We start from the raw sequence: 57,671 nt of genomic DNA, 5'->3' as shown, positions 1-57,671 counted from the left end.
TTCAACATAATTTTCGTTAGATTATTGTAAGATAACGATTTTTACTAGATAAATTTGCGATCGATTTAATTGTTATTATTCGGAAACTGAGAAGTTATTCGTGCGTAGCTGGCGGGTCGCAGGCCATGTCCGTTGAGGGCAGGTATGTAGGAATAGATAGGACCTCAACTGACGATCGGAGCGACCGGATCTTGTCGAGCTGAGGGAACTTGGCGCTAAGTGCGGATGCGTGGTTTCGCTTGCGTAACTTGATTCGTCTGGTCCTTTCATCCGGGCGGTCATCGAAGCTGCGGTTGCGGTGTTGGCGCGGCCACAGCGGTTCATCTCCTTGAGCTCTTGCCGTGTGAAGTTCGGCGTCCTCTTTGAGGTCGGCGCAACGTTGACCCGCTTGAGGGCCGCCTCTATCGCTTTCTGGCGAAACACTTCGAGAAGTGTCGCGAAAGGCGATAACGTTGCGGCTCCGGAGAGCTTGACGACTTCAAACGCGAGGAGCCGGTCGATGGGCGATTGGGGAGCTTCGTCTTGCTCGCCGCTTTCACCAGGCAAGAGTTGATGCGAAGTGCCAAATGCTCGAATTCGAGGGGTACGGCCCGCTTGAGCTGACGGACACCGCGAACCGGACCGTTCATCGGGTCAAACCTCCGGTCTGAGTTGAGCGGCACGGCTGTTCCCGGACAAAAGCCAGATGGGCCTTGCTCCGCTTACGCGGGGATTTTTTTGGGGAAGCCGGTCGCTCTCCGGCTGCTGGGGAGGTGCGGCCCGGTCGGCATTCGACGGACCTTGCCTTAGCAAAACGGGGTGATGCTGGCCTCGTCATCTGGGGAAGGGGCGTGTCGAACCGCCGCGCCCAACAACGGCAATCATGAAGGTCGCCCGGTGCGGTGCTAAAGAAGCTTTATGTAGGTCAGTATCTCGCCAGCGATAAAAATTTCGAAAGCGTAGGCAGCCAGGGCCCTTTGAAACGTGAAGCTTGAGCCGGCGCCCGGCAGCATCCAGTCGTGGGGCTCAATATGTACGACGAACACGTCTGCGAGCCATTCAGTGTTGTTCGAGAAAAGATCCTTTTCGAAGCCTTCGATATCTATCTTCGCTATGAAAGGGACCCCGTTGGCGGCGTAATCAAAGGCATTTCCCATCGTCGTGATAGGCAGGCCGCTCGATGAACGCTCTACGCGGGATGCCCAACCCAGTTCGCCTTCGAGGACGTGGACAAAACCAGGCTCGGCTCCGATTGCCGCTCGAACGGGAATGATTTTATCGGTCAGTTCTGCGTTCTTCGTCAGAATCCGGAAGTTCTCGGGGTCTGGCTCCACAGCGACAACGATGCTGGCCGGAAATTGCTTCTTGAACCAGAGCGATGCTGCTCCAATATTCGCGCCCGCGTCCACGATGACCGGAGTTCTGCCGAAGGCAAGAATCTCTTCGTATCGACGGTTGACACGGTCCTCGAGAATCGGGATCGAATGAGAGATGTGGTACTGGTGAGAGCCGAAGACAGCTCGGACGGTATCGATGTCAGAGTCTCCAACTCTGACGTGAATCGGTTGACCAGAGACGTAGATTTTGGCCGTCTCTGCGCCGGTAAGCCGAGGGGCGTGGCGCATAAGGAAGCGCGGACCATACCGCATAACGTCTTTGAGGTTGGTCCAGATACGATGGATAATGGACATCGGTATAGTCCGGGTCCGACAATGGCTCGTACGTATTATTTCTGAATATTTCCGACCGGCTATTTTAGCGCCTCTGCCTTACAAGAGCCTTACCGCCGCAGGCTCTCAGCTTGGTAACAGTTATACCTCCAGCAGCCGGCTGACAATAAAATGTGCGGGCCGGCGAATTTAAGTTTCCGAATTAACTCGAGGCGCCGGCTATCAAGCTTAATTTGCAGCTTCGGTTGCTGCCGGCATTCACGAGCTACGCTGGGTCGACCGTACACTCCTTTGTCTCGTTCGTCCGAGCTTGCCAAAGCAGGGCAAGCTGCCACCATCCGCTTCGTCCCCGTTGCAAGATTATCGTTGAGTTTAAACTTTTGAAGACGTCGCAAAACACCAGTGAGGCAACGCTCGATCTATTTGAAATGCGTCGCAGGCTCACGGAACTGCGTTCGCAACATTCCGAGAATCTCGTCGTCGTGTCGCTTCTCAATCGCATGCTTGTCAAAGTGGCCCTTTCTATCGGCGCCGAGAGATCAGGCGCATGAGCAGCAAGTGCAGGCAGAATTTGCACATATCCTGCAACGAGTAGAATCCGTCATTTAGCGCGGTGCTTCTCCAATCGGAGCGCTCGGCGCGGCTGATCGACCAGCTGGCGCTCACCTTCGAAGAACTGGAAGCGAACGCGACGGAAGACGAATTGGCGGCGGAGCAGGCAGTCGTCAAAACGACGACGGTTGCCGGATTTACGCGCAGGCGCGCCGAGCGCAACACGTTCCCAGGCACCTTTCGCGCGAGCGGGTGGTGATCGATCCGCCGACGGCGTGCGAATGCTGCGGCGGCAGTCGCTTGCGCAAGCTCGGCGAAGATGTGACCCGAACGCTGGAATCGTCGCCGCGTCAGTGGAAGGTGATCGAGACGGTGCGCGAGAAGTTCTCTTGCCGGGACTGCGAGAAAATCAGCCAGACACCGGCGCCATTCCATGTGATCCCGCGAGGATGGGCGGGGCCGAGCCTGCTGGCCATGCTCCTCCATGAGAAGTTTGGCCAGCATCAGCCTCTGAACCGGCAGACCGAGCGTTACGCGCTGGAGGCGGTGCCGATCAGTCTGTCGACCGCAGCCGACGCCGTCGGAGCGTGCTGCACGGGATTGGAGCCGCTGTTGCGCCTGTTGGGAGCCCACGTCATGGCATCCGAATGCCTCCACGGCGACGACACCACCGTGCCCGTGCTGGCCTTGGGCAAGTGCGAAGTCGCCCGATGCTGGGTCTGTGTGAAGGACGACTGCCCCTTCGGCGGCTCAGATCCGCTGGCGGCAATGTTCTATTACTCGCGCGATCGAAGGGGCGAGCATCCGCAGGCGCATCTGACCAACTATAGCGGCATCCTGCAGGCCGACGCCTTCGGCGGATACACCAAACTCTACGAGCCCCAGCGAAGTCCTGGGCCTATCAGGGAAGCGGCCTGTTGGGTCCATGCCCGGCGCCCGTTCGTCGCCATGGCGGATATTGAGGAAAACGCGCGACGTAAGGCTACTGGCAAGAAGGAGATCGTCCTCTCGCCGATTGCGATCGAGGTCGTGCGTCGCATCGACGCCCTGTTCGCAATCGAGCGCACTATCAATGGCCAAGGCGCCGACTACCGAAAGGCTGTTCGCCAGGCGCAGAGCGCTCCGTTGGTTGCCGATTTGGAAACCTATATGTGTGAGCAGTGCGCCAAGCTCTCCCGCGGTCACGATCTGGCCAAGGCCATGAACTACATGTTCAAGCGTTGGAGCTCCTTCACACGCTTCCTCGACGATGGCCGCGTCTGCCTCTCGAATAACGCCGCCGAAAGAGCGCTGCGCGGAACCGCATTGGCAGAAAGTCGTGGTTATTCTGCGGGTCCGACCGCGGGGGGCGTCGCGCCGCCGCCATGTATAGCCTCATCGTCTCTGCGAAGATGAACGACGTCGATCCTCAGATCTGGCTCGCCGATGTACTCGCTCGCATCGCCATCCACCCCGCCCAAAGGCTCGATGAGCTGCTGCCCTGGAACTGGAAGATTGCGCAACAGCAAGGCCTCGCGGCGAAGGCGGCTTAATGGGGCACGTCAACAAAGTCAACCACGTGTTCATTCTCAGCCATGTCGCCGAGATGCTCGGTGAAGACGAGGACTGGCTGTTCGAGGTCGCCGAAGAAATGGACACCGTGGATGGCCAGCTATGGGTCGTCGGCGTCGGTGAAGACGGGGTGATGGCGTTCACCGATGACGGGATCGAGAACCTCAAGGAGCTGATCACAATCCACAAAGACGACCCCAGCATCATCGAAAAACGCCGCCAAGCGCTCGCTGCGATCATGAAGCCGAAGACCGAGCAGTCCGACGAAATCTAATCCCTAACCGGTCGATCAGCGCGCTTGCGTCCTACAGCACATGGCTGCCCGGCGGCCCACGCCGGATGCGTACGAATGGACGAGCCCTCATCCCAAATATCGCAGGGGACTGCGCCGTAGTTGATCCAGACGAGGCAATGTCCGATGGAGGTAAAACTAGCTGGCGCGAATGAGGGCGCAACCGATGTTACGAATTAAGCTTGATCGAGCGTCCAGGAGTTAGTTCGGGAACCCGGAGGCATCTTTTGGCACTCAGAGCCGAAGTGAAGAGACAGCCCCGCCGCAAGGTGGCAACGATGCAAGAAGTGCCCCGTCTTACGCCCAGCAAAGAAGCTACAGCTCAATTCAGTTGCCGCGGCCCTTCGGCGCCGCATAGTTCCTATGAACTCCGACGTTTTCGAGAGGAGGGCTAGGGCAGGCGTGTTCGATGTAAAACAGCCAGCATATCCGCTTCCGGCGCTCAATCTCCGTGCGCGACGCGACAACCTCGTGCGACAATCAGCATTCAAGAGCGCGCAAATTTGAACGATTGATCGATGATTATTCTATGGTCGAGGGGCCGATGTCTAATGTGCCAGGACTATCTCGAACCACCGGGTCTTCAGTTGCTCACGGCGCAACCAAAGTTAATGCTGCGTCTCCATACCTCGATATCGTCCGAGTAACCGTCAGGTGCTACACTTGTATCGGCCGGGCTCGGACGTTCTGATCCAACTAGTTCTATTGCCCCGCAAGACTTGGATTCGAAGATCGCAAGCTGCTTCCTAGAAAGCGAATAGAGCGTGCAGCTATCAAGATAGTGGGTAACGAGCAGCGAGGCTGTTGAGCGACATCGCGCGCTCGGCCGCTCGGATCTGGCGTCTGTTCACGACATGCTTCAATTGCCAGTCGGGTCGATCAAATTGATCTCCGGCCCAAATCTGAGGGCAGGCATTTGCCGCATTGGTCGAGCACCCAAACGAAGTAATAAGCATCCTCCATAAGCTGACATTTTGAACTATGCTGGCCTGACTAGTTCATCGTCTCAAGGCAACTCGTTCACTCAGGCCAATCGCACGGAACTGTTTGAACCATTTTAGCGGCAGGCCAAGATCGTAGCCTCGTCGTCGCAGTTGTTGAGGAGTCCTCCTTAGAGCAAGTGCAATATCATCTTCCGACGCACCATTCTCGACCATATGCCTGAATCGCGCATCGTCGGTCGGCGTCCAGCCCGGATAATGACTTTCCATTGAAATCGTAACCTCAAAGCTCGTTGCGATGCCAGAATAAGTTTTCCCTCTGCCGCAAGGGAGGGGTAGCTCGCCGGCCAGCATCCACTGGCGTCCAATGGACCGGTCATTGAAATTGCGACCCAAAATGTTGAGGCGACTGGCGTCAACAATGATGGCGTCTCCATGTAAACCCGGCAATCGCACTATGAAATTAAGGTGACGGCACACGGTTAAACTCAATACCATTTCTTTTGCGGGACGCTCGCTGGCAAGCTCTTGCACGACACGCCAAGCTCGGCAGAACAATTGGAATGACGGAAACGTCCGTCTGGTTAATACGACTTCTATTTAAAATCGTCGTTGGATAAGCTTAGCAGCTTCGTCTGTAGTTGAAAATAGATGCTCTGGTACGAACAGTGATCTAGGTGTTCAGTCCCGAGGTCAAGTGGATGGGATCGATTCGGAAGCGGTCAGGCTCGTTTGCCCAAGCTGTGCAAATGGCTTCGGTAGGTGTGAGGCCGCGTAGCGTCTTCAGGCGCTTGGCGAAGTTGTAGCCGTCCAGGAATGCGCCGAGGTGATCTACGAGTTGGTGCTTGGTCTTATAGTGGTATCGCCGGACGGTGGCCTCCGTCAGTGTTCGGTTCCTGTGACGGCAGTCGCCTTCTGCATCAGTCGAGCAAAGGCATATTTCGAGGTGCGGTCCACAGCCACGAAAAGGTAGAGTTTGCCCTCCTCAGTGCGGACCTCGGCGAGGTCGATATGGAAGTAACCGATAGGACAGGCCTTGAACGGCTGCTTGGCGGGCTTGTCACCGGCGACCTCGGGCAGGCGGCTGATCCCATAGCGTTGCAAGCAACGGTGCAAGGATGACCGCGTCAGGTACGGTATCGTCGTTTGCGAGGCGTAGAGGCAGCCATCAAGAGGCAGCAGTGTATGCTTCGGAACGCGACGATCATCGCCTCTTCCTCCGCCGTCAGCACCGTCGAGCGCACGGTCTTCGGACCCATCCGCGCATCGTGAACAAAGTTCCGCTTGCGCCATTTATCGACTGTCTTCTGATTAGGGCCGTGCTGAGCGGCTAAGTCTTTGAGCGGGGCTTCGATCGCTGTACTGCTGCTCGGACGGCGTGGGTGGTCGTGGCGCTGCCGTGAAGTATCTGTCCCATAACTCCTGCCGGAACGAGGGGGCAGCTTGGCTGAATCCCCCACACTCCGGGATCAGGCACCTAGCAGGCTTATCAAGGCGACGAGCCCATGCGGTTCTGGAACTTGTTAAGTCAGATGCAGCAGATGCTGGACGCCGGGGGCTTAATTCCGTGCTCGTGCTCGAAATGGATATGCGAAGACATGTGACCCGACCCGCACCGACTAATGCCCGAGCCGTGTCGCGAACAACCTTGGCAGCTTTCTGCAGGGAAATCCGAGCATCCCCAACGCCGCGGGCAATTTGTACGATCTTGTTTAGCGGGCGAAAAAGCTTGGCTCCACGCGCATGTGCTGCTTAGGAGGATCGCAAGCGGGATAGGCAACGAAAACTCGCATGTCCCCCCACGTTGATTTCGTGACCCCGGTCGGACAGAACGGGTGTGGGCTTCGCTTCAAAATCTGCTGTAAATCTTGCTGTCTATTCGCGAATTGATCTTGGAACTTGGATCCGCAACGCCGACAGGCGCCACAGGAGGTGCGGGACCCCCTTGGATTGGAAACGGTTGGCGAACGATGAAGACATGGTTGACGACATTTGAGCGCTCTTGCTTAACTGCGCCAGCCGCCTGACTTCCGCCGCCGGCAGCCATGACAGAGCTACCGACAAGGGTGGCGATCGTCACCATGTACACTATCTTGCAGACGCGCATGTCAACACCCGGAATAGCGCTTAGTACTAACCGACTTTGAAGGACATTGTTCCTCGCGTCATTCAGCTTCTTGAGGCGTGGTTGTTTGGTGTGCCGCCCTTGAGTTCTTCGTCCGCATCCGGATTTCTTCGAGGCCGTGCAACCCGCACGTTTGTGGACCTCACGCGCGCCGGCAACGGTAGAGCGTCGACGAGATGAGGTTTCCTTTCGTCGACATCCCGTCTGCCCACCATTCCCCATGCATTAAACATTGTCGTGTCCTCGACCTTACTGCGCAATAAGGCCGGTTGGCAGATCTCTTCGCGGAGCCAAGGGCAGTATGGACTGACCGATCGTCTTGATGTTCTGCCCTCTCAAGCAGACCGTGTCGCGGCGTTAGGTCGTCCCGATGGTCTTCCCGAGGCAGTCGACACTGTTGGTGCCGTTTGTAGCCAAGTGGGCATCGCCTCCGTGCCCTCATCCCGCCGGAACTATTCCGCATGCTTCGGGAGGCCATACGGAAACGGCCAAGCGGCAGAGCTTTGGTGGCAATGTGCTCTGCAGGGAGTATGGCGCCATGAGGACGATGTGCCTGGCGGTTGCAGTTTCGCAGATCGAGGTAAGTGCAACGTCGGCTAAGGATGCAGATAGCCAGGGTTGCCTGCGCTGCGGCCGCTTTCAAGAACTACCTCACCGCAAGTCGGGTGTCAGGGACCGGCCCGGCGTAAACGACCAGATTGCGCAGCGTCCTCTGCAAGAGCAGTAGTTCTGCTTACGCGCTGTTCAATGTGTCGCGCGGGATCAAGACAAAGGGCCGGACCCCCGTCGGCGTCTGGCTTTGCTGACTGTCTCAAGGAGGAAGCGATCGAGCTGTACAAGCTCTATAAGGACTAACGCGCACTCTGCAGCTCACTCAACGCCTCTCATGCAAAATGTTTTGACCAATTGGCGGCATTGTCCCTACACTCGCACCGAGTGCAAGGTCTGGGCATTGATGTCACGCAACGCACGCAAGCACATCGATTATTGCATCATAAACTTCTCCACATTAGCTTGGCGGATAATGCGGATGGCAAACGCGGGCTTTTACACGATGAACCGGGAAGTTCGCGTCAACAGCGTTTGCAGATTTCCGTTGCCCGCTTGAGTTGACGATTTTCCTGATCCTGTTCGACGGACTCCTCGAAAGAATCAGGTCTCCGCGAACGATCGGGCGACGCCACGGAGGGCGGCTGTTCGCCGGCGGAATTGAGCGGACCTTTCGACTTCTGTGTCGCGGAGCGACGTTCAGTCGTGAAGCGAGAGACCGACTGAGCGGCGTCGGGGTCGGGCCCCAGTCCATCCCATGCAGAATGCGGGCGCAACTGCAGACTGGTTTGCGCTTCCGCGGCTCCGGTCAAGCCGCCAACGAGCGCCGACAACAGACAAAGTCGCTTCAGTTCGCTGGCGAAGCGTCGTCGCCACAGTCGCGGTAACTCGGCGATAATCGCAGCCTCAAACTCGGAAAGATGGATGCACATTCAAAAAGCCGGTTGGATGAAATCCGCTCATTAAACCGCAATAGCGACGGGAGTGCAAGCTACCCACAAGCACTGTTAGATCGTGGCGATCCGGGCGTCAGCCTCGAACCGAGAACCGGAACTACCGCATCAAAGCCGCCCTTAGTTCAGCCGACGTTTTGCTTTCTGCTTTGCCGCTGCGTCTTCTATCCTTCGCTCGAGTTCCTTCTCAATCAAGGCCCGTACAGCGCGCCGCAGGCGCAGCAGTTCGTCGAGCGGCAGCTTTTCAAAAGTTTCCATGCTGCGGCTCTTTCCATTGCGCATGGTGCCAGCTACGGACGATCTCCCCGCCAGGTTTCAGCGGCCCGCTCACGAGTGGGGCTTGAGCTCGAGGAAAGCTGCCGGCCCGCTGTTGAGGGGGCGTGAATTGAGCCGTGCCGGCAACTTCTGTCAAGGGCACGTCCTTGGGCAAATCTTAAAATTCCAGGTGGATCAACGCTGCCTTGGTGCAGGAGGACGAAGGATACGGTCGTGGGACCGCTGATCAAATGTCATGACATCGATTCCGATGCTGAAAGCTGGATGACTATTCTCGCATCAATCGTGAATATTGCCCTGGCGCGTTTTCATTTGCATGGACAGCAAGGCGCTGCTCGTAGTGACGCGCCAGCTCAAGAAGCCGCTTCTTGAAGGGGTCGCCTTCTCAGCAGGGTCTCGTACGGTCCTGAGGCGTTCTCGGCGAAAATCATCGTCCATAATCACCAGCCTAGCTAAACGCGCAAATGTAGATGCTCGTGGAAGAAGCCGCAGAGCACTGGAAGTCTGTGAGTTCCATGTGCATGGGCCTTGACGATCGCAAATACGGAAAGGCGCCGAGTAAGGATCCGTAATTTTCTCGAATTCGCCGTCGAGTTTGGTAATTTTCGCGAGTTCTCAACTCTCGTCTGTCATCGATCAGTGCGGCGCGCCGATCGTCACCTTGGCGTGGACTGATCGTGGCCTTTGCGACAGCCCTTTTGACCTGGCTGGCCAGATAAAACTGGCGGTGGTCTGCGCCGTCGGAGGCACACGTGAAAATCCAAACGCGGACAGCGAGCTCTGAATTTCCGGAGAGGCACGTTGGAGCAACGGCCTAACGATCGCTGTGTTTGGCTTACGGAATATCTCCAGCAGCGAAAGCACGGCAATAGCTTTGTCATGCACAAGACGTCTCAGCATGCCAACCGGCTACCATGTAGACGCCAGCGACGACCAAGTTGAGGTCGTCGCTGTCGACTGGCCTCAGGCCTGCTCGATGTAGAATGCGCCCGCCGGTTTTCCCGTATGATTGCTCCGATCGGAGATCGACATGACATGCGGCCCGAACGGGGCGAGCGTACCTGTTGGGCCCGATGCATTCTTGAAAGCGAGACGGGACAGGGCGTGTTTGGCTTTAGGCCAGTTCGGCCTGATATAGCCGTATGAAAGTGTTTGGTGATCTATATCACAGACGGTCGTGATGAATATTGGCATTCTCCGCCGCATTCTCTTGGGGGGGTGGGGATGAAGAGGCCGTCTCAGATCCTGTGTAAGGATAGCAAGCTTTTGTCGATAGCAGAGGTCGAGCAGAGGCTCGCGATGCTCGCGGAGTTGGAGCAACTTCTGAAGCGGAGGTCGGAAGCGGTGCTGCTCTCGAGTTCGTTTTTGTCGGACGAGACGCTGGCGGGCCGCAACACGCAAAGGTCCACCAACAATCTCTCGTGACGACAAACCGTTGACCCGTTCGTCAACCTCCTCAGCAACGTTATCAGTTCCCCAAGCTCAAATTCCTGCTCGTGGTTTGATAGCTCATGCTCGGAGGCATTATTGCATCCGGTGGCTCGCGTATGACGGCAAGCTGGTCCATCGGATCAAGCTGCCTTATCTCTCGTAACCAAGCGCAGCGGTCTCTAACCGATTGCGCAAGCTTCGCTCCAGCTATACGATGGCTGAAGCACTGACGACGAGCTTGCAGAGATGGCCCGCTGCCCTGGTCAGCTACGAAGAACAGGCCGGTCTAGGCGTCCGGGTCAAAGTCGTCGCGTAACCCGACGAGGAACTTGATCAGGTCGCAAAATATTGGAGAAGGCGTCGATTTACTGGTTGGCAACGACAGTCTGCCGAGCGGGTCTGCAGCGAGGCACAATCACTTCTGGAATGCGCAATAGCGGCGCCGTCTTCAGAAGGCCGATTGCGGTCAGCTGACGCACTTCTCAAGCGCAAACAGGAGCGCCTCAATCATGTTCCGCGCCTTCATTGTAATCTTCGCGCTTCTTATTCATCCACCTGTCTTCGCTCAAACGACCCAACCCATCGGTCGTTCGGGACGGCCTGTTCCAACGCAACCAAATCCAACGTTCTCGAATCCACTTGGGCACGTCGCGCCGATGGCGACGCCCAACGTCTACTATTCAAGAGACCGCAGCGGCCGGGCGACGGTCATTCGACCGGACGGTAGCGCGATCTCGGGCGGAACCCAGCAGCGACGCTAGTTCGCTGCGAGCGGCAGCCGGATCGGGGATCGAGAATGGTCTGATTTGGGCGCATCTGTTGCTACGAATCCCCAACGGGCACTGAATGACGATTCTCCAAGCTTGGTTTTTGACTGTGCATGAAGACGCGCGTTCAGTTCGAACGTCGTCGGAGACGGGCGCGGTCGTGACCTGGCTATTTACCTTTATCGTCGCCATAGGTGCTGCGGTTTTGATCGCGCATTTTGTCGAAGCTATGCGTTCTTAAACTCTGCAGGAAGCTCTCAGGGCGGCCTCTTCGGTTTCCTTCTGGTGCAAAGCAGACCAGTTGGTGACATCCGCGCACCCAATTTTGTTTGGCCTTCGAAAGACGAGGTCGTGAGCAATAATTCGCGCGGGTGCGAATCAAACCCCCTCGATATTGAGGAGCAGCCTCGCACGATCGGTCGAGTAGTTGCTTGGCTTTTGCCTAGAATTCGACTGCTGGTCGCAGGGACCATGTCGATCGGTATGGGCTCTTCGACGGCGAGCCGCGCTCCGCAGGCCGGCGAATCTGGTCATCCTTCGTTCTGCGGTACGGAACTTAGACGCGGCAAGGAACAGAGGAGGATGGTCTCCAAATGCCAGGGATGGTCATCGAGGAGATCAATCGCGGACTGAGCTCCGCTAGACGTGATCACTAAAGCCGGTGTGTGGGCACGTCGGGGTCCGCAGGTCGCATCCTGCCAGAGACGCTCCGGCGAAGACGGGCTGAATCGGTCAACGGACGAACTCTGCGGAATCATTTTCCGCGTCTGAGCGCTCGCCCAAGCGGGCAAAAATAGGTTGCAATCAGCATACAAGGGCCAAACCAGGAATTAAATGTCGCCATAATCCTGCGTTTAACAGGATCTTGGCGAAAAAGCTGGGGTGATCCGATGAAATTTGTTGCCGAAATGGAGCGCCTTGATCTGGACGATCTATGGGCTCTGTATGCAGAGATGACAGAGGTTCTGGAACGCAGGGTCCGCGAAGAAAAGCTGCGTCTTGAGGAGCGTCTCAGAAAGCTCGGAGTTTCGGAACCCGCGCGCCGAGCCTACCCGCCGGTGCTTCCGAAATATCGCAATCCTGAATTTCCCTCCGAGACCTGGGCGGGGCGCGGGAGGCAGCCGCGCTGGCTGGTCGCGCAACTTCAAGCCGGCCGCCGTTTGGACGATTTCAAAATCCAATCGCGAGACGGTCTGCGCGCACAAGTGAGAATGGGGTAAGGACCGACCGGTCCAAGCCTGGCTATCACGCGTCTAAGTATGAAGACGTACCAACTTGCGCCATCTAGGCGGTCGTCGTGACGAAGCAGCGCCATGTTTGGCGCGGCTCCTTGCTTCTGCGTCGTCGACCCGCTTCTGGAGTTCGTTTAACTCCCGCAATTGCCTGGCAATGATCTCTATTCGCTGATCGAGCTTGCTCGCCATAATTTCACTGACACTGCGCACTGATCCCACCTAAATCCAAACAAGAAAAAAGGGTCGCCAAAACGCGGCGATACTAGGTGAGGCATTGCGGGCTTTCAATTGGCGTTCGCGTGACATCAACAACTCGCGTTGCCTAGGCTAAGCGCTTCACGACGACGCCCTCACGCGGTCCAACTGGACTGTTGCGCAACGAAAGTGGCTTGTGCCGCCATACCTGACCGGAGGGGGCCACGGTCGGCATATACTTCCACGGCGCTTGGCATTTTCGTGCAAACCTGCGATTTGAACCTAGGCTGATCGTGTCCCTAGCGTGGTGTAGCTGGCGGCGGGTCACCGCGTTCGCCGGCAAGGCCGGGCCCGGTCAGCTGGCGATAGCCGTGATGCTGACGGTTGGATCATCGCTCAATGGCGATGAGCGTGTGGGCCTGAACCGACCGGCGACGCGTCCCTAAAAATGTTTGCAACGTTGCGGCTGCCAAGGTCACGAAGTGCGCCGTGACCTCCGGCGATCCATCAACACACTTTATCAAGCTGTTTTATTCTCCGCGAGAGCGGGCGATTTTGGATTTTCAGGACGCAGTCATTGCAGTGACCTGGACCCGCCGGAAACTCGACCGGATGGGGCGCGCTTCGATTGTTGGGGCTAGGCGAGCCTGGGAACCCAGAGAGCCGGCTAACGCAGACTGCTCCGTCGTACACGGGAGCGACGGGTCGATGCTGATACGTACCGAACCCGGCTTCTCACTTCAGCCTCGTCCACCCGCTTCTGTAGTTCGTTCAGTTCCCTAATCTGCCGAACGATGTTTCGAATTCTAAGGTCTAAGGCACCAACAGAAATCTGGCTACCATTACTCATACCAGCCCTCAATGAATAATCACTCGTCAATTAAGTAGTTGATTTTTAGTTCAAAAGCCGGGGCATTTCAAATGATAAGTGCTGCGGCCCTGGGAAAAAAGCGTGACCTTGGTAACCATAGGGTTCAGCCGCACCCATTCGACGTCAAGATCGCGGCCGCCGTGCGATCGAACTTAACGAATGTTTTTTGAAGCGCTAGAAGACGACCTGGAACAGGCTCTAGATCGTCCGTTCCAATCAATGAGCCTTGGGCGAGGCATTGCTTCCCGCCGCTCTGAGCAAATTGACTAGACTAGACGGGTGAGTGAACGAGCCCTCGTCGTCCGATCGCAGGAAAGGGACGTCCAGATCGCTCGGCCGCCTCCCAGCCCATTTCAGCCTCATAGTCGAGATCGACAATGACGTCCTCGAAGGCAGAAATGGTCAGCTGGATTGCGGCGATCTGATTCAGCTCCTCATTCAGAATCGGGCCGACCCGATTTTGGAGCGCGACGACCATTTCCCGCCGTCGTTCTTTCAACTGTACCAACGGCAAACCGTGATCGGACGGGTAGTGCATTTCAGTCCTCTCCATTTGGAACTGCATTAGTCTTTATCCAAATTTTGATGACATGCGGTTGCAAGATGAGTTCGAATTTTAGCGTTCAGCGACGTTCCGGCAAACGATCGTGAACTAGTGCGCAGTTCCGGTTTTGCACGAACTGCGCAGACGACATGCCCGTGTCGGGGTTACGATTAGCAGTGCCATGGCTCGAGGTGACTGGCTCCCCGTCGGACTCGGCAGCGCTTGAGAGAAGCTTTGGTCGGCGGATCTGCTCGCGTGGTGCTCCATGACTATCGGAACAGGGTGGTCCTCCCAGGCTGACACGGGTGCGGAGCGCGCCATCTCTTCGCCGCTACGGGCGCCAGAATTGCGACAGCGCGACATGATGACCGCATTCGACCGTCAGCTTTGAATGGTCGTAGGAAGCTCGTCCATACGTCTCTTGTGGCCGCTACGTGAGCGTGGCTGTGGACCGCGTTGAGGGCTCGGGATTCATTGTCGGGTCGGGTCAACGCGGTCGCGGATTGGGGCCTGCTCGCCCGAAGCCGAAGCTGCATCACCGCTCGTGCATTGTTGAATGCTGCAAGATCAACCCGGAGCGCGCTCTTGCCTAGACGGCGCGATGCATCGTGGTAAGGCTAACGAGCGGTTTGAGTTGCGAACGCAATTGTCTGGACCGATGTTTGCCGGAGTCGTGGGATTGCCCGGAGGTAAGGCAACCGCGCGGCAAGGGGCGCCGTCTCACGTGGCGGCGTCCCGCCCAATAGCGGTCAGACACCCGCGATAGACACAGTCGCTGGGGAAAGGTCATCCTCCTGCACCGTCATGCAATCCCGCCCTTCTTGTCCCGCGGCCCTCGGCGTTAACCGGCTGCGGGAGCTGGGCACCCGTTTGTTTCCGCGAACCACATCGAGGTTCCGACGCATCAAGGTCCGCCGCGTCCCCCGCGTACTGTTCAGCGGTGGCTGGCGAAGGGCGCGCGTCGCTTGCTAAATCGGACTGGCAAGGGTTGGCGAGCAGGTCCAAGGGACTTGACGTTGCAGCGCCCATCCAGGTCCGGTAGTTGATCGTGCTGCTATTGGAGAGCTTCTTCCATGATGTCGCGCATATTCATGATTGTCGGTTCCGCCGTTCTCTTCGTTTGCTCTCCTTGCGACAAGGCTGGGGCTGTCTCAGCAGAAGTGGCTAAGAAGTGTGAAGCGGCGGTAGTGGCGGCGCTCCCACCGGGGGTGCCATCGGACCCGACAGCGGGAAGCGTCAAGGGCAACGTCCGCGACCAGCGGGCCTACTTAACGAGTGCATCGAAAACGGCGGAACACCGCCCAGCGACAAGAAATAGCAGCATACCTTTCGAGCTTTCCGGCCTTCGTTCGGGCGAGTTCTTCGCGCCTGATTGGACGAAAAGGTAAATCGGACGCATCCATATCCGAAGCAAGATCGAGGAAGAGGATCAGAAACTCGAAAGGCTGCGATGGTCGTGGCAGGGGCACTGCAAGCGCTCCGGCAGCCCGGCGGCGAACACGAGACCGTGGCCGCGAGACCATCTGGATCGCAGGCCAGCAGCTCTCCTGGATGTTCGCAGATCAAGGGGCTGCATATTCTGGCCGCGCTTAGGCCAAAGAAACCGCGCCGCTTATGTGCTCGGGACTTCTTGTCGAGAAAGGTTCGCTGCGGTCTCGACTCCCATCAAAGACCTGTAACCATCGACTGAGCTATTGCGCAACACGAAGCTGTGCTCCCTCGCTCAGCCATGGATATGGGCACTGTATTCCAGCTGTCTTGTCGCAGTGCGGAGAATGGTCCGTTGGACTTTCAGCAGTGAGCCTGCGTGCCGGCTTGATCGCGGGGTGCGAATTCGGTGCGCGCCCCGGTCGCAAGCCTGCTGCTCACAGCCAGGATCCAGCGATAGGGCGGTTCCGAAGCATCTCCGTGAGGCGAACCTTGCCATGTCAAGTAGTTGCAACCAAGCCATTCGATGTCTAGCATAAATGGAACCAATTTCAATGGATCCTTGTTACCGGCTGAATTGGCGAGAGTGGAGTACGCTTTCGCTAAAGCAAGCAGGAGATTGGGCCGTGAGACCCAGGCCAGTTGGAGCGCTTGCGGGAGGTCTTGCGCTTCCGTCGGATCAGATGGGCGGGCTTCGAGCGCATGGCCAAACGGTGCGTTGGCTCATCCGATCATCGGGTATGCCAAGGACGGAGCGATCCCACGTGATCCGGTGTAGTCCTGAAAGGTGGAAAGGATCAGCGAGGACCACGTTCACTGGGACTGGCGATGGGAGCTTGAGGCCGCTTTGTGAGGCGGTGATAACCCGCATCAACTACCCGAGCCGGTAACGCCGAGATTGGGCCGGTTTCGCTGTTTTTTAAAATCAGTGCATTGCAGATGTTTTGAAATGCTACCAAGGTTCTTGGATTGATCCGAAAATACTGACATGTGCGTTCGGCGTCATGGCGGCGATGCCGATGCGTTACAGTTAAATATCTGATTTTAAATTACAAGTTAATTTATTTAACATCATGGATGTGCGATGCGAAAGCCGCAGACTTTTGGGGTGGCTTTCGTCGTTTCGCCGCTTTAGGCTTGCATTGCTTTGTGCAGAGCCCTTGAGCTCGATTCATTTCCGTTCGGGCATATTGGAATGACCCGCTATTTTTTCGACATTCGGGACGGATGTGATCTCTATCCTGACGACATCGGGCAAGACTTGGCTGACGAAAAGGCAGCCGAAATCGAAGCCACACAATCGCTCGCCGGCATGATTAAAGATGATCTCGCCGCAGATCGGCGTGACATGGCTATCGAGGTTCGCACTGAAGAAGGGCCCGTCTTCCAAGCTGCTTTCATATTCGGCAACGGACGCATGAAGCACTAGCTGTGCTTCTGCATCGGAATGTTCTAATCACTTTTCAGCGGGCTCATGCCTCGTCAATCCGAGGTGTCGACGGTCTGAAGGCGAAGGCCAAATCGATCGCTCCGTGCGGCTCCCCAAAGTCAATGCTTGGCTCGACGTGGCAGTTCGCTTTTGCTCTGGCGGCGCCACGCCGGGCCCTTGTTTGGCTGAATGACGGTCAATATGTCCGCGCCGCCAGAGACGTCGCGTGCTCTGGATCGTCGTAGATGGCGATCCTTGGTCGCGAGACATTGCAGGGAAAACCTGTCCAGTCAGGCGCTCCAACAACTGCGCGGCGCGCCTCCATCCACCAGAAATATGTCCGAATGCGTCGATTGTCTCACGTAAGCGGCGATTGCGGTCAGCGGCGTGGGCCAATGCAAACACATTTAAATGCCCAAACTCCATTGCGCACGCTGTTGTGATCTGCGCAGGTGAGTGCCGCGGCGCCTCTATTTGAATACCCGTTGGCGCCGCCAGTCCGAAAGCCCGGTTGCCTTCCAAAATGAGTCAAAATGTGGCTCAAGGAAAACCCCGGGAACCATCGGCGGCTTGGACCGTTTTTTCTTATGGTCCGCGTCTCAGAACGTGTATCTCTAGAGATTTCAATCTTGCTTAATTAAATCGTTGGGCGCATTGATGTGCGTCACGAAGAGGCTTGGATTCGCGTGAGGGATTATGGATTACGGCCAGTTGAAAGTGTTGTCCGTGGATGAGCTCTGGCTTCTGCACGAGGAGGTCACCTCCGAGTTGAGCAGAAAGATCGAGGTAGAAAAGGCCAAACTCGAAGAGCGACTTCAGAAGATAAAAATGGCAACTACTAAGAGGGGCGGGAGGGATGGTCACCGTCGCCCATATCCGAAAGTGCTGCCTAAATATAGAAATCCCAAAAATCCCAAGGAGACCTGGTCTGGGCGCGGGAAACAGCCGCGCTGGCTGACGGCCCAGCTTGGGGCAGGCAAGAAGCTGAACCAGTTCTTGATCTCGCGGCCGTAATCCATTCGGCTAGAAGCTTGCCGATATTGCGAAGCCCATGCGACTCGCGGCGGGCAGCATCGAACGTTCAGGCGGAAACAAGCATCCGACCGTTGAGTGTTCAATGCATCCCGATCCGGCAGGCCGGAGTTGGCCGCGTGGTAAGGTTTTGTCGGGCGGTCGCACAGTCGAGCCACAGACATTTGCACGGAGACGCATGCACAGGTCTGCCGCCAGTCGTCGTCTAACAGCTCTCAACTGCCAGAAATAACGGAAATGCCTGAACGTACAGTGCAGATCCGCGTGCAGTTGTCCATGACGTGCCTTCCGTTCAGAGAATGTCGGTCCGTTTCCTTAATTTGACTTCGTCAGCACATCTCGCCAGGTTTCGATCGCGGCGATAGATTTGCTCCACAAAGGAGCGCTATCCGCCCCGGTCGACCGGAGCGATTGAACAAGTTCGTCTATCGCGGCCCAAGCCGCAAGATAGGCATCGACTCCGCCGGGTACGACAGCGCTCTCCTTGTAATCCGAAGCGTCAGCCAGGAGCTGCTCGACCATTTTGATGGCGGCGCGTCGGTCGGACAGTTTGGCGTGACGGACCACGAGCAAGGCGTGCTTGGCACTCACGAGCGCCTTTTCGACCAGAAGCTTGTCCGCTGCAATTTCTTTGGCCATCAATCAGGCCCGCCGACAATGTGATGAATAGAGCAATAAGGGAGCAATTCTAGAATTGTAGCGAGCGCATGCTCGATGTGCAACCAATGAGAGAGGTCGCTTCGACGCCCGGAACGTCGTGGGTCCAGGCTCGGTTTGATCAGAATTCGGGAACGCTTTCTGGACTGCATCGCACGATGGTGAGCCGGGAGGCTGTCAATTCATCGGTCCGAAGTGTTTGCCGGGATCCGCGCGGTCACCGGCAAACAGGCCTTCCCGGCCACACGGGCTAACATGGCGCCTGTGGCGGCCCCGGTTACTATATGCTCAAGCGCCCTTGTCTGGCTGGCGCAGCGGTCAGCCGCCTTGCGGTTAGCGCCCCCGAAAACGCCTAAACTCCTGGTCGTGCGGCGCAGTGCCCCTAGCTGGCTTTGCCTCTGTGCCTTCGCCGCATTAGGTTGACCAAATCTGAGCTGGATAGAAGCCCATTTGATGACGTTGGAGCCAACTAGAACTGCGGCAGGCATCGCGAATACCGCACATCCAGAAGTGGAATTTGCGCTCGTTCTGGCTCGCACAATTGACGCCGTGCAGGGAGATCCGGAGCAACTGCGCCAGGTTATCTATGAGTTGGCGCGGCAGAAGCTTGAGCAATTGCAAGCCGGCGATCCGGCTGAGCAGCAACGACTGGCGCTGGCGCTAGAAGTCGCGATTGCGGGCGTTGAAGCGAATGCGAAGGGCGGTCCGATCGTTCACGACAAGATCCGCTCTGCTGCGATACCTGAACGCTCCTTCCGCATAGCCGCGACCGTCGCTGATAAGACGAGCATCTTGGCAGCCGACAACGAATATGAATTTGGCGGATCATCACCCGTCGAGAATGTGCGAGGTTCTCGACGCATGTTGATGGGGCAATCGCAACTTTTGCCGGCCCTCTCTTTACGCCACTTGGCAATGTTCTGCTTCGTCGCCGGCGTTGTTGTTTGGGCGATCACGTTCGCAGGACGGACGTCATTGCCGACGCCTCAAAGGCCAGAGCCGATCCAGCCCAAGACTGAACTCTCGGTCCACAACAAGAGTTCTCAAGGTCCAACGGTCGAAAAGGCAATCCACGAGAGCAGGCCGCTCCCAGCGGCATACGGGGTATATGCGGAGCAGGGCGGCAAACTCCTTGCGCTCCAGATGTTGCCCGGGCATGCCCCGGATCCACGCGTTGCCATTTCGGCTGCGATTACCAAGCCCAGCGAAACGATGCTTCCAGATGGCAACGCACATTTCATAGTATTCGACAAGGACGGGCAGGGCGCGCACGAATCGGTTGAGGTGCGCGTGATTGCGCAGGTGAGGCAGGCAACGAATTTTGACTCGTCGGGCAAGCCGGTCGTCGCGCAGAAAGGCGGCACCTGGGTCATCCGCAACATCTCTGTTCCTTATCAGACGATTCCTTTGCAAGGGAATCCGCAGATGTACGAGATTCGATCCCGGGAGTCAGGAAAATCACTTCCTGCTGGGCGCTACGCGCTCATTGTACAGGGGAAGTCCTTTGAATTTTCAGTTGCAGGCCCGATCACGGACAAGCGCCAATGCCTGGAAAGTATTTCTGCGGCCAATGGCGTTTTCTATACCGAGTGTCCTGACACCTAGGTGTGATCGTCCGTTGCTACGCCTAATCTTCGCGCTCCAACTTCGTTGCGACCGCGCGCATCCGGCTGCTGGCACGGACGATCGCTATTTTTGCGCGGCAGGTCGATCGAGCCATTCGAGGAGTTGCCGGAGGTTTTCCGTGGTATCGTTTTCGGCCGGCGAAGGTGCCTCCGGCTCGTCAGCATCGTGGTCAATCCGTACAGCGTCAGGCGCTCCGTCTTGCTCGCGTGTTGTAAGCACCACGGGGGCGTTCGTCCGTTTCTCCTCGATCGCTGGTTCCGAACGATCTGGTCGCGGCGCTGGTGTCAGGCCTGCCGGCGATTGATCGAAAATCGCCGCGGAATCCTGCATGTCGACGGAGAAATTGGCGATCGTCTTAGCTCCAACATCGCCATCAAGCCCGGAATCGAGCCTGTAAGACGCAACTATCGTGCTCAATATGCTCGATAGAAGTGCCCTGTTTTCGAATATCAGGTAGGTTCTGGCGAACTGTTGTGCGTACTTTGCGCCGCATCTTGCTAAAATTGCCTCGGCCTGCGCGATGTCGCGATCGCCTTCAGCCAAGTGTCGCCAGCGGTCCCGATCGAAGCTCGTCGACTGCTCGCAGTCGGCGGTCCGGCCGACAGGTCGCACAATCGGTCCGATCGGCGATCGAACGTCCTGCAGTTTTATTGCCTCTTGCTTCCTTTCAGCAGCTTGCAAGACAAGCAGGCCGGCTCCCATCGTCACGAACCCGACCGCAGCCCAATCGATGGAAGCACAAAGAATTAACCCGATGAGCAGAAGTACAGAGCCAGCAATACGCATCATCAACCAAAGAAAAAATATGCTAAATCGCCGTAATCCTACCGTGTTGTCGTTTCTTTGACAATATAATTGGCAAGCGTCGATATTGCCGTTGTCGTTCCAGCGATACTTGCCAGCCCCTGCGGATCTGCGTGCCCCTCAGAAGAGCCTCATATTCCCATCGCTTCCCGCCGATTAGCCTTTTACAGGCCTAGGAAAAGCACATGACGCCTTCGTTGCAAGATGCCCGCCTCCGGCAGCTCAGCGATAAGGGAGTTAACGTCGTCGATCCGCGCCAGACTTTTCTAGACGACGATGTCGACCTCGACCGCGTGTTTCCCGAAGCCATACTGTTTCCTGGCACTCGTCTGGCGGGGCGCAAAACGCTTGTTGGGCCGCGCGCGAAAATCGGGAGCGAGGGGCCGGCGACGGTGATCGAATCGGTCATTGGTGAGAGTGCTGAGATCGCAAGTGGCTATGTAACCGGCTCGGTCTTGCTCACCAAAGCGCGAATTGGTGCAAACGGCCACGTGCGCGAGGGGACGCTGCTCGAGGAGGAGGCCTCCACGGCCCACGCGGTGGGCCTGAAGCAGACTGTACTGATGAGCTTCGTCACACTTGGATCGCTTATCAATTGCTGCGACTGTCTGGTTTCAGGTGGACGGTCCCGCTCAAATCACACCGAAGTTGGAAGCGGGTTTATTCATTTCAATTTCACGCCATGGGGCGAGAGTGGCGACAAAGCGACCGCATCACTGTTTGGCGGAGTTCCGGACGGTGTTTTCCTCCGGGAAGAACGGATCTTCATCGGGGGCAGTAGCGGAATGGTGGGACCCACTCGAATAGGCTTTGGATCTTTCACTACGGCCGGGCAGGTTATTCGCTCGGACGTTGCGACCAAACGTATTCGTTCCGAATCGCAGCGCGAGGTGGACGCGCCTTGGGGATTCGCGGCACCCAGAAAAGCCGCCGATCGCGTTGAAAGAAACCTCGAATATATCGGTCACCTGGTCGCGCTGCAGGCATGGTATCGACGAATGCGCAAGGCACGTGTGCCCGACGATGATGTTTCGCTACCCCAGCGTCTGACGCTCGATGCCGCGATCGCGTTGCTGGACGGCAACATTGCTGAGCGATGGGTGCGACTTGGTCAGTTTCTCGGCCAACCGCTTCCACCGATCAAATTTCCAGCAATCGATTGTCCTCTTCAATTGAACAGCGACCCCGGCCCGCATATTAGCTGGGTCAAAAATCTGTCGCCTGAAGAGATTGCGTCCGGGCGCCGCTGGCTACAGGACACGGTTGACGCGGTCGTGATTGCCAACAGGCCTTCAGTTGGTTAATCGCCATGCTGTCTCAAAAGCCTGACGGGATCGCCCGGGAGCTCGGCGGCTGGTTCGTTCTCGGACTGCAATCTGCCGGCGGCCACGCTAATGCGCCGTAAGGCACCCCGTCACGCGACAATTGCGGGTTATAGGTCGGATCTTCCAAAAGTGCCTTTCCCCATCGCGAACGTAGCTGATTAAGCTCGCGATCGAACCTGTCCCGTCGGTCGGGGCGGTCGTCCTTGCCTCGACTTGCAGATTCAAGGTGAAGGAGCCGTGCGTGCGGCGTCAGTACGATGCGTTTGCCAATCTCACGCAATCGAAGACAATAGTCCACGTCATTGAATGCAACGGCAAAATTTAACTCATCCAGCCCGCCAAGCCGCAGATAGTCTGCGCGACGCGTCACCAGACATGCTGCGGTCACGGCGCTGCACTCGTGGGCTATGCGCAGAAGATCGAGATACCCCGGATCGCTGCCGAGCCTGTCTGTAAAGGCGTGGGTGGCCGCGAAGTTCATCCCGAGAACCACGCCACCATGCTGAACGACGCCGCCCGGCCAGGTCAAGAGCGCGCCTGCCGCCCCCACATCCGGCTCTGCAAGGCGAGACAACAGTTCGTCGAGCCAGTCGTCTGACGTCGCCTCGATATCGTTGTTGAGAAGGCATAATACATCGCTGTCAACCGCAGCCGCCGCGCGATTGTTGAGCTTGGCGAAATTGAAGACGCCTTCGACACGAATGGTTCCGATTCCCCGACGGGGCAGATCGGCCAAATAGTTCAACGAATCCGGATCAGTGCTATGATTGTCGATCACGAGAATATCTGCCCCGCTGCGCGCGACAGCAGGCGCAATGCTGTCGAGACATGTGCGTAGCATGGCGGCTCGATCACGAGTCGGTATCAGTATCGTTGTCTTCTGGCGTTGCCTCACACGTCTCACTCGCACCGCGGGAAACAAGCTTCCCTCGGATGGAATGACTTCCGATCTGATGGCACGCGCGATGAGGTGCCGTTGCGTGGCGGATTGCAGGTAAGGCGTGCAGTGAAGCCGGTCCAGCTTCGGCAAGGTCCCCGCCGAGCCTGATAAATGCAGGATGGCCCGTTGCGGCCCCGTCCGGTCGAGCATCGAGTTGAAAAGCCGATAAAGATTGTCAGGCTTCGAACGCAGCAGTTCAAAAGCGGCGTCGCGCCGAACGGCGAAAAGGTATGAGCAATAGCCCTGTTCGAGCATTCGTTCATAGTCAAATGCTGGCAAGGCGATTGGCCACAATCGACCATCGTCGGCGAGAAAGTCGAGGTCGCAATAGACTGCCGACGCATCGGGGTGGTCATCGAATGCTGCCGAAATCCGTGCCAAAGCATTGGGCGCCAATTGAATGCCGGCCATGACAAACACCAGGATGTCCGCCACTGGGTTCGTATCTGTTAGAAATTCAGAGACGAGGGCAGGATCTATCGCGGGGGGCGTTCCCTCGATTACGGCCGCAGTCCACGCCTCGTGACTCTGGCTTTGCAATGTCGCGAGTGTTTGTTCTGAGTCTCTTTCACCGGCAACGACAACGGCAAGTTCGAGCTGGCTAGGGCTCGGATCAGGCAATGGGAAACGCTCAAGCCAGGCTTCATAGTCCGCAAAGGGAAGCGAGGAAGGAATGAGCTGGTCGTAGAGTGTGCCGCGAAGACGCTCTGCGCCGTTATCTCCAAGGGAAGATAGGATTGCGGAAAGTCCGTCAGGGAAGGCGACGAACGTTGCATAAGGCATCAATTCGCCATCACCTTGACGCAGGCTCACCCGGTGGACGCAGCCATCTGCAAATCGCTGTGGCAAGTTGAAGTCGAACGCGCGAACATTGCGGCCCGAGTGGGAGGAGCCATTCTCGTCGATGCGCGTCCACTGAGTGGCGCGCAATTGCGAAACCGTCTCGCCATCCACAACGGCATCCAGGACAGTCTCGAGACTCGAGTCAACCCATCCATGGAAACGAAGGCCGCCTAGCCAGCGCAGGAAGCTTTTGGTGCGCGTATCATCGAACGTACCCTTTCGCGTCGAATTCAAGTCAATCGGAAGGCCAACCCCTGTCCCTAGATTTGCGATCCGCGCTTCGACGGTACGCGCCGTTGATAGATGATCGGGATCGAGCAACAGCTCAAATCCGTAGCGCGCATTCCTCATGCCCCGGTTTGCGAGCTCGGGAACGAAGCTCGTAGCATGACAGGTTTTAATCACCAGGCCATCCAGCAGAACGTCAACGGTAAAGTTGCGCCCGAGGTCTTCTGGATCGAATACGAAGCCCGTGAGCGTCCCGTCAGCGGCCAGAGCAAGCCGACTAACTTGGGTTCCAGTCACGGATTTCGGGGTTGAACCTGGTTGGCCGCGGGAAGCTCGGATCATGTTTGGGGCGCTCCTATCCAGCTTGCGAGAGCGTCGGCGAGCGCCGCGTCATCGATGTCTGGCGAGATCGGAAGATCACCGGGTCTAGGAGCGACCAGGCGATTTGACCAATCGCAATAGGCAACCTTCCTGTTGGCTTGCCGGACGGCTTCGATGGTCGGATGGCCGAATAGAGGATCGCCAAAGTCAGTAAAGAGCCAGCTCGGAGCGTGCGGCAGCAGGACATCGGCGAGCTCTGCAAGGTGCGTGTTTCCCGTGACAAACAGATTAGGGAATGACATGAGCTCGAGGTCGTTCAAGGTTGCTCCGGCCACAACAATGGATACTGCCTCATGCTGCAATCGCGCGGCGATCGCGCGGATGACGCGAAAGATGACAGGCGATGATGATACGGGAACGATGGCCAGAGTTCTGCCAAGAGGCTGGCCGCTCGGAAGAACCAGCGGCTCGACTTTCCAGGACCGGGTGTTGATCGTGCGTCGCGGCATGCGCGAGCGTGCAAATGCTTCGGCCGCCGGCGTGGGGGCAAGGAGCGGCGCCTTTGTACTCAGTTGAGACGAAATGCCCTCCATATCTGCCGTGATCCAGGTGTCAATTCGGATGGCCTGGCTATGAGCAAGTCTGGTGAGTTCCGCGTCTACGGCCGGGTCGAGGACTTCGAGCCGCGTCGGCCGCAGATCGGCAATGATTTTGGCAGCACGATCCTTAGCCGCGTCGGAGGAGAGGTCGATAAAAATCGACTGTGGGGCACTTTCATCGTACGCGGAAAGGCGCAGTCCAGCGAGGTCTCGAATGATGAGGATAGCGTGCTCGCCAGCATTCGCAATTTCGGCGGCGCGCGCCCGTGCAATATCGAGGCTCGATCCCATGGCGGTAGCGATGAGAACGGAATCACGATCGAGGCGGCCTAAGCCGCGCTCGATCGTGGCGCGTGCGAAGCGCAAGGGGTCAACGGCTTCAAATGCCAGGCATTCTCTTCGATAGCCGGGAAAGCGCTGGTCAAGGATGTCGAGATTGCGCCGGACCAGCTTGCGCTTTTCCTCGCCAAACGACCGTGATCCGTGATGACCAACGAAGACCGAAGCCGAGCATACGCTCCGAAAACCGCTCGCACGGGCGCGTAGGCAGAAGTCGACGTCTTCGAGATAACCCCTTTCATAGCTTTCAGAAAGTCCAATCACTGCGTCCAGGCAGGCTCTGGTGACGTAGAGGCAAAAGCCGATCCCGCTCGGTACATCGACGACTATGCTCTTGTTGGTTGCCGCGGCTATCCGATCCAGAGCAATGAGTTCGTCATAGCCTGGCATCGGATTTTCTTGGTTCGGTATGGGAAAAGAGAAGATGTCGCCGTTATTCGAAAAGGGAGTAGCAGTTCCGATGTCCGGTGCCGAGTGTGCGGCGGCAGCCAAACGTTCGACGAACCCCGGGGGGACGACCGTATCCGCGTTGAGGAGGACGACGTCGCCATTTTTCACTTCGGATAGCGCACGGTTGATCGCGCCGACGAAGCCAAGGTTAATCGGATTGATCAGCAGGTCGATTTCGTTCGTGGCCGCAAGCTCGAGCAGGTGATCTCGAAGCTCTGGATCCGGGGTCGCGTCGTTTACAACCAGGATCCGATAGGCACTGTCGCGCGATTTTGTCTTCGTGCCGGGGCTGGCAGTCCGCGCTTGAATGAGACTTTGTAGGCAGCTCCTGGTTGCCTGGAGATCGCCATACACCGGCACGAGGATCGTGGGCAGAGCATCGGACACATCGGCAACCGACTTGCTTGTCTCGCCCCGCGAGAGCCGTTGTGTGCAGCCGAGGTTCGGCGGAAGCCGCTGAATCTTGAACGCCTCTCCCTCGGAGGTCATGATCAGCTGCTGAGGTCGCTCTGAAGGCGGCCGACGGAGCCGGAAGCCGGTTGCCTTTATCTGACGGCTGGCCAGTGGATGAAACGGGTCTGCGACCAAAACGCTGGTGAGAGTGCCGTCTTCGAAGGATATCGTTGCCTCGATTTCGGCTTCGTCGCCCCAGGCAACCCAGCCGGCCACGTGACTATCAAAGACAGAAACGGCAGCCCATCGACGTTGGCCGGACGCTTGAAGTACCGCAATGGCGCTTCGGACCGTGTTGGGCGCTTCGTCATGAGCGATCAGGTTGGACGCTGCGGCCCGGCGACGCTCATCTTCGCTCCAGAGCAGCATCCGGCGATTTGCGTTGATATCTGTCGGGGCAATGCTGAGAGCTTGTGCGAGATCGCTGAGGGCGGCCTTTTGCCGGCCAAGATGCCAGTTCGCCTCGGCCCGCAGCACAAAACAATGCGCTGCCGGAGGAGGATCTATCCGACACCGCCGGTCCGCATAAGCCAGCGCGAGGTTGAAGTCTTGAGCCGAAAGGGCACGAGCAGCCCGCCGCTCGAGCAAAAAGTGATGTTGCAGACCTAAATATGCGGTCGCGCCATCATCTTGCTCCGATGCCATTCCAGCCGTCCTGCCCTCGCGATGGCGACTATCGGTAGCCGCTGTTGCCGGTTATCTTAGTCGACCGACGTGGTCTGACGGGGCCTGCTGCGAAACACCCGGACTCGACCAGAACCAGAAGGTTTTGAGGTGGTCTTGGCGGGAGTGGCGGCCTTGTTGGAAGCTGCGAGCGCCCTGTCCGCTCTCTCGATGGCGATCCGCAGGCCGATCAACGGCTCACGGCCGGTCGGACCCGATAGCACCACGCGTTGGCCGATCGCCCGAAGGGTTGGCGCGTTCAGGAAGAGAGCTTCAGCAACAAACTCGTATTCGTTGTTTCCTGCCATCTCGAGAACCACGCCCGTAAGCGGCATCGCGCGACCGCGCGTCCCTGCGAATGCACCAAGAGAGACCATCTTTCCGCTGCCCGATTGTCCCTTCAAAAACTGAACCGCGTAGCGGATCTCGACGCCGTCGGGCCGGTCGGCCCAGTCCAACGCAATGCCTTCGATCCGCGATGGGGAGGCTGGACCTGCGATCCAAGTGTTCGGACCCGCCGTCGTATCGCCAACACCTGCGACATGAGCGAGCACCTTCAGTCCGTCCCCCTTCACGGCAGAGCCGGTCCTGCCACTTTCGACCCGGCCGTGTGAAACGGCCGGTATGCGGCCGGGTTGGATCGGCTCGATGCGCACGACTGCCGCGCGGGAACCGCCTGGCCGCATCGGCAACACCTCGATTTGGAGGCGGCCGGGCGATCGAGCCCTAATGACGAAGCCCGAATTTGGCCCCCACAGTGTCGGTTCCGAGGCGTCGGGATGCAGGATGAACTCGAAATGGCCTTCATCGCCTCGTGCGGGCGCAACGATCACCTTCGGCGGAGCAGCAGGGTCCTCGGCGCTCCGGTAATTTACAAAAAATAGCCCACGGTCGAGATCAACCGTCTTTCGCTGATCAGCTTCGCTCATAAACCGCCCCTGTTGGGCCATTGCGCTTGGCAAGGTCCGAACGCTTTAACTGTATCCAACTTATCACAGGCCTCAGACCTCGCGGCCGGAAATCTTTGTTATAGTGAAAGTCACAAGGTTTGAGCCGAAGGGCGGCTGGAGATTTTGTTAGGCGATGGCACTGCGGGTGAGCTTCCCATTTGGACGCAAAGTCAATGAAAATATTGTTTGTCCACAATAATTTCCCCGCCCAGTTTCGGAATCTCGCAGTCACCCTTTCACGCGAGCCCGGTCATCAGTTGGTGGCAATTGGAGCGTCGACTTCTCGGGCGATACCTTCAGTTAAGCTTACCAAATACGCGCTTGCCGATGCAGACGTTTCGATGACGCACCCATTCGCGAGGCGCTTCGATCTCGAGTGCCGACGCGCGGAACAAGTACTTTATAGCTTGTCCAGCGTCGCGGCTTCGGGGTTTTCTCCAGATGTAATTCTTGCGCACCCTGGTTGGGGCGAAACGTTGCCGCTGCGAACCGTGTTTCCGCGCTCCAAATTGGCAGTTTATTGCGAGTTCTACTATGGCGCCAAGGATCGCGACCTCGGGTTTGATTCGGAGTTTCCTGAGCCGGGTCTGGACGGCTATGTCGGGCTGCACCTGAAGAATGCCGCGACCCTTTTGGCTTTATCCGAAGCCGATCTCGGTATCTCACCTACCTCATGGCAGCATTCGACGTTTCCCGAGCACTATCAAAGCATGATCGATATCGCTCATGAGGGGGTCGACACCGACGTAATAAAGCCCAATCCCGCGGCGCGCCTTACGCTGCCCGGCGGGCGCGAACTCACTCGCGGGGACGAAGTCATTACATTCGTGGCGCGGAACCTCGAACCGCTCCGTGGCTATCACGTGTTCATGCGGGCGCTTCCGGAGATCCTGGCGCGGCGACCAAATGCGCAAGTCCTGATCGTGGGAAGTGACGGGCTGTCATATGGGCAGTCGCCGCCTGCAGGCACGACCTGGAAATCGATCTTCCTGAACGAAGTCAAAGATCAAATCGATGCTAATCGCGTCCACTTCCTTGGTCGGGTCTCGTATCCTGTCTTTCTGAGCGCTCTGCAGGTCTCATCCGCTCACGTCTATCTAACCTACCCATTTGTGTTGTCTTGGTCGGTGCTTGAGGCGATGAGCAGCGGCTGTGTCGTAATTGGGTCCGACACCGCGCCCGTGCGAGAGGTTATCCGCCCGGGGGAGACTGGCATTCTGGTGCCGTTCTTCGCGGTTGACGAATTGGTGGCAAAGACGGTTGAGGTGCTGGCGAGCCCATCGAAATTTACTGCTATGCGCGAGGCGGCCCGTCGATACGTCGTCGATCATTTCGATGCGAACCGGATCTGCATTCCGCGCGTTCGGCAACTGCTCAGTGAAAATGCGGCGCCGACCGCGGCAGCCAGAAGCGTCTGGCCGGGCAAGGAAGTGCCAACCGAAAAGAGAAGACGCCAGAACGAGGCTGTCAACCATTCGACGAAGGCAGATGTCGCCGACAGGACCAGTCACGTCCCAAAGTCAAGCCGGACAGACCAGCGGCGCAAATCTCGTTGATCGCTTGACGGTCTAGCGCCAGCGCTGGATTGCATCACCCCCAAACCGCCGCGTGAGGTGCTGTCTTGTTGGTGGTCACCCGGTTGCGCTGAAGCATTCGGCTCGAACTCGACCGGATCGAGGAGGTCGATGGTCGCGAATCTGTGGGGCGAGCATAAAGGCTTCGATGTCGCGCACATGCCACCTGGAGCCTCATCCCTCTGCCTGCGACAAGGCGCCCCGCTTGCCGGCCCGTCCGCCAGAAGCCATCCGCGCCGCTTTGACCGCGAGCCCGCCGTCTCCTGCATTGATCGACGGCCCGCGCCGCGCCCCCGGCCTTGCGGAGAACGGTCAGGTTGGCAATCGGCGTCTGGTTCGGCGCTCGAGAAGGGCTTGCTCAGCGGCTGTGCGGGTGGCCATCTTGATCTATTGATCGCCTTCAGCAGGCACGGTGTCGCGGCCCGGTTGGCGATCTTTTCAAGGCCATCGGACCAGACGATCTTGCATAGTCCGCCTCGCCGGCGCCCCTGACACTGTTGCCATGGGTAAGGCTTGTTCGGTAAGCTCCAAAAAGTGCCCGCTCGGTTCGGATAATTGACCGGGGGCGCGTCCGGCGAGCGCGAGCAGCGCGCCAGGGTGGACAACTTCCGCTACCTGGCGCCACGGGCATGTTGAGAGGGATGAATGATGTCGAGTTCGGTCCAGTTGCTGACACGCCTTGTCTTGGTCGCGGCCTGCCTATCCAGTTTGTCTACGTCAGCGGAGGCCGCCAAAGGCCATCGCCACCCGTACGCTCCAAGTGGTTTTGTTGCTGGTGTAAGGGGCGGAAACCCGCTGTCGGTTCCTTTTTTTGGGCGCGGCTGGTATCCCGGGACAGTTCATTATTACGGCCCCCCCGACGGCTGGTGCTGCCGCGCCGCGGTGATCTCCGTCAAATACTAATGTGCGTGCTATCCCACCGATTGGCGTGCGTGGTCGCGCGCCGAAGTGTCCTTGTTTGATTTGCGCAGTCCTGGAGCGAGTTGACGCTCCCGGGGCGTGTTAACTGTGTCACGCAAAAACAAGAGATAGGCTCGACGAAGAGCCTTCCTTTTGACCTGATGGAGACCGAGCCGCTGGCTCGCACCGGGGGTTGACCCAGGAGGCCTTTATGTCCAAGAAGGGCTCAACGTTGCGCGGTATTGTCGACCTCGGAGCCTAGCGCTGGCTCGCTCATGGCCCTCCGTTCTTTGGAGAGCAGTTTTTCGGAAATGGCTAAACCTGTTGCTCTAATTACCGGCGTCACGGGTCAGGATGGCGCTTATCTCGCCGAGCATCTGTTGTCGCTCGGCTATATTGTGCATGGCATCAAACGGCGGGCGTCGTCCTTCAACACCGCGCGCGTTGATCATCTCTATCAGGATCCGCATGTCGGCGACGTGCCGTTTGTGATGCACTACGGCGACATGACTGACTCGACCAACCTGATCCGGCTGGTGCAACAGATCAGGCCGGCCGAAATTTATAATCTTGCCGCACAGAGCCATGTTGGCGTTTCCTTTGAAAGCCCCGAGTACACGGCGAATGCCGACGGCGTGGGCGTATTGCGGCTCCTGGAAGCGATCCGCATTCTTGGTATGGAGAAGGAGACCCGTTTCTACCAGGCGTCGACATCTGAGCTGTATGGTCTCGTTCAGGAGATTCCGCAGAGGGAGACGACCCCATTCTATCCGCGCTCGCCCTATGGCGTTGCCAAGCTCTACGGCTACTGGATCACGGTCAACTACCGCGAGGCCTATGGCATGTTTGCGAGCAATGGGATCCTGTTCAATCACGAGAGTCCACTGCGTGGTGAGACGTTCGTTACTCGAAAGATTACCCGAGGTGTGGCGCGTATCGAAGTGGGAATCGAGGACGTCCTGTATCTCGGCAATCTCGAGGCAAGGCGAGACTGGGGCCATGCCAAGGATTACGTCGAGGGCATGCATCTGATTCTCCAGGCGGATAAGCCCGACGACTTCGTCCTTGCCACAGGCGAGATGCATTCGGTCCGGCACATGGTCGAGCTCGCTTTTTCAGAAGTCGGCCTAAATATCGAATGGCGCGGCAAGGGGATTGACGAGGTTGGCGTCGAAACCAAGAGCGGCAAGACTGTCGTCCGCATCGATCCGACCTATTTTCGGCCCACCGAAGTCGATTTACTCGTCGGCGATGCCAGCAAGGCGCGCGAGCGGCTCGGCTGGAAGCCGAAATACACGTTCCCGCGGCTCGTGCAGGAGATGATGGCAAGCGACCTCAAGGAGGCGATGCGGGAGGCCTCAGGTGGCAAAGCCAGCGTTTGAGCTGAGAGGCAAAAGCGTTTACGTTGCCGGCCATCGCGGTATGGTTGGTAGCGCGCTCGTGCGCCGGCTCGCGCGGGAGGACGTCAGGCTCGTGACGGTCGATCGAAGCGTGGTCGACCTGTGCAATCAGTCTGCGGTGTTCCAGTGGTTCGCCGTGAACCGGCCCCAGGTCGTGTTCTTGGCCGCGGCCAAGGTGGGTGGCATTGTAGCCAACAATACCTTGCGGGCCGAGTTCATCTACGAAAATATCGCGATTGCTACCAACGTGATTCAGGCGGCCCACTTGAACGACGCCGAGAAGCTGATGTTCCTCGGCTCCTCTTGCATATATCCAAAACTTGCGGCTCAGCCCTTGCGCGAGGACGCGGTTCTGACCGGACCGCTCGAACCGACCAACGAGCCTTATGCCATCGCCAAAATCGCCGGCATCAAGATGGCGGAAGCCTATCGTAGCCAGTACGGTCGCGATTTCATCAGCGTCATGCCGACCAATCTGTATGGCCCCGGTGACAACTACGACGCGAAATACAGCCATGTCGTTGCGGCACTGATCCGCCGGTTTCACGAGGCCAAGCTGTCAGGCGCGGCAACGGTCGATGTTTGGGGAACCGGGACGCCCCGGCGCGAGTTCCTCTTCGTTGACGATATGGCAGACGCCTGCGTGCATCTTATGAAAACCTATTCGTCCGGCGAGCTTATCAATGTTGGCAGCGGAGAGGACATTACTATTGCCGAGTTTGCCCGTACTGTCGCAGCGATAGTCGGCTATCGCGGCGAGATCACGTTCGATCCGACCCGGCCGGACGGCACGCCTCGCAAGCTGCTGGATGTCAGCCGTCTTGCCGCGCTCGGTTGGTGCGCCCAGACCTCACTCGAGGACGGTATTCGGCTGGCTTATTTTGCTTATCTGGCGACTACCGCTCCGTCGTAGCCACGTTGGACACTAGCTCAGGGCGCAGGGCTCCCAGACATTCACCTACGATCGGCTGGCGGCTCTACGCGTCCATTTTCGCACGGCAGGTTCATCACCTCTGGCAATCCGCCCGGGTTAGCTGCAGACGGTCCAGTTCGTTCGGCAGGCGAAGCCGATGGTGCAGACCTCCGATCCGGCGCTGACGATCGACGACCGGTGCTGCCATTCGTCGGCTTCGTGAGTACGAACAGTGGGTCTCGGGCGTGATCTCCCTCTCCATCACGGAGCAGAATCTAAGAAAAACTCGATGCCCAATTTAAGCCATTATTAGAATATCGCCGCTAGAAAAGATGTGATTTGGCGGAGCAATGAACGTGACGACCTTTTATCTGAGCGCGATGCTCGTCGGTATGGTTCTTGGAATCCGTTTCCGGTTCGTTGTGTTATTTCCAGCCATTGCCGCTGGGTGCGTCATCGTAGCTCTGATCGCGATGGGCGCTGGTGAAAGTGTGTCAGATGCGGCACTCTCGATGATCGCGACTGCCTGTCTGCTCCAGCTTGGCTATGTCTGTACGTCACTCGTTGCGGCGCCATTTTTCAGGGGCGAGGAGCCGAGCGAGGGGCGTGAAACCAAGCCTTCCCGATTGAATGGAAGCGCCGATCCGCATCGCTCGACGTCCAGGTTCGCGGGCTGATACGCCAGTCCAGAAGGACGTGGCGGGCAACGGGTCCAGTTCCGCCCTGGGCCCCAAGCGGGCGCGGCGACACAATGAAGTCGCCGCTGCCGAGCGTCGTCGCCGCGACATTCTTGAGCAGGATCGCATCGAGCGAAATTCAGAAGATTCGATGCCGCGAAACGCGCCATCGATTGATCAGTTGCATCGCCTGCCTGCTCAAGCCCGCTTTCCGCGCCATGTTCGGCTAAGGTCGGAGAGCGGTCGAACGCGGGTGGCGTGCCGCGCGGATCTGAACTTTCGCTAGTTGACCAGTCTTGCCGAATGCCGACAAAGATAACTGAAGATCAGAGCTTTCTGCTTTTGCTCCCATTGGATCGCGCCCGGCAGCGAATGGAGGGACCGACGATTGTCGTGATCGCGATGCTCCGTAGAGACATCGGAATAGCTTTGTGAGAAGCTGCGCGTCGCTTCTTGGGGGATGGCACTCCGGATTGAATTGAAATCCAGAGAACAACGCCATGCGTCTCGGCTCAGGTACGAACAATCTTTCAGCACTGGTCAAGATCGAGAACCATGATGTCGACACACTGGTTGCTCTTCATGGGCGTCGCACTCTCCAGGGATGGTCTCAAGGGTTCTGCAATGGCGTCTGCCTCAATCTCCGTGTCGATTTTCTGCGCCGGCGCCTTTTTAGGCTATGCTCTTCGCGCCTGGCGAAACCAGCGGGACATCGAGATTTCATCCGCTCGCTCTTCGCATCGGTCCGTTCGCTCGCTACGGATCTCGACCTTCGGACATGCCCGACGGGCGTTCTAGCCTCGTTCGTTTGCGCGAAACCTTCGCAAGACTGAGCATCGGAAGGGGGTACAAAGGCATGACCGAGGCGAGGAAGGACGCTCCGCGGCGATACATCGTCAACGGAGCTGGGCAGCGCGTGCTCGTGGGCCTCACGACCTCGGAAACCATCGAATTCGAGCGGTTGGACAACCCGCAAGTCGAATTCGAGGCCGGTGCCGTGCCTGACCAGGGGCGGTTGGAGGAGCATTGCCCCGGGCGCACCGCGAGCGCGCAACGCTGGCTGGAGCTTTACGGCAAACATGAACGCGCCTGGAGCGTTTGGATTGCTGAGAGCCGGGCGCACTTGCATCCACACGTGCTCAATTAGCTGGCAAAGGCGGGATCAGCAAGGCTCCCGTCCAATCGTTTATACCGCGAGCATGCTGCTTCCCTGAATGCTCATCAAAGTGAGATTGCCAGTTGCATAGGCTCCCGTATCTATATTGACGCGATTAGCGAGGAACTCGGCGCTGCGGACCGGCGTATGACCGTGTACAATGTATTTGTCGAACTGCTCGTCGCTTCTCAGGAATTCTTCACGAATCCAGAGTAAGTCACGCTCGGTTTGCTCGGCCAACGGAACCCCTGGTCGAACTCCGGCATGAACGAAGAAAAAGTCTCCACAACTGAAGCTCAGCCGCAGATTGTCGAGGAATTCCAGATGCTCAGGCGGCATTGCGCGAATCAGGTCGCGCAGGATCGAGGCCGGTTTGTCGCGGGTCAGGTCCGGCGGCGCGAGCCCGTAGGACACCAATGTCTGGGTGCCGCCGACGGCGATCCAATCCTCGAACAATGAAGGGTCATCGAAGACCCTCACCAGAAATGCCTCGTGATTCCCTTTGAGGAAAACCGCGTTGCCCCGGCGGTTTCGTTCGATCAGGACGTCGAGGGTGGCGCGCGTATCCGGGCCGCGATCGATGTAATCGCCCATGAAGACCTCGATCGCGTAGCGCGGCCGGCTGCACGCAACGTCGGCGTCGATCACGCGCAACATGGGCTGGAGCAGATGCGCGCATCCGTGAATGTCCGAGATCGCGTAGATGCGGACTCCCTCCGGCAATTGCGGTTTGGGAACAGGCGGGCGTGGTCGGGAGAGAGATATCATGGCGCTCAATCGATCGGGTGGTCGAAAAATTTCCCCAAGTCGCCGGCACCGGAGAGCTCCCATCTAACACGAACAACGTGAAGTCGGTGGAGAGCGCCCTTGTTGTCCGGCTCGATCACGCCAAAAGAAGGGCGGCAGCTTTTGCCCACCTTGTCATACGATCGCGGTGCGAACGGTCGGCCCGTAAGAATTGCATCGCTGAAGGCGAGAGCGCGGCAAAATGCATGCCGGAACGCAATCCGCATCGCACGCCCAGATAGAAGATCATCGAAATTCTCGCAAATGACTCATCGTGCTCCGCCGAAGGATTGCATCGCCTGAAAGATGAGCGAAGAGGTGCTCGCGCGACGGCAAAGCATCGCGACGGACGCGGGACTTGATTCAAAATGGGGCAGCGCGTTCGCTCATATGTCGGCACTGTGACGACATTTTCAGCGCGTCAAGTTTCGCTTCGCATTTCAACACGGCAACATCATTCGTGCGCCGCAAAAGTTTTGCGTGCAGCGCCACAATGTCGCTGCGATCACGCAACACGTTCTGCGCGGGGAAGTGACGAGTCTTCAGCATCACGATGAGCGTCAGACACTCTCTCGATAGGTAGAGGTTCGAATGGCTGTTGCAACTTACGGTTCTGAAAACGCTCACGCGCTGTCGTCGACGCGAGGTGGCGCTCTTCAGAGGCCATTTCAGATTGTCGTCATGGCTGCTGACTTTCTGCTGATCCTGTTGAGCTATGCCGCCGGGGCTTCGCTGTACGGCGCGGCCGTCGCTTCGCCCACCGACGGCGCTCCGGTGGGAGCGGGATTATTCGTCGGCGTGGTGTTCGTTGCGGTCGCCTATTTCAGGGACGTTTATGCCACGCACCGGCTGCTCAATATCGTCTGGCAGCTTCGAAAGGCGGTGTTTATCTGGCTTACGTCACTAACGATCCTTGCCGTTGCTGCCTTCTTGCTGAAATCGACCGACAATCTGTCCCGCGGCACCGTCATCGTGTTCGCCGTGATCGGCGGACTTGGCTTGGTCAGCCTTCGCTTCGTCTGGCAGGCGGTGTTCGGTACGAGCTTTGCGAGAAGCCGGCTGGTCGATCGCAAGGTGATCCTGCTCAGCCTCAAGCCGCTCGATTTCACCTCCAGCCGCTTCAAGGACCTGCGGAGAAACGGCTTCGACGTCATGCGCCATTTCGTGCTTGGCGACGAGCGGGATGACGGCCATTGGGAGCGGCAGATTCGCGATGTGATCCGTCAGTCGCGCTCGGCCGACGTCGATGAATACCTGCTTGCGATCGACTGGGACGAATTGCCGATGCTCCGCAAGCTCGGGCCCTATCTGCGCGCAGTCCCGCAGCCGATACGCCTGCTGCCGGACGATCCGATCGCCGACCTGGTGGCTCGTCCCTTCCTGCCGGTTAGTGGAACCGTAGCGGTCGAAATCCAGCGGCCGCCGCTCACCATTCTCGAGCGGTTGCAGAAGCGCTGTCTCGATGTCGGCGTGGCTCTGTTCGCGCTCGTGATCCTGACGCCGCTGCTGCTCACCGTTGCCGTGCTGATCAAGCTTGATTCCCCGGGGGCGGTCATATTTCGCCAGTCGCGCCGCGGCTTCAATGGCAGGCCGTTCGAGATCTGGAAGTTCCGCAGCATGACCGTTTGCGAGAACGGCGAGGCGATTGCCCAGGCGACCAAGCAGGATGCCCGCGTCACCAAGATCGGGCGCTTCCTCCGTATGACGAGCATCGACGAATTGCCGCAGCTCTGGAACGTGATGCGCGGGGACATGTCGCTGGTCGGGCCGCGTCCGCACGCACTTGCTCATGACAATTACTACGACGAGCTCATCAGCAAGTACGTTTACCGCCACCACATGAAGCCGGGCCTGACGGGCTGGGCCCAGGTGAACGGCTTCAGGGGGGAAACGCCGACGATCGATCTGATGGAGAAACGGGTCGAGTATGATGTCTGGTACGTCAGCAACTGGAGCATCTGGCTCGACCTGAAGATCATGGTCCGGACAGCGTCCGCCGTGATGTTCCAGGAAGCCTACTAGCCGCTCAGCCCTTCACTGCCGGAACCGGATCGAAGAATCAGGTTCCGTCTCTCGACGACCTGCTGAAGAGCCGCATGATCGCATCGCGCAAGGCGAGCAATGGCGGCACCAGCACGAAGAAAGCCCCCATCGCAACGGAAACGATGACATAGCGGGCCGAGAAGGGTTCGTCCTGCTCGATTTCCCGCTGGCTCCGGTCGATGGGCTCGGGCGAGAGCGTCGTCGCCATCGCCTGCGGGCGCGGTTTGCGCGGGGGAACAACGATCAACACAAACAGGATGTTGAGCATAACCCAAATCATCAGAATTGTCAGGACAATCAGCATTCCGAGCCCACCGGCAAAGAACTAAAAATATAGGCTAAGACTAGCCTCACGGAACCCAGAAAGAAAGATGCTAAAAAGTTTCGGCATTTTGACGCATCGAGGACCCGGATTGCCTCGTCTTGCCGATGAAGGGTTGCCAATTGGCGCATTGTCCTAACCATCGTTGTCTCGCCAATCCTTGCTTTTGGCTATGCCAACAACCGTAGTTTGTGGATTCCGGACGAATACGGGGGCCTCAGCTGTCGCGGTGGGCTCGGCGCAATCGTCGGTCTCGTGCGCCTAGAGCGTTTCACATTTTGACTGAACCATAACCAGCGTTAGCGAAAAAGTTTGCGCATTCGCGCGGCTGGATGTCTTGGACGAGGTGACCGATGTGGCGCCAAGTCTCCTCGATGGTGCGCTTCTGAGCCTGCCGCATCCAGTGTTTGATCTTGGCGAAAGCCTGTTCGATCGGATTGAGGTCGGGTGAGTATGGCGGCAGGTACCAGAGCCTGGCGCCAGCAGCCTTGATGATCTGCCTGACAGCTTTCGACTTGTGGCTACCGAGATTGTCGAGAATGACGATGTCGCCATCGCGCAGGGTTGGCAGGAGAAGGTGCTCGACATAGGCGCGGAAACATTCGCCGTTGATCGGCCCGTCAAAGACGCAAGGGGCCGTGAGTTGGTCATGGCGGAGCGCGCCGAGGAACGTGAGGGTGCGCCAGTGACCGTGCGGCGCGAAGCCGCGCAGGCGGGCGCCTTTGGGCCCCCAGCCCCGCAAAGGGGCCATGTTGGTCTTGATCCAGGTCTCATCGATAAAGACGAGCCGGCCCGGGTCGAGCCCGGCCTGCCAGGATCGCCAGCGCCGGCGCCTACGAGAGACGTCGGCGCGAGCCTGTTCGAGGGCGAACAGTGTTTTTTTTGAACCGAAGCCCTTCCCGGCGCAGGAACAGCCAGACCGCATTGTGGGAGACCTTGACCCCGCAGGCTGCCAGTTCCGCTTTCAAAGCATGTAGCGTCAGGTGCGGCGTCTGAGTAATCCGCTCGACAATGAAGGCGCGGTGCGGATCAAGCACAGGCTTGCGGTGACCGCCCATCTTGCCGGGCGCAACCGAGCCGGTCGCCCGCTGCCGCTGTGACCACTTCACAACCGACGAGACCGCAACACCAAACCTTTCCGCCACAGACCGGCAGCTCTCGCCCGCCAAAACAGACGCCACCACACGCTCGCGAAGATCCAGGGAAAGAGGTCGGGTCATCCGATGCTGGCCTCCAATCCAGTCAGCATCTTGAATCACAAACCGCCAAAAACCGGAATCCCCTCCGATTCAATTAAGCAATGGAACGCTCTAGGAGCCCTCGATCGCCTTCAAGCGACAGTTCCACGAAACGCAAAAAGGCCCGCTGCCAAATGGCCGCGGGCCCGAGGTCGTTCCAGTTCGGCGCGACGTCGCGCCTCCTAAAAAGGCGATGCGATCAGGATGAATCGTCATCGCGCTTTGGGTCGTGGTCTAAGCAAGATCTTTTCGGATAGCCGCCGTGCACTTTTCCGAACCATGCTTTAGGCATGCTCGACGTAGTAACTGTTGTGGTGCTTGCCCTTGTAAGCCTCGATGCGCTTGAGCATCTTCGGGTTGGCGCGGTTGAGCACGGCGCCGAGCAATTTCTTCTGCAGGACTTCCGATCCCGAAATCGATTCCTGAAGAGCGCTTCGTGTCGTCTGCCCCCATTCGATCACGTAGACCATGGCGTCGATCAGGAAGCTGACGGCCTTTGCATCCGCCACCGGCATCACCGGCGCCAGGTCGATCACGATGTACTCATAGTGCTCTTTCAGCACCTTGAGCAGCTCGGCCATCGCCTTCGATCCAATGACGTCGGCCGAATTGACCATGCGGGAGGCCACCACGGACGGCAGGAAATCAAGCCCCGTCTCCTTGCTTCGCTGCACGTGGTAGCCCAGGCTGGCCGGATCGTTGAGCGCCTCGACCAGTCCGGTCGTGGCGTTCGGCGCGAGCTCGCGCGTGAGTGAGCGCGTGTGCAGGTCGCCGTCGATCAGGACCGTGCGATGTCCGGTGAGCGCGACCAACTGGGCGAAGTTGGCCGCCACCGTCGTTTTTCCCTCCTTGGGGAGAGACGATACGATGCCGATCACCTTGATCTCGCGGGTCAGGCGCGCAACGTCGATCGACACCTTGATGTTGCGCAACGTCTCGGCAAACCGCGAGAATGGATGATCGACGACGTAGCGGGACAGGTTGGGTGGACCGGTCTTCGCGGACGTCGACAACAACGCGCCGGTCTTGGTCGGTGGACGAATGTCGGGCAGGACGCCGAGGCACTTCACGCCGAGCTCATCCTCGACCTCTCCGGGCGTCCGCAAGACATCGCTCAGCATTTCACGCCCGAATGCGACGCCGAAGCCGAGGCAGAGGCCGCCCACCAGGCCGCCAACCAGCGCCAGAACCGTACGCGGCGAGCTCTTGCGATCCGGCCTGTTGGCAGTGCTGATGAGTCGCGACTCGCTGAGCGGAAAGCTCTGATTCTGCGTCGCGCTTTGCAGCTTCTCGAGGAAATTGTTGTAGAGATTGCGATAGGTGTCGGCCGCGCTTTCGAGGTCGCGCAACTGGACCTCGGCCTGGCCGGTGTGGCCGGCCTGGGCGACGAGATCCTTCACGCTATTGTCGAGAGAAGCCTCCCGGCTCTTGGCGATCTCGTAGTCGCTACGATAAGCGTCTCCGATCCGATGCAGTTCGTCCGCCATGTTCTTGCGGATTTCCTCCATCTTATTGGCCACATTGACGGCGGCAAGATGGGCCTTGCCATAACGCTTGGACCAATCGGCATACTGAGCTGCGAGATCGAGGTATTGCGCGCGCAGGCGGGTGATGACCGAATTGTTGAGAGCGTCGGTCACGGTGGATTGTGCGACATCCTGGTCCGAAATCGTGTTGATCCGGTCGAGTTTGGCCTTGGCTTCGGCCGTCGCCGCGCGCGCCTGAACCAGCTGCGTATTGAGGTCAGACAATTGCTGTTCGGACATCAGGCCGCGGCTGGTTCCGACGATGTTGTGCTCGGCCTTGAAGGTCTGCACGGCACGGTCGCTGGTGGTTGCCTGCTCACTCAGCTCGATGCTGCGCTGCTGAAGCCATTCGGTTGCCCGCTTGGTGGACTGATATTTGGCTTCCAGCGCGCCGACCAGATAGGCATTGGCAATGGTGTTGACGATCTTGGCGGCCTTGTCGGGGCTGCGGGAGCGATAGTTTAGCGACAAGACATAGGTCGTCAGGACGCGCTCGGTTCTCAGGTTCCTCTGGACCGCCTCGACCACGGCATGTTCGAGCTGCTCCTGCGACCCCGGTTCGCCGGAACTGAACAGCGACATGACCTTGCCCAGGACAATGGACAGAAGGCCCGGTTTGGAGCCGTTGAACTCCGGATCCTCAGTCAACTTCAGGCGACGGACGACCGAAAGGATCAGGTCGTCCGAATTGATCACCTCGACCTGGCTGTCGACGTAGCCTGTGTCGATCAGGGCGCTGTTGGCGTTGCTGTCCTTGTCCAGCACCTGGGCCTGGCGCGTATCCATCATGATGCGGGCATTCGCCGTGTACATGGGTTGCGCCGTGACCAGATAGACGATCACCAGGGCCAGCGAAGCACCAGTACAGGCTGCGATGATCGGCCATTGCCGGCGCAGGACGTCGGTCACGCGCTCGAAGCTGAGGACGGCCCCGCCGAATTCGATGCCGAATCGGTGTCCCGACTGGAAATGTTCTCTAGGCTGATACATTTGCTAATTCGCTGCCTTTTGACGATCGCTGATCAATTCGGAAGGGGGACGGGCTTGAACGGGTTGGCCAGCTTGGTCTTCCACTCGCCTTCGAGCAGCGCCCCGCCTCGAGGCGGTTGCGCCGGGCCCTTGTCTTGCGATTGCGCCTGGGCGCCGGAGGCGTCGTCTCCCGCGGCGGCATAGCCTGCCTGCACGCTGAGATCGCCGATCCGCTGCACGAAATCTCTGATCTTGCGTGCGGCGTCCGGCTTCTTCGACGTGCATCGCCCTTCGGCAATCCTCAGCGCGGCGCCGATGGACGAGCGATCGGTTGAAGCCGAAGTGGAGATGAGCGTCTGAACGGACGGCAACACCGACGGGCTTGTGGCGATATAGTTGGAGAGCCGATATCTCAGCTTCTCCTTGTCATTGCGCAGCCGCTCCAGGAGCGAGGAGGGCGATTTTACGAATGTGTCGAGTTCGAGCTGTGAGGCACGATCGGAAAATTCGACGCACTGGGCGCGGCAAGCATCGATACTCCCGACCATCAAGGCTGAACCTGCCAAGATGATTGGTAGCCATCGCGATCTCGCAAGACAACGTGTTAGTCCGCAACCCATCCGTGTCCCTTCCTCCCTGTTGCAATAGGAGAACACGCGAAACCTGACAGCTAACTGTGTCAATTTTTGTGCGACGCAAAAGCTGAGTGCATGTGCTCTAAGACAACGCGTGCATTGCCTTTTCCCGATCGGTTGCAAAATGGAGATATGCAATGCCTGCGAGATCGGCATGCCTCCGCCTAGGAATGTTGCAGACTGATTTGAGGCGTTGCATGTCGAAGTGCCTCGGGCATGCGTCGCAAAACCGACACAAGTCGTTACGCGAGTCATTGTTCCCGGCTGCGAAAAATTATCAGGCGATATGCGGGGCAGCGTGCATGCGAAAGGATCAAAACTCTTTGTGGTCGCGTTGATCGCAGCAGCGTCGAATTTCGCGCACACTTTGCACGTAAATACTCGCAATCATCACGTCCGAAGTGACTTGCGCGCCGGCGCAGGTCGATCTCACGTAAAAAGTGGCGTGAACTTGGCGATCGCATGTCCGAATGATCTGCGAGCCTTGAAATTATCGTCGACCCTCATGCGTCGAATGCGAGCCCGCGATCGCAGAGATTGAACACGCGCAAGACCTGATACACACTGCTGCGGTGCAATAGCTGGGAATGTTGATGTGACGGAGATGGTTCATCGTGAGAAGGCGCATGTCCTGCCGCTCGACAGCATTCGGGGGATCGCCGCGACGTCGGTGGTGATTCACCATCTCCTGCTGATGCCGACCTTCCTCGCGGCGTTCCCGCACAATGCGTGGATCAACTGCTCGTTCTTCAGAAGCTCGTGGCTACTGGTCGATCTGTTCTTCGTTCTCAGCGGGATCGTCATGTCGCTCAGCTACGTCGAGGGCGATTTCGGGCGCTTCTCGCTGCGCGAGTTCATGGTGCGGCGCCTGGCGCGGGTCTATCCGCTGCACATCGTCATGCTGATCGCAAATCTTCTGTTTCGACTTCTGCGGATCGGTTTGGTCATGGCCGGCGTCGTGGTGGCCGCGCCGGCGGCGTTCGAAGTGAACAATGCCTATTCCTTCGGTCTCAACGTCCTGCTGCTGCACTCGATGGGGTTCATCGACTATCTCAGCTGGAATGCGCCAAGCTGGAGCATCAGCGTCGAATTCTATACTTATCTGGTGTTTGGCCTGATCGTGCTGCTTGCCCAGCGCATGCGGTCCCTGCTCTGGTTCTACGTTCTCTGCGGGGCGCTTGCGATCTGCAGTCTGGTCGTCATCATCTTCGTACTGGACAAGAGGAGCCTCGGGCTTCAGACCGATTTCGGCATCCTGCGCTGCTTCGTGAGCTTCTTCCTGGGTGTGCTGACGGTGAGGTTCGTCGACCGCCTGCCGGCCAAGCCGGGTCCTGCCGTGCAGGGCGCGCTGCAATTCGCCGCCATGATCGCCAGCATCGTGCTGGTGTCCCTGTCGGAGACCAATCCTGCGGCAACGTTCCTTGCGCCGGTGACGTTCGCGATCTTCCTCGGCAGCTTGCTGGCCTTTCCGGACGCGCTGCTGGTGCCGCGGATGCTGGTGGTCAAGCCGCTGGTCTGGCTCGGAAAACGGTCCTACTCGATCTACATGGTGCACGCGCTCGTGGTGCTGCTTGCCGAATATTTCGTGCGGGCCGTCGGGGCAGGGCGTATAGCCGCGCTGGATTCGGTCTGGGCGGGCCTGCCGGCGACGTTGAACCTCGTGGTCTCGCTGGCCGCCGTGCTGGCGGTCTCGCACTTCACTTATCTCTACGTCGAAATCCCCGGCGGCAAGCTCATGCGAAATGCGCTCGGAAGCCGTCGGGATTTTGCGCGATCTCCCGCGCAATCGGCGCGGCTGACGAACTGAGCCCGATATGACGATCCTCGCGCTGCATCGGCCGAAAATCACGTTGATCAGCCTCAACATCGAGGCAGTCGCGCTCGGGGCCTATCTGGTCCGCGACGCCTTCGGCGGCGTGATTCGCTATTACACCAGCATCTATCACATGAACGCGCTCTGGTATGTGCCCGACGCCATTGCGCTTCTGTGCCTCATCCAGTTCTTCGTCCATTGCATCTTGCGCAATCGCAGTACCCTGGCGCTCCTGGTCTTGGTGCAGATCATGCTGTCGCTCGTGCTCGGCTATTTCATGCTGGGTACGGTCAACGCAGCAATCTCATCGTTTAAGATGATGCTGCCGGTGTTCGTCGGATTCTGCTTTTGCGATTCGAGCCTCGGCTCGTACAAGAAACTGCTGTCGGTCATCGCCTTGACGTTCTATCTTTCCGTCATCGGAGTGTTGCTGACCAAATTCTATCTCATGCCCTGGGTCGGGTATAAATACGAGTCCTTCGGCGCGGTTCGGGAGGCGGGCCGGCTGTGGTGGGCCTATGGCGGGGACGACCAGCGCCTGATGGGTTTTGCGGCCGACAACACCATGGCCGCCTTCTTCATCCTGGTGTCGTTCGCGATCACGTCTATTCGCATGAGCACCACCTGGTGCCTCCTATTCGGTTCCATTGCGATCTATACCATCAAGCTGACCACGAGCAAGACGACCATGATCGTCCTCGTACTCTATCTGCTTCTGCTCGTGTTCGTGCGGATGCTACCGGAGAGGTCGCGCTTTCCCGCGATCCGGACCATCGCGCTGTGGTCGTATGCCTCGATCTTCGTGCCGTTCTTCATGATCGTGGTTGCTTCCGGGACCGCCGCGGTGCCGCATTCGACCCTTTTCAGCATCCTCGATCGCATCAATAACAGCTGGCAAAAGCCGTTCATCTACATGACGCAGCTCATGCCGATCGGCCTGGTGACCGGCTGCGGTGCAGGCTGCTTCAACTATCCGCAGCAGCTGTTCTCGCCGCTCGCGGCGTTTTGGGTGCCCGTCGACAATTTCTATATCGGGACCTACCTGATGTTCGGTCTGCCGTTCGTCGCGTTCATGGTGATGGTGTTCAGGGCGACCTTCGGCGCGACCGACGTGTACAAGCTGACGCTGATCTTCGTCGTCAATTTGTTCACGATCACGGTGTTGAACTACGGCCCGGCATCCGGCCTCCTGATCATCGCATTGAGCTTCAGCGAGGTGTTTTCGCGCCGCGCTGCCTCCACGCGGGCCGGCGATGCCATACCAATCGTAGTGCGGCCGCCGATGCCGTCATTGGAAGGCTTCCGTCCGGATATGCCGGCGGCAAGCGGAAGCAGGTGAGAACGAATGATGCATAGGCGACTCGCATTCATCGACACGCTGCGCGGCATTGCCGTGTTGTCGGTCCTGGTCCAGCATGTGTTCGAGGTGATCGTCCAGAAGCACCCGACGGGTGCCTATTACTGGCCCATCCACGATGTGTTCGGCTACTACATGAACTTTGGCCGGTTTGGCGTGGTGTTGTTCTTCTTCGTCAGCGGCTTCGTCATTCCGTTCAGCTTCCCGGACAGCGCCACGCCTGTGCGGGATTTTGCCATCAGCCGCTTCTTCCGGCTCTACCCGGCTTACTGGACCTCGCTCATAGTCGGGCTCGTGACGATGCAGCTGCTGGATTCGAAAATCTATCCGTTCGGGCAGATCGCCGCGAACGTGACGATGTTGCAGACCTTCGTGAACGTCCCGAACCTCTGGGTGTTCTATTGGACGCTGGCGATCGAGCTGCTGTTCTATGTCGGATGCACCATTCTGTTTGCGATGGGGCTGCTGAACCGGCGCTTTACGGCGGTGACGATCGTCATTGCGGCCGCGCTGGTCGGAACCACAGCTGCGCTCCTGGTTGAGAACAGGGCCGTTTCCTCGGTGATGGAGGTCGGGCTGAACCTGTCGGCGATGTTCCTGGGCAAGATCATCCGCGACACCGTCATCGGCGGAAAGCTGCGATGGTCCCACGTGGCGGTCTGCACGCTCCTGTATGCGATCTTCGCCATCGCCCTCGCCGATCGGCGGTTCGGAGGCGTCTACCACGAGAATTTCTTCTACAGTTATTCGATCGCAGCGGCCTATGTTTGCGCGGCGCTCGTCTTCATCGGCTTTGCCGTGTTCGGTGAGAGAATGGCGTGGCGCCCGATGGCGTTCGTCGGCGTGATCAGTTATTCGGTCTACCTGATGTCGCCGTTCGTGATCGTCTTCATTCATCGCCTCGTCTGGTTCGGCGACGGGCCGCTCGGATGGGCGATCTTCTTGACCCTGATCCTGGCGTTGTCGATCCTGGTCAGCTGGATGACGTTTACATACGTCGAGAAGCCCAGTATCGCGTTCGGACAAAGGTTTCGCTCGGCACGCAGAAAGAAGGTCGTTCTCGAGCCTGCGCTCAGTACCCAGGGTGCTGCAGAATGAGTAACGCGCCGCACCAGCCGGGCGCCGCCTACGACGGATCGTTCGTTCCGTCGGTCCAGGGGCTGCGCGGCATTGCGGCGCTGAGCGTGCTGATGGATCATTTCTACGACATGCCGAAGGGAGGCATGTACGACATCCCGGATCCCGGCTTCCTCCCGCCACTCTGGCTCTGGCTGCAATCGGTGATCAATGTCGGCGGGCATGGCGTCGAGCTGTTCTTCATGATCAGCGGCTTCCTGATCCCGGCGAGTCTGGTGCGGCACGGCTCGCTGTCGCGCTTCTTCTTCGATCGCGTCCTGCGCATCATGCCGGTGTTCGTCGTCCTGCATCTTGCGCTGTTCGCGATAGGTCCGATCGTCGGCTACAAGTTCTTCCGTGGAATCGACCTGACGAGCTATCTCGGGATCTTCGCGGCCAATCTGTTTTTCGTGCAGGACGCGCTTGGTATGCCCATCGCCCAGCAGAATGCCTGGACACTGACCTATGAGTGGGCGTTCTACATCTGGTTTGCAGTGACGTTCTCGATGCTGCGCGTCGGAGGCAAGATGCTGGCAGCCCCCCTGATCCTGCTGGGCATCGCTTGCCTGCTGCATTGGCCGATCACAGCGTTCTTCTGCGTCGGTATGCTCTACAGCGCCACCGGCTTTCGGATTCGTATTCCGGGACGTCTCGGCTTGGCCGTGGGCCTGGCTTGCGGAGCGGCCATGTATGCAAGCCTGGTGCTGTTTCACCCCTTCGTGGCGTTGCTTCCCGGCTTCCTGCTGTTCGGCATGGTGCTTGCCCCGGAGTCGGGCCTCGGCAAGGCTCTGAGCGTCCCGGCCCTGCAATATGTCGGCAAGATTAGCTACAGCCTCTATCTCGTGCACCCGTTCGTGCTCTTCCCGTTGCAGGTGATCGGCCTGAAGCTGGTCGCAGCCGGCGTCGATCGCTGGCTGCTGTGGGCCGCCTTCATCGTGCTCGGGCTCGTGATGTCGCTGGTCGCAAGCGCGGTCAGTTATGAGCTGATCGAGGTCAGGCTGAGGCGCCTGCTGGACGGCGTGATCCGCGGCATGGTCTTTCGGCCGTTGAAGGTCGGGCAATCGGTTTGAGCCGCCGCGTGCCCGTCGCGGTCAGCTCACGGTACGGCCGGCGAGCTTGTGATAGGACCCCAGCAGCTGTTCGGCGATGTGGTCCCAGTTCAAAATACCCGCCGCGGTTTGCCGTGCGCCGTCGGTCAATGTCGCGGCCAGCGGCTTCGAGGTCAGCACGCGTTCGAGTGCATCGGCCAATGCAGTGGCGTCGCCCGGTGGAACCAGCAGCCCGTTGACTCCGTCGGTGACGACGTCGGGAATGCCGCCGGTGGCGCTGGCAACGACGGGACGAGCATTGCCGTAAGCGGAGGCAAGCACGCCGCTCTGCGTTGCATCCTTGTAGGGCAGGGCGACCACGGTCGCCGACTGAAACAGCTGTCCGGTGTCCGCGGGCGAAATGTAGGCGTTGATGGTCTTGACCGTCGGCATCGCTTCCATCCGCGCCCCGAGCCGGGTCATTTCCGGGCCGCGGCCGGCGACGATCGCCTCATGCGCCACGCCGCGCTTGGCCAGTATGTCGATGGCGTCGATGAAGACGTCGAGGCCCTTGTAGGCCCACATCCGTCCAAAGAACAGGATGCGTGCGGCTTCGGGCGCCGCGACCGTACCTCGGGCCGGTGGAACCATGAGCACGCCGTGCATGCTGGAGACCGTTGCGCCCTTGAAGTCGGGCGAGGCGCGACGAAAACCGGCAATGCAACTCTCGCCATGTGTCGTGACGATCGAGGCTGCGGCGCGCATGCGTCCGCGCCAGCCGTCCTCGCGTGGCGAGGTGCCGGAGCCGCCCTCCGAATGCGGGATAGCATCGTGAACCGTCAGCACCAGGGGAATGCCGAGTGGGCGAAGGAACTGGATCAGCCGGGACGTGTAGATCTCCGGAACTTCGTGACAATGAACGACGTCCGGACGAAACGAAATTATGTCGAAGAAAGAGGCCGGGATCCCGAGCACGCCGCCGCGGCGCAGGCTCAAATCGCGAATCCGGGTTTCGAAGGGAGCCGCAACCGCGATATCGGCCAGTTCCCATTGCTGGTTGGCATCCTTGCGGTTGAGCACGAGCCTGACGTCGCAATGGTGAGCCAATCCCGCAGCGAGCCGGTAGGAATATTCTGCAAAATGCGGTGCGTAGATCGCCACACGCAGGCGTCTGGAATTGGGGATAGAACGCGGGGCGGGCGAATTCATCAAGGCATCCATTTTGCATCACATCGCAGAGAGCGATTGGAGTGTAGTCCACGATTTGAACTCACTTCCACTCTAAATCGGAATCGTGATGGCGCTCATCTGATTGCCATCACTCCGTCGTAATGTCGCGAGCAATCAGTCGCCGTTGTGAGCGGCGACAAGCGGTGGCGCGTCATCATCGTTTCGCGTCGTCTGGATCGAAATTGGGTCGAATTGTTGATGAACGTCACTCGAGGCAGGCAACATCAGGTCGTCGTGGCGCTGTTTTGGTCGCTCGCGCAGAATTGGGGCGGCCGCGCATTGTCGTTCGTGCTGTTCCTGGTGTTGGCTCGACTGCTCGATCCCGCGGATTTCGGCCTCGCGGCGCTGGTCGCCTTCGTCCTGCTGCTTTTGAGCTCCATCGCTGAATTCGGCTTCGGCGATGCGTTGATCCAGCGGCGGACGCTCGAGCCCGCCGATGTGACGCTGCCGTTCTTCTGCTCGTTTGCAGCCTCGGTGCTGCTGGCCGTTCTGATTGCACTCCTCGCGACACATATCGAGCGTTGGTTCGACGTGAAGGGGCTCGCGCCGCTGCTGACGGCCGCCAGTCTCTCGCTTCCGATCGGTACCGCGACCCTGTTCCAGGAGGCGCTCTACAAGCGCCAGATGGACTTTCGCGTGCTCGCGGTCAGGACCATGGTGGCGACAGCCGTCTCCGGCGTCGTTGGGATCGCCTGTGCCTATGCCGGGTTTGGCGCCCTCAGCCTCGTGATCCAGGTGGTCGTTCAGAGCGCGATCAGCGGCTTGTGGCTCTGGAGCCAGCCGCGATGGTTGCCGATGCGCGGCTACGATCTGAAGAGCCTCCGCGAGCTCTCCGGCTACAGCATCCACGTCATGCTGAACCGGCTGCTGGACTTCGCCATCGTGCGGACCATCGACATGATCATCCTGTCGCTCTATGGCGTCGCGGCGCTCGGCATCTACACGGTCGGGGCGAGAGTCTACCTGATCCTGATGCAACTTCTCACCCAGGCGGTCATGGACGTCGCGCTGAGCGCCTTGTCCAGGATCGCGCACGAGCGGGATCGCATCGCAGGCGCTTATCTGCGCAGCGTCAGTCTCGGCGCGCTGATCGGATCTCCCGTCTTCGTGCTGCTCGCGGCGATCGCGCCGGAGTTCTCCCTGCTGCTGTTTGGCGCGAAATGGGGCGGCAGCGAAGCCGTGATGCGGCCGCTGATGCTGATCGGCGCGGTCCAGACGGTGCAGTTCGTCAACAGCGCCTATTTCGGCGCGCTGGGGAAGCCGAACTATGTCTTTGGGCTCAACATCCTGAAATTCTGCACGGTCGTGCCGGCCATGTTCCTGCTTCCGTCGCGCGACATTGGTCAACTGGCCACGATCTTCGCGTTCTCGCAGCTCGTGGTGACCCCCGTCACGTTTGCGCTGGCGCTTCGGCTGCTTGGCTTGAACTGGAGCCAGTTTCTACGTCCCATCGCGGGCTGCCTTTGCGCCATCGTTCTGGCCTACGGCGCGGTCGTGCTGTGCCGGGAGGCGACGCTGGGCATGAACCCCTATTTGCGGATCGGGCTGCTGTCGTCCTGTTTTGGCGCGGCCTATCTGACGGGCCTTCTGCTGTTCTGGCGGAAGCAGCTCCTTTCCCTGATTGATTTCGTCGTGAAGCGCGGTGCGACCGCTTGATGAAGACGAGGAGACTGTCGTGAAGCAATTGATCCCGGTGCCCGTACGCAGGCAACTCCGAGGCTGGCTCAACAGCGCCAAGAATACGCCGTTGGCGCTCGATTTGCTCGAGCTGCGCAGATGGCAGAACGCCCGGAGGGACGTCGGCGTCAACGCCGCGCCGCGCAACGACCCGCGCCGGCTCGTCGTGCTCCCTTCCGATCCCTGGAGCGTTCGTCAGTCGCGCGGCGATGAGGCCATGATCGAAGCGGCCACGGGGGAGTTGAGGCGGACCTATCCGGATCTCGAGGTCTACATCGTCACCGCAACCGCAGCGGCCAGCGCGGACGTGCGCGCGATGGGTTTCAAGCCGCTCGAACTCTGGCGGCAGCCCTTTTCGTACGAGACGGTCGCCCAGGAGCTGTCGCTCACGAGGCCGGATTTCGGGCTGGTTCTCGGCGCCGATGTGCTCGACGGCTACTATTCTCCGGTCGATGCCGCGCGCATGCTGCTCGTCGCGGACCTGATGGCGGCATTCGGCGCCAAGGTCAGCGTGCTCGGATTCAGTTTCAATTCCCGCCCGGCCAAGGCGCTGCGCGAGGTGTTCCGGCTGCTAGATCCGGGCGTGGTCCTGAACCTGCGCGATGCGATATCCCTTCAGCGTTTCGACGATTTCGCCCGGAAACGCGCCCATCTGGTCGCCGACGCGGCGTTCATGCTGACGCCGCGGGCGGAGACGGCCGCAGTGAAGCAGATCGCGGCGACGATCGCGCGACAACGCGAGCAAGGTCGCAAGGTCTTCGTCTTCAACATCCATCCGATGTTGTTCAGGAAGCCGGAGCCGGCCAAGCTGCGGCACATGATAGAGCTCGCGGCGGTCGCCATTGAGCGGCTTGCTCGGGAGCACAATGCAAGCTGGCTGTTGCTCGCACATGATTACCGCCCCGAGATCGCCGACGACAATTGCCTGCGGCCGCTGGCCGACCGCCTCAAGCCCACGCTCGGCGATCACGTGCACCATGTCGATCAGGCGCTGTCGGCGGGCGAGATCAAGGCCGTGGTTGGTCGGGTCGACGGCGTGATCACCGGGCGCATGCATCTGGCGATTGCGGCGCTTGGGCAGGGCACGCCTGTCGCAGCGATCACCTATCAGGACAAGTTCCAGGGCCTGTTCGCACACTTTGGCGTCAGCGAATCGCTGTTGCTGTCGCCGACCCAGTTCCTGGTCGACGACAGCTTTGAGAAGTTCGTGCTGCACTTCCTGGGCGCACACGAAGCCGCCGGCGGGAAGGTGCGGCAGATGCTCCCCGAAGTCATGGAACTGTCCCGCGCCAACATCGCACCGCTGCTGGGCGAGAGCGCGATGCGGGCTGTGCCGGAGGCCGACGGGAAGGTCGCTTGAACGGCCTCATGTCATCGGCAGGCGGTCAGTTGACCGCCCGTTCGGTGGTGTTGTCAAAGCGGACGGAGGTGTCGGTTGCGGCCGCCTTGCGCGGGGATGCGGCCCCGATGTCGGCCCAGCGGTTGATGAAGCGCCGCGCCGGATTTTCGAAATAGGCGTAGGTGCGGTCAGCGATGACGGTCAGGACCACACAGCACGCCAGGGCGAACAGGGCGAACTGATCAGGCCGCAGTCCGAGCCAGGTCCACAACGGCTTGAACACGGCAATGAGAACCGCATCATGCAGCATGTAGATCGCATATGAGGTGTTGCCGAGCCGTCCAAGCAGGCGGGCACCCGGAAACTGCCTGAAGGCGCTTTCGCCGACCGCAGTGAGCAGGATCGCGCAGGAGAACAGGACAATGGCCAGATCCGGCTTGGCGAAGACGTTGAGGACGAGCACGGAGAGGCCGAATGTGCCGATGCCGGCGAAGATCATCCGCTTGTGCCGATAGGGATGCGACATCCGAAATAGGATGGCGAGCAGGATGCCATTCAGGAAGCTCGGCAGCGCGCGGAGCATCCCGTAGTCGAAATTGGCTCCATACATCTGCGACCGTTCCTGCCAGATCGGCAGATGGCCGTGGGCAAGAACCAGATAGAGCGCTGCGACGATCGCGCCAAGCACGATCGGCTGGACCTTGCGCGCAAGCAGCATCAGCAGCGGAAACACCAGATAGCAGAAGAATTCCGCGCTGATCGACCAGGACGGCGAGTTGAAGCTGAGATGGTCGGTGACGCCCCAGGCCTGGAGCAGCACAAGGTTGTACAGGAAGTCCAGCGGGGTCGAGCGGGCCGTGCGCTCCAGGCCGACGCCGATGAGCACCACGAAGATGAGCAAGCTCAGCAGGTGCAGCGGATAGATCCGTGCAATGCGACGGATCATGAAACGGGAATAGGCCGCCACGCCACGCGCGTCGGACGGGTAGGAATAGGAGATCACGAAGCCGGACAGGATGAAGAACATGTCCACGAACAGGCCGTAGGACCCGTTCCAGGCCGGCGAAATGCCAGTGTCGATCAGCTTCAGGTGGAAGATGAAGACCCCGAGCGCGGCGACGAAGCGGTAGAAGTCGAGAACGACAAAACGTCTTGCTTCACTGGCTTCCATCGGGTCTCGGAGTCCTTGCGCGGTTCATCTCTCTTCTAGAGTCGAATTGTGACGCAAGTTCGCTGGATGCAGCGGCGGAGGCAGCGTGATCGCGAATCGGTCAGCCTCGAGTTCCTCGAGACCGTCTTGCCAGGGAAGCGAACGTCTTCATCGTCCCAACACTGCCTCTTGATGAGGCAGACGCCAAGTGAGCGGGCCGGGACCTTGATGGGTCCCGGCCCGCTCGACGTTGATGCAGCAATCAGTCCGCCCGGCTCAGACGAACACGAAGTCGTGGCTCGTCAGGCTGGAGACATAGACGTTCTTCAGCAGGATCGAATCACTGTCCGAAAACGTGATCAGCGCATTCGTGCCGGACTGCGTGATCTGCAGGTGACCGTAGTCCGCGGCCAGCAGCTTCGAGATCTGGACCACGTCGTGCGTCGTGCCGTCGCCGGCCTGGAAGTTGAGGATCTGGTCCTGGCCATGATCGTAGGCGATGGTGGTCGAGTTCGGCGCGGCCGAGAACACGTCGTTGCCGGCCCCGCCCTGGATCGTCACGCCGCCGGCGACAGCCGTGACATTGTGGGTGCCGTCGGCCTTGCTCTGATCGAAGAATTGCAGCGCGCTGGCGGAGTTGTAGTTCTCGTGCTGCGTCGTCCCGGTCTGTCCGTTGAAGTTGAAAAGGAAGACGTCCTTGGAGCCGTCGGTGTGGTTGGCGATCTCCTGGGTCTTGGTGCCGGCGCTGTTGTAGATGTCCGTCAGCTTGCTGCCGTCGTCGTGGATGACCTGGGTATAGTCCAGAGTCCCGTCGGCGTGGGTCCGGGTGAGCTCGACCATCTTGCCGGAGGCATCGAGGTGCTGATGCTGGGTCGTGTACGACTGCCCGGTGATATTGTAGTTCCAGTTGTCGGACGTGCCGTCGGCGTTCTTGATGTAGGCAGCGCTTTTCACGCCGCCGCTATAGACGGTCGTGGAGCTGTAACCATCGCTCTTGGTCGTCACCTCGCTGGTGATGACGCCGTGGGCGTCGTACCAGTCGGAGGTCTTGGCTCCGTCGGCGCTTTGCTTCAGCGTGAAGGCCAGGCCGTTGTCCGCGTGGGTGCGAACGATATCGGTGAGGAAGCCGGTCGAATCGTAGCTGTCGTGCTCGTTCGTGTAGGTCTGGCCGGCGACGTTGAACTGAAAGACGTCCTTCGAACCATCGGCGTGGTAGTCGGTTTCCGTCTTCTTGACGCCTGATGCATCGTAGTTGGTGACCACGCTGCTGCCGTCGCTATTGACGATTTGGGTATAGTCGAGCGAGTTGTCCGCATGCCAACGGGTCACCTCGGTGGTCTGGCCGGACGGATCGAGGTGCTGGTACTGCGTGGTGTAGCTCTGACCGATGATGTTGTAGCTGTAATTGTCGTGACTCATGTCGGCGTTGGTGATGTACGCCGCGGTCTTCACGCCGTTGGTGTACACCGTGGTCGCGCTGTAGCCGCTCGGCTTCTGGAGCACCTCGCTGGTGAGGACGCCGCTGGCGTCGTACCAGTCCGTGGTCTTGGTCCCATCGGCGCTCTGCAACAGCTTGAACGCCATGCTGCCGTCGGCGTGCTTGCGTATCAGCGTGGTGAGGAAGCCGGTCGCATCGTAGATGTCGTGCTCGGTCGTGTAGGTCTGGCCGGCGATGTTGAAGAGGAAGACGTCCTTGCTGCCGTCGGCATGGAAGTCGGTTTCCTTGGTCCGCGATCCCGCGGCATCATAATTGGTGACGACGCTGCCGCCGTCGCTGTTGATGACCTGGGTATAGTCGAGCGTGCCGTCGGCATGCTTGCGGGTCACGGCGGTGACCTTGCCCGTGGGATCGACGTGCTGGATCAGCGTGGTGTAGCTCTGGCCTGTGATGCCGTAGGCGGTATTGTCCTGGCTGCCGTCGGCATTCTTCACATAGGCGTTGGTCTTGACGCCGTTGCTGTAGAGCGTGGTCGAGGAGAAGCCGTCGGCCTTCTGGACCACCTCGCTGGTGAGACTGCCGGCGGCATTGTACCAATCGGTCGTCTTGGTGCCGGCGGTCGTCTGCGTGAGCTTGAAGGCAAGGCTGCCGTCGCTGTGCAATCGCGTCAGGCCGGTGAGGAAGCCGGTGGCGTTGTAGACGTCGTGCTCGGTCGCGTAGGTCTGGCCGGTGATGTTGTAGGTCCAGACATCCTTGCTGTGGTCGGCGTGATAGGCGGTCTCGACCAGCTTGACGCCCGTGGCGCTATAGGTGGTGATCACGCTGCTGCCGTCGGGGTTGTAGACTTGCGTCGAGTCCAGCGAGCCGTCGGCGTGGCTGCGGGTCACCGAGGTGATCTTTCCGGATGCATCGAGGTGTTGAACCTGGGTCGTGAAGCTCTTGCCCGTGATGCCGTAGGTGTAATTGTCCTGCGAGCCGTCGGCATTCTTGACATAGGCGGCGGTTTTCACGCCGCTCGTATAGAGCGTGGTGGAGTAATAGCCGTCGGACTTCTGGACCACTTCGCTCAGCAGGGTTCCGGCGGTGTTGTAGGTGTCGGTGGTCCTGGTTGCGTCGGTGCCGACGTGAACGAATTTCGTCTTCACGCCGCCGGTGTAGCTGATCAGGTCCTTGGAACCGTCGGTGTAGGCGACGGTGGTCGAGGTCGGCTGTCCGCTCGAATTCAGGCCGGTGTCCGACTTCGACAGCAGCGTCCCGCCGGAATTGTAGGTGTTCGTGCTCCGCCAGGTCGCGGCCGTATTCGTTACCGAGAACGAGTATCCCCCCTCGATCTTGGAGAGAGCGCCGCCGTAATGGGCGATCATGTAGTCCATGGTCGCCTTCGAGGCGACCGGTAGGACATGCGAGTCGGTCAGCGTGATCGTCTTCAGCGCCGTCGACGTGCTGAGGTCGGACAATTGCGGCACGATCTCGGCAGCGGTGCCGCTGACACTGGTCCGCGTGTCCGGCGGAGTCGTGGTGGTCGGAGGGGCATCGATCTCGATGATCAGCGGGTGATCGCTGACCGGAATAGTGATCGTGCTGACGTCGGTATAGCTGGCGATCGCAGTGGTTCCCGTCAGCGTGTCGTACACCTTGACCGAATGATGCACGCCGCCGAGGTTCACGGTGACCGTCTGAGCCGGATTGGAGACCTCGGTATCGGTGGGATCGTTCCAGAGCTTCGGCTCCGCCCACACCACGAGCTCGTAAGCGCCGTTGCTCTTGCCGAGCACCATGCTGTTGCCGGTGGCCGGCATGTTGCTCAGGGTGTAGTTCAGTGGATCAGTCGGCTGCAGGTTTCCCTTGCCGTCGTCGGCCAGAATGGTCGTCAAATTGTGAATGGCCGTGGCGGCGAGCTTCGGCGTCCCGTCGGAATTGAACAACCCGAAATTGGCCTCGGGGTTGGTATTGCTGGCGGAGGAGTCGCGGTCGAGCAGCTCGTAGAGATAAGTCGCGCTCACGCCCGCCTTGTAGGCATCGACCAGGGTGTTCAGGATCGATTTGGCCTGCACCGTCTCGTTGACGCCGAGATATTGGGTGTTGGCCTGCGTGGTGTAGCCGGTCTCGGTGATGACGACCGGTTTTCCCGGTGCCGCGGCCATCACGGCGCTCAGCGTGGCCGAAATCGAGCTGCCGGTCGTCAGGCTGGTGCTGACATAGGCGTGGGCGTTGGCGTAGTCGACCGAGCCCGACATGTTGCCGAGCTGGCTGTAGCCCTGCGGATCGTTATAGGCCAGTGACAGATTGTACACGGGGATGCTGCCGAGCGCGGCATTGGCGTTGACCGCCTGATAGAGCGCGCTCTGGAACTGAGCCGCGGCGGTAAGACTCGAGCTGCCATTGTAGCTGAAGGGCTGGTGATTGGCCTCGTTGAGCCCTTCGATGGCGCTGATGCTGCCCGGGTGGCTCGTCGCGAACTTCTGGAGCGAGGCGATGTAGTTCTGCAGCCCGGTTGTGCCGGTCTGGGGCAGGGCGGACGACACCAGGAAGTCGAACTTGTAGCCGGCAGCAGCCAGACCCTCGACGACGGGTTGCGCCGCCGGGCTGGTTCCCATGGCGTCGCGGAGATGGGTGACACCGAGATACATGAGGTCATCGACCATCAGCGCGAGATTGTTGTAGCCGGTCCAGCCGAAGCCGGCATGCGTGTTCACGCCGATGGAGTTGATGAAGCCGCTGGCGGACAGGATGGTTTGATCGGACATTGCACACTCGATTTCAGCGCGAGCGAAAATGCTCGCAGGGATTGCGTTCAAGCTTCTCTGTCGAGTGTGAATTTCAGATAAAAATCGAAGCTACAAATCGCGAGCGAAACGAGTTCCTTGTGCAGGAACAGAATCGATCTCTGCGCAGCAGAATATGAATGAGATGCCGGGACAGGATGACGTGAGGAGGGCGCTTTCGTGATTTTCACCAATTGCGGTGCTGAATATATGCGCAACTCTCGCGAGTGAATTCGTACGACGGTGCGACGCGGCCCGCTTGTCCACCGTTCGGAGTGTCTTTCGTTTCGTGCCTTCGGCAACCCATGCGTTTTCTTGCATGCGAAGTTCGCACATGCCGCTTCGATTAGATGTTGTAATTTACTCGTTTTGGTTGTGGATGCCCAGCAATGGTGCAGGTGCGCGTTGCTGAAGTTTATCCGCAACCCGACCTGCGTCGCAGACTTGGATGCGACGAACTAGCCGCGGCGGGTCAGCAATAGAAAATCCCCGCGCCATCCGATGACCGCCGTCGCGATCGCGGCGATCACGATCTTGCCGGTGAGCCATGTCGCGGGCCCGGTCGGCATCGCAGCGAGCGATCCGATCAGGATGGCGGCCG

42 protein-coding genes and 2 pseudogenes (1 of these 44 only partly in view) are annotated in these 57,671 nt (G+C 59.1%); 21 read left to right on the top strand and 23 right to left on the bottom strand.

The window, feature by feature from the left end; translation table 11 throughout:
• Positions 1-884: 884 nt before the first annotated feature.
• Entirely contained in the window at positions 885-1,670 is a 786-nt protein-coding gene (locus AC0L3U_RS30860) for an FkbM family methyltransferase (protein WP_456765730.1), read from the bottom strand.
• A 601-nt stretch (positions 1,671-2,271) separates the two neighbouring features.
• Between AC0L3U_RS30860 and tnpC the strand changes: the two are divergent.
• Both tnpC and AC0L3U_RS30850 read left to right on the top strand, forming a co-directional pair.
• Positions 2,272-3,733 (top strand): annotated as a pseudogene (gene tnpC / locus AC0L3U_RS30855) (IS66 family transposase); the annotation flags it as partial.
• Entirely contained in the window at positions 3,733-4,026 is a 294-nt protein-coding gene (locus AC0L3U_RS30850; RefSeq protein ID WP_456765729.1) for a hypothetical protein, read from the top strand. The pseudogene tnpC and the gene AC0L3U_RS30850, both read left to right, overlap by 1 nt.
• Before the next feature lie 1,016 nt (positions 4,027-5,042).
• On the opposite strand, the gene AC0L3U_RS30845 is transcribed toward AC0L3U_RS30850, so the two are convergent.
• The 5 genes and pseudogenes from AC0L3U_RS30845 to AC0L3U_RS30825 all read right to left on the bottom strand — a co-directional run bounded on the left by AC0L3U_RS30845 (position 5,043) and on the right by AC0L3U_RS30825 (position 8,870).
• Entirely contained in the window at positions 5,043-5,519 is a 477-nt protein-coding gene (locus AC0L3U_RS30845) for a hypothetical protein (protein WP_456765728.1), read from the bottom strand.
• A 139-nt stretch (positions 5,520-5,658) separates the two neighbouring features.
• Positions 5,659-6,402: pseudogene (locus tag AC0L3U_RS30840) on the bottom strand (transposase family protein).
• Between the two features lie 432 nt (positions 6,403-6,834).
• The gene (locus tag AC0L3U_RS30835) at positions 6,835-7,068 is read right to left on the bottom strand and encodes a hypothetical protein (RefSeq protein WP_473294072.1); all 234 of its coding nucleotides are present in this window, start codon (positions 7,066-7,068) and stop codon (positions 6,835-6,837) included.
• Between the two features lie 1,115 nt (positions 7,069-8,183).
• Positions 8,184-8,591 carry a hypothetical protein gene (locus tag AC0L3U_RS30830; RefSeq protein ID WP_456765726.1) on the bottom strand — a complete coding sequence of 136 codons (408 nt, stop codon included), beginning with the start codon at positions 8,589-8,591 and terminating at the stop codon, positions 8,184-8,186.
• Positions 8,592-8,732: 141 nt separating this feature from the next.
• The gene (locus tag AC0L3U_RS30825) at positions 8,733-8,870 is read right to left on the bottom strand and encodes a hypothetical protein (protein WP_456765725.1); all 138 of its coding nucleotides are present in this window, start codon (positions 8,868-8,870) and stop codon (positions 8,733-8,735) included.
• Between the two features lie 231 nt (positions 8,871-9,101).
• Here AC0L3U_RS30825 and AC0L3U_RS30820 point away from each other — a divergent pair, with 231 nt between their 5' ends.
• The 3 genes from AC0L3U_RS30820 (at position 9,102) to AC0L3U_RS30810 (ending at position 12,306) form a co-directional block, all read left to right on the top strand.
• Positions 9,102-9,260, top strand: a complete 159-nt coding sequence (locus AC0L3U_RS30820) for a hypothetical protein (RefSeq protein ID WP_456765724.1) — start codon at positions 9,102-9,104, stop codon at positions 9,258-9,260.
• Between the two features lie 894 nt (positions 9,261-10,154).
• Positions 10,155-10,313: a hypothetical protein gene (locus AC0L3U_RS30815; protein ID WP_456765723.1), complete on the top strand. Its 159-nt coding sequence runs from the start codon at positions 10,155-10,157 to the stop codon at positions 10,311-10,313.
• 1,663 nt (positions 10,314-11,976) lie between these two features.
• Positions 11,977-12,306, top strand: coding sequence for an H-NS histone family protein (locus AC0L3U_RS30810; protein WP_456765722.1), 330 nt, complete (start codon positions 11,977-11,979; stop codon positions 12,304-12,306).
• Between the two features lie 1,352 nt (positions 12,307-13,658).
• Here the strand turns inward: AC0L3U_RS30810 and AC0L3U_RS30805 are convergent.
• Positions 13,659-13,925, bottom strand: coding sequence for a hypothetical protein (locus AC0L3U_RS30805; protein ID WP_456765721.1), 267 nt, complete (start codon positions 13,923-13,925; stop codon positions 13,659-13,661).
• A 2,629-nt stretch (positions 13,926-16,554) separates the two neighbouring features.
• Between AC0L3U_RS30805 and AC0L3U_RS30800 the strand changes: the two genes are divergently transcribed.
• Together AC0L3U_RS30800 and AC0L3U_RS30795 are read left to right on the top strand one after the other, a co-directional pair.
• Positions 16,555-16,788 (top strand): DUF6894 family protein, encoded by a 234-nt coding sequence (locus tag AC0L3U_RS30800; protein ID WP_456765720.1) that lies wholly within the window; start codon positions 16,555-16,557, stop codon positions 16,786-16,788.
• 696 nt (positions 16,789-17,484) lie between these two features.
• Positions 17,485-17,802, top strand: coding sequence for an H-NS histone family protein (locus tag AC0L3U_RS30795; protein WP_456765719.1), 318 nt, complete (start codon positions 17,485-17,487; stop codon positions 17,800-17,802).
• Positions 17,803-18,135: 333 nt separating this feature from the next.
• Here the strand turns inward: AC0L3U_RS30795 and AC0L3U_RS30790 are convergent, their stop codons facing one another.
• Positions 18,136-18,459 (bottom strand): hypothetical protein, encoded by a 324-nt coding sequence (locus AC0L3U_RS30790; RefSeq protein ID WP_456765718.1) that lies wholly within the window; start codon positions 18,457-18,459, stop codon positions 18,136-18,138.
• A gap of 471 nt (positions 18,460-18,930) precedes the next feature.
• Between AC0L3U_RS30790 and AC0L3U_RS30785 the strand changes: the two genes are divergently transcribed.
• Positions 18,931-20,082 carry a hypothetical protein gene (locus AC0L3U_RS30785; protein ID WP_456765717.1) on the top strand — a complete coding sequence of 384 codons (1,152 nt, stop codon included), beginning with the start codon at positions 18,931-18,933 and terminating at the stop codon, positions 20,080-20,082.
• An 84-nt stretch (positions 20,083-20,166) separates the two neighbouring features.
• Here the strand turns inward: AC0L3U_RS30785 and AC0L3U_RS30780 are convergent, their stop codons facing one another.
• Positions 20,167-20,895: a hypothetical protein gene (locus AC0L3U_RS30780; protein ID WP_456765716.1), complete on the bottom strand. Its 729-nt coding sequence runs from the start codon at positions 20,893-20,895 to the stop codon at positions 20,167-20,169.
• A gap of 197 nt (positions 20,896-21,092) precedes the next feature.
• Here AC0L3U_RS30780 and AC0L3U_RS30775 point away from each other — a divergent pair, with 197 nt between their 5' ends.
• On the top strand, positions 21,093-22,211 hold the full coding sequence (locus tag AC0L3U_RS30775) for a UDP-N-acetylglucosamine pyrophosphorylase (RefSeq protein WP_456765715.1): 1,119 nt from the start codon (positions 21,093-21,095) through the stop codon (positions 22,209-22,211).
• A gap of 13 nt (positions 22,212-22,224) precedes the next feature.
• On the opposite strand, the gene AC0L3U_RS30770 is transcribed toward AC0L3U_RS30775, so the two are convergent.
• The 3 genes from AC0L3U_RS30770 to AC0L3U_RS30760 are packed head-to-tail and all read right to left on the bottom strand — an operon-like array spanning position 22,225 to position 27,997.
• A complete protein-coding gene (locus AC0L3U_RS30770; RefSeq protein ID WP_007606760.1) occupies positions 22,225-24,585 on the bottom strand; it encodes a glycosyltransferase family 2 protein in 2,361 nt (786 codons plus the stop codon).
• A complete protein-coding gene (locus AC0L3U_RS30765) occupies positions 24,582-27,050 on the bottom strand; it encodes a glycosyltransferase (protein WP_473364286.1) in 2,469 nt (822 codons plus the stop codon). The genes AC0L3U_RS30770 and AC0L3U_RS30765 overlap by 4 nt, the downstream gene beginning before the upstream one ends.
• A gap of 56 nt (positions 27,051-27,106) precedes the next feature.
• Complete coding sequence (locus tag AC0L3U_RS30760; RefSeq protein ID WP_007606762.1) at positions 27,107-27,997, bottom strand: hypothetical protein; 891 nt, start codon at positions 27,995-27,997, stop codon at positions 27,107-27,109.
• A 194-nt stretch (positions 27,998-28,191) separates the two neighbouring features.
• Between AC0L3U_RS30760 and AC0L3U_RS30755 the strand changes: the two genes are divergently transcribed.
• The 5 genes from AC0L3U_RS30755 (at position 28,192) to AC0L3U_RS30735 (ending at position 34,629) form a co-directional block, all read left to right on the top strand.
• Entirely contained in the window at positions 28,192-29,574 is a 1,383-nt protein-coding gene (locus AC0L3U_RS30755) for a glycosyltransferase (RefSeq protein ID WP_456765712.1), read from the top strand.
• A gap of 1,229 nt (positions 29,575-30,803) precedes the next feature.
• On the top strand, positions 30,804-31,874 hold the full coding sequence (gmd, locus tag AC0L3U_RS30750; protein WP_007606768.1) for a GDP-mannose 4,6-dehydratase: 1,071 nt from the start codon (positions 30,804-30,806) through the stop codon (positions 31,872-31,874).
• Positions 31,855-32,805: a GDP-L-fucose synthase family protein gene (locus tag AC0L3U_RS30745; protein WP_007606770.1), complete on the top strand. Its 951-nt coding sequence runs from the start codon at positions 31,855-31,857 to the stop codon at positions 32,803-32,805. Before gmd ends, AC0L3U_RS30745 begins: the two co-directional genes overlap by 20 nt.
• 350 nt (positions 32,806-33,155) lie before the next feature.
• A complete protein-coding gene (locus AC0L3U_RS30740) occupies positions 33,156-33,482 on the top strand; it encodes a hypothetical protein (protein ID WP_007606772.1) in 327 nt (108 codons plus the stop codon).
• 856 nt (positions 33,483-34,338) lie between these two features.
• Positions 34,339-34,629 (top strand): hypothetical protein, encoded by a 291-nt coding sequence (locus tag AC0L3U_RS30735; RefSeq protein ID WP_007606774.1) that lies wholly within the window; start codon positions 34,339-34,341, stop codon positions 34,627-34,629.
• Between the two features lie 39 nt (positions 34,630-34,668).
• On the opposite strand, the gene AC0L3U_RS30730 is transcribed toward AC0L3U_RS30735, so the two are convergent.
• From AC0L3U_RS30730 to AC0L3U_RS30720, 3 genes are all read right to left on the bottom strand, one after another.
• Positions 34,669-35,406, bottom strand: coding sequence for a metallophosphoesterase family protein (locus AC0L3U_RS30730; protein ID WP_473294075.1), 738 nt, complete (start codon positions 35,404-35,406; stop codon positions 34,669-34,671).
• A gap of 115 nt (positions 35,407-35,521) precedes the next feature.
• On the bottom strand, positions 35,522-35,674 hold the full coding sequence (locus AC0L3U_RS30725) for a hypothetical protein (protein ID WP_473294076.1): 153 nt from the start codon (positions 35,672-35,674) through the stop codon (positions 35,522-35,524).
• Positions 35,675-35,787: 113 nt separating this feature from the next.
• The gene (locus AC0L3U_RS30720; protein WP_157234064.1) at positions 35,788-35,976 is read right to left on the bottom strand and encodes a hypothetical protein; all 189 of its coding nucleotides are present in this window, start codon (positions 35,974-35,976) and stop codon (positions 35,788-35,790) included.
• Positions 35,977-36,015: 39 nt separating this feature from the next.
• On the opposite strand from AC0L3U_RS30720, the gene AC0L3U_RS30715 reads away from it, so the two are divergent.
• Positions 36,016-37,446, top strand: a complete 1,431-nt coding sequence (locus AC0L3U_RS30715) for an undecaprenyl-phosphate glucose phosphotransferase (protein ID WP_007606776.1) — start codon at positions 36,016-36,018, stop codon at positions 37,444-37,446.
• Positions 37,447-37,483: 37 nt separating this feature from the next.
• Here the strand turns inward: AC0L3U_RS30715 and AC0L3U_RS30710 are convergent, their stop codons facing one another.
• The 4 genes from AC0L3U_RS30710 to AC0L3U_RS30695 all read right to left on the bottom strand — a co-directional run bounded on the left by AC0L3U_RS30710 (position 37,484) and on the right by AC0L3U_RS30695 (position 42,313).
• A complete protein-coding gene (locus tag AC0L3U_RS30710) occupies positions 37,484-37,771 on the bottom strand; it encodes a hypothetical protein (RefSeq protein ID WP_007606777.1) in 288 nt (95 codons plus the stop codon).
• A gap of 289 nt (positions 37,772-38,060) precedes the next feature.
• A protein-coding gene (locus AC0L3U_RS30705) for an IS630 family transposase (protein ID WP_088930964.1) occupies positions 38,061-39,009 on the bottom strand; the annotation gives its coding sequence in 2 pieces (ribosomal slippage) (positions 38,061-38,672 and positions 38,674-39,009; 948 coding nt in all).
• A gap of 302 nt (positions 39,010-39,311) precedes the next feature.
• Complete coding sequence (locus AC0L3U_RS30700; RefSeq protein WP_473364285.1) at positions 39,312-41,543, bottom strand: Wzz/FepE/Etk N-terminal domain-containing protein; 2,232 nt, start codon at positions 41,541-41,543, stop codon at positions 39,312-39,314.
• A gap of 32 nt (positions 41,544-41,575) precedes the next feature.
• The gene (locus AC0L3U_RS30695) at positions 41,576-42,313 is read right to left on the bottom strand and encodes a hypothetical protein (protein WP_231171083.1); all 738 of its coding nucleotides are present in this window, start codon (positions 42,311-42,313) and stop codon (positions 41,576-41,578) included.
• Positions 42,314-42,761: 448 nt separating this feature from the next.
• Here AC0L3U_RS30695 and AC0L3U_RS30690 point away from each other — a divergent pair, with 448 nt between their 5' ends.
• The 4 genes from AC0L3U_RS30690 to AC0L3U_RS30675 are packed head-to-tail and all read left to right on the top strand — an operon-like array spanning position 42,762 to position 47,513.
• Positions 42,762-43,964, top strand: coding sequence for an acyltransferase family protein (locus AC0L3U_RS30690; RefSeq protein WP_456769695.1), 1,203 nt, complete (start codon positions 42,762-42,764; stop codon positions 43,962-43,964).
• A gap of 7 nt (positions 43,965-43,971) precedes the next feature.
• Entirely contained in the window at positions 43,972-45,309 is a 1,338-nt protein-coding gene (locus AC0L3U_RS30685) for a hypothetical protein (protein WP_007606786.1), read from the top strand.
• A gap of 6 nt (positions 45,310-45,315) precedes the next feature.
• The gene (locus AC0L3U_RS30680) at positions 45,316-46,425 is read left to right on the top strand and encodes an acyltransferase family protein (protein WP_007606788.1); all 1,110 of its coding nucleotides are present in this window, start codon (positions 45,316-45,318) and stop codon (positions 46,423-46,425) included.
• Entirely contained in the window at positions 46,422-47,513 is a 1,092-nt protein-coding gene (locus AC0L3U_RS30675) for an acyltransferase family protein (RefSeq protein ID WP_007606789.1), read from the top strand. The genes AC0L3U_RS30680 and AC0L3U_RS30675 overlap by 4 nt, the downstream gene beginning before the upstream one ends.
• A gap of 21 nt (positions 47,514-47,534) precedes the next feature.
• Here AC0L3U_RS30675 and AC0L3U_RS30670 read toward each other — a convergent pair whose 3' ends face one another.
• Complete coding sequence (locus tag AC0L3U_RS30670; RefSeq protein ID WP_473294078.1) at positions 47,535-48,680, bottom strand: glycosyltransferase family 4 protein; 1,146 nt, start codon at positions 48,678-48,680, stop codon at positions 47,535-47,537.
• A gap of 219 nt (positions 48,681-48,899) precedes the next feature.
• Between AC0L3U_RS30670 and AC0L3U_RS30665 the strand changes: the two genes are divergently transcribed.
• On the top strand, positions 48,900-50,357 hold the full coding sequence (locus tag AC0L3U_RS30665; protein ID WP_007606791.1) for a lipopolysaccharide biosynthesis protein: 1,458 nt from the start codon (positions 48,900-48,902) through the stop codon (positions 50,355-50,357).
• 19 nt (positions 50,358-50,376) lie between these two features.
• The gene (locus AC0L3U_RS30660) at positions 50,377-51,738 is read left to right on the top strand and encodes a polysaccharide pyruvyl transferase family protein (RefSeq protein ID WP_007606792.1); all 1,362 of its coding nucleotides are present in this window, start codon (positions 50,377-50,379) and stop codon (positions 51,736-51,738) included.
• A gap of 25 nt (positions 51,739-51,763) precedes the next feature.
• Here AC0L3U_RS30660 and AC0L3U_RS30655 read toward each other — a convergent pair whose 3' ends face one another.
• From AC0L3U_RS30655 to AC0L3U_RS30645, 3 genes are all read right to left on the bottom strand, one after another.
• Positions 51,764-52,888 (bottom strand): acyltransferase family protein, encoded by a 1,125-nt coding sequence (locus AC0L3U_RS30655; RefSeq protein ID WP_007606793.1) that lies wholly within the window; start codon positions 52,886-52,888, stop codon positions 51,764-51,766.
• A gap of 255 nt (positions 52,889-53,143) precedes the next feature.
• Positions 53,144-57,052 carry an RHS repeat domain-containing protein gene (locus AC0L3U_RS30650; RefSeq protein WP_473364284.1) on the bottom strand — a complete coding sequence of 1,303 codons (3,909 nt, stop codon included), beginning with the start codon at positions 57,050-57,052 and terminating at the stop codon, positions 53,144-53,146.
• 476 nt (positions 57,053-57,528) lie between these two features.
• Positions 57,529-57,671 carry the 3' end of a hypothetical protein gene (locus AC0L3U_RS30645; protein ID WP_007606797.1) on the bottom strand. The gene runs 1,249 nt beyond the window's last position, so the window shows 143 of its 1,392 coding nt (coding positions 1,250-1,392); its start codon lies off the right edge, out of view; the stop codon is at positions 57,529-57,531.

The organism is Bradyrhizobium sp. Kon69 (assembly GCF_055807515.1).
The sequence above is the reverse complement of the archived record's forward strand: the minus strand, read 5'-3'. Positions and strand labels throughout refer to the sequence as shown.

Coding starts and splice junctions, on each gene's coding strand:
- AC0L3U_RS30860 (WP_456765730.1), bottom strand. CDS start 1,670: ATGTCCATTATCCATCGTATCTGGACCAACCTCAAAGACGTTATGCGG.
- AC0L3U_RS30850 (WP_456765729.1), top strand. CDS start 3,733: ATGGGGCACGTCAACAAAGTCAACCACGTGTTCATTCTCAGCCATGTC.
- AC0L3U_RS30835 (WP_473294072.1), bottom strand. CDS start 7,068: ATGGTGACGATCGCCACCCTTGTCGGTAGCTCTGTCATGGCTGCCGGC.
- AC0L3U_RS30830 (WP_456765726.1), bottom strand. CDS start 8,591: ATGTGCATCCATCTTTCCGAGTTTGAGGCTGCGATTATCGCCGAGTTA.
- AC0L3U_RS30825 (WP_456765725.1), bottom strand. CDS start 8,870: ATGGAAACTTTTGAAAAGCTGCCGCTCGACGAACTGCTGCGCCTGCGG.
- AC0L3U_RS30810 (WP_456765722.1), top strand. CDS start 11,977: ATGAAATTTGTTGCCGAAATGGAGCGCCTTGATCTGGACGATCTATGG.
- AC0L3U_RS30805 (WP_456765721.1), bottom strand. CDS start 13,925: ATGCACTACCCGTCCGATCACGGTTTGCCGTTGGTACAGTTGAAAGAA.
- AC0L3U_RS30800 (WP_456765720.1), top strand. CDS start 16,555: ATGACCCGCTATTTTTTCGACATTCGGGACGGATGTGATCTCTATCCT.
- AC0L3U_RS30795 (WP_456765719.1), top strand. CDS start 17,485: ATGGATTACGGCCAGTTGAAAGTGTTGTCCGTGGATGAGCTCTGGCTT.
- AC0L3U_RS30790 (WP_456765718.1), bottom strand. CDS start 18,459: ATGGCCAAAGAAATTGCAGCGGACAAGCTTCTGGTCGAAAAGGCGCTC.
- AC0L3U_RS30785 (WP_456765717.1), top strand. CDS start 18,931: ATGACGTTGGAGCCAACTAGAACTGCGGCAGGCATCGCGAATACCGCA.
- AC0L3U_RS30775 (WP_456765715.1), top strand. CDS start 21,093: ATGACGCCTTCGTTGCAAGATGCCCGCCTCCGGCAGCTCAGCGATAAG.
- AC0L3U_RS30770 (WP_007606760.1), bottom strand. CDS start 24,585: ATGATCCGAGCTTCCCGCGGCCAACCAGGTTCAACCCCGAAATCCGTG.
- AC0L3U_RS30765 (WP_473364286.1), bottom strand. CDS start 27,050: ATGGCATCGGAGCAAGATGATGGCGCGACCGCATATTTAGGTCTGCAA.
- AC0L3U_RS30760 (WP_007606762.1), bottom strand. CDS start 27,997: ATGAGCGAAGCTGATCAGCGAAAGACGGTTGATCTCGACCGTGGGCTA.
- AC0L3U_RS30755 (WP_456765712.1), top strand. CDS start 28,192: ATGAAAATATTGTTTGTCCACAATAATTTCCCCGCCCAGTTTCGGAAT.
- gmd (WP_007606768.1), top strand. CDS start 30,804: ATGGCTAAACCTGTTGCTCTAATTACCGGCGTCACGGGTCAGGATGGC.
- AC0L3U_RS30740 (WP_007606772.1), top strand. CDS start 33,156: ATGAACGTGACGACCTTTTATCTGAGCGCGATGCTCGTCGGTATGGTT.
- AC0L3U_RS30735 (WP_007606774.1), top strand. CDS start 34,339: ATGACCGAGGCGAGGAAGGACGCTCCGCGGCGATACATCGTCAACGGA.
- AC0L3U_RS30730 (WP_473294075.1), bottom strand. CDS start 35,406: ATGATATCTCTCTCCCGACCACGCCCGCCTGTTCCCAAACCGCAATTG.
- AC0L3U_RS30725 (WP_473294076.1), bottom strand. CDS start 35,674: ATGATCTTCTATCTGGGCGTGCGATGCGGATTGCGTTCCGGCATGCAT.
- AC0L3U_RS30715 (WP_007606776.1), top strand. CDS start 36,016: ATGGCTGTTGCAACTTACGGTTCTGAAAACGCTCACGCGCTGTCGTCG.
- AC0L3U_RS30710 (WP_007606777.1), bottom strand. CDS start 37,771: ATGCTGATTGTCCTGACAATTCTGATGATTTGGGTTATGCTCAACATC.
- AC0L3U_RS30700 (WP_473364285.1), bottom strand. CDS start 41,543: ATGTATCAGCCTAGAGAACATTTCCAGTCGGGACACCGATTCGGCATC.
- AC0L3U_RS30695 (WP_231171083.1), bottom strand. CDS start 42,313: ATGCCGATCTCGCAGGCATTGCATATCTCCATTTTGCAACCGATCGGG.
- AC0L3U_RS30690 (WP_456769695.1), top strand. CDS start 42,762: ATGGTTCATCGTGAGAAGGCGCATGTCCTGCCGCTCGACAGCATTCGG.
- AC0L3U_RS30685 (WP_007606786.1), top strand. CDS start 43,972: ATGACGATCCTCGCGCTGCATCGGCCGAAAATCACGTTGATCAGCCTC.
- AC0L3U_RS30680 (WP_007606788.1), top strand. CDS start 45,316: ATGATGCATAGGCGACTCGCATTCATCGACACGCTGCGCGGCATTGCC.
- AC0L3U_RS30675 (WP_007606789.1), top strand. CDS start 46,422: ATGAGTAACGCGCCGCACCAGCCGGGCGCCGCCTACGACGGATCGTTC.
- AC0L3U_RS30670 (WP_473294078.1), bottom strand. CDS start 48,680: ATGAATTCGCCCGCCCCGCGTTCTATCCCCAATTCCAGACGCCTGCGT.
- AC0L3U_RS30665 (WP_007606791.1), top strand. CDS start 48,900: ATGAACGTCACTCGAGGCAGGCAACATCAGGTCGTCGTGGCGCTGTTT.
- AC0L3U_RS30655 (WP_007606793.1), bottom strand. CDS start 52,888: ATGGAAGCCAGTGAAGCAAGACGTTTTGTCGTTCTCGACTTCTACCGC.
- AC0L3U_RS30650 (WP_473364284.1), bottom strand. CDS start 57,052: ATGTCCGATCAAACCATCCTGTCCGCCAGCGGCTTCATCAACTCCATC.